Annotated in this window: 41 protein-coding genes, 6 tRNA genes, 1 rRNA gene and 3 pseudogenes (1 of these 51 running past the window's edge); 38 read left to right on the top strand and 13 right to left on the bottom strand. The window is 46.5% G+C overall.

What is annotated here, in order from left to right; genetic code table 11:
• The first annotated feature begins 227 nt into the window (after positions 1-227).
• The 7 genes from rrf (at position 228) to MUG84_RS10635 (ending at position 1015) form a co-directional block, all read left to right on the top strand.
• Positions 228-344, top strand: a 5S ribosomal RNA gene (rrf, locus tag MUG84_RS10665).
• A 170-nt stretch (positions 345-514) separates the two neighbouring features.
• Positions 515-590: transfer RNA gene (locus MUG84_RS10660), tRNA-Lys, on the top strand.
• Between the two features lie 9 nt (positions 591-599).
• A tRNA-Leu gene (locus MUG84_RS10655) sits at positions 600-684 on the top strand.
• An 11-nt stretch (positions 685-695) separates the two neighbouring features.
• Positions 696-770, top strand: a tRNA-Gly gene (locus MUG84_RS10650).
• 6 nt (positions 771-776) lie between these two features.
• A tRNA-Arg gene (locus MUG84_RS10645) sits at positions 777-853 on the top strand.
• A 7-nt stretch (positions 854-860) separates the two neighbouring features.
• Positions 861-937: transfer RNA gene (locus tag MUG84_RS10640), tRNA-Pro, on the top strand.
• A gap of 7 nt (positions 938-944) precedes the next feature.
• Positions 945-1015 (top strand) — tRNA-Gly (locus tag MUG84_RS10635).
• Between the two features lie 97 nt (positions 1016-1112).
• Here MUG84_RS10635 and MUG84_RS10630 read toward each other — a convergent pair.
• Together MUG84_RS10630 and MUG84_RS10625 are read right to left on the bottom strand one after the other, a co-directional pair.
• Positions 1113-2825, bottom strand: coding sequence for a methyl-accepting chemotaxis protein (locus MUG84_RS10630; RefSeq protein WP_244724892.1), 1713 nt, complete (start codon positions 2823-2825; stop codon positions 1113-1115).
• Positions 2826-3114: 289 nt separating this feature from the next.
• Positions 3115-3744 carry a YfbR-like 5'-deoxynucleotidase gene (locus MUG84_RS10625; protein WP_244724890.1) on the bottom strand — a complete coding sequence of 210 codons (630 nt, stop codon included), beginning with the start codon at positions 3742-3744 and terminating at the stop codon, positions 3115-3117.
• Positions 3745-4041: 297 nt separating this feature from the next.
• Between MUG84_RS10625 and MUG84_RS10620 the strand changes: the two genes are divergently transcribed.
• Together MUG84_RS10620 and galU are read left to right on the top strand one after the other, a co-directional pair.
• On the top strand, positions 4042-4602 hold the full coding sequence (locus tag MUG84_RS10620) for an NADPH-dependent FMN reductase (protein WP_244724888.1): 561 nt from the start codon (positions 4042-4044) through the stop codon (positions 4600-4602).
• A gap of 194 nt (positions 4603-4796) precedes the next feature.
• Complete coding sequence (gene galU / locus MUG84_RS10615; RefSeq protein WP_244724886.1) at positions 4797-5672, top strand: UTP--glucose-1-phosphate uridylyltransferase GalU; 876 nt, start codon at positions 4797-4799, stop codon at positions 5670-5672.
• On the opposite strand, the gene MUG84_RS10610 is transcribed toward galU, so the two are convergent.
• Positions 5669-6484: a WYL domain-containing protein gene (locus MUG84_RS10610; RefSeq protein ID WP_244724884.1), complete on the bottom strand. Its 816-nt coding sequence runs from the start codon at positions 6482-6484 to the stop codon at positions 5669-5671. The genes galU and MUG84_RS10610 overlap by 4 nt on opposite strands.
• On the bottom strand, positions 6471-7778 hold the full coding sequence (locus MUG84_RS10605; protein ID WP_244724882.1) for a helix-turn-helix transcriptional regulator: 1308 nt from the start codon (positions 7776-7778) through the stop codon (positions 6471-6473). The genes MUG84_RS10610 and MUG84_RS10605 overlap by 14 nt, the downstream gene beginning before the upstream one ends.
• Before the next feature lie 255 nt (positions 7779-8033).
• On the opposite strand from MUG84_RS10605, the gene MUG84_RS10600 reads away from it, so the two are divergent.
• From MUG84_RS10600 to MUG84_RS10580, 5 genes and pseudogenes are all read left to right on the top strand, one after another.
• A complete protein-coding gene (locus tag MUG84_RS10600; RefSeq protein WP_244724880.1) occupies positions 8034-9299 on the top strand; it encodes a methyltransferase domain-containing protein in 1266 nt (421 codons plus the stop codon).
• Positions 9300-9303: 4 nt separating this feature from the next.
• Entirely contained in the window at positions 9304-11889 is a 2586-nt protein-coding gene (locus tag MUG84_RS10595; RefSeq protein ID WP_244724878.1) for a metallophosphoesterase, read from the top strand.
• 203 nt (positions 11890-12092) lie between these two features.
• Positions 12093-12950, top strand: a complete 858-nt coding sequence (locus tag MUG84_RS10590; RefSeq protein ID WP_244724876.1) for a PP2C family serine/threonine-protein phosphatase — start codon at positions 12093-12095, stop codon at positions 12948-12950.
• Positions 12951-13105: 155 nt separating this feature from the next.
• Positions 13106-14152 carry an FG-GAP repeat domain-containing protein gene (locus MUG84_RS10585; protein WP_244724874.1) on the top strand — a complete coding sequence of 349 codons (1047 nt, stop codon included), beginning with the start codon at positions 13106-13108 and terminating at the stop codon, positions 14150-14152.
• 113 nt (positions 14153-14265) lie between these two features.
• A pseudogene (locus MUG84_RS10580) lies at positions 14266-14385 on the top strand (SDR family oxidoreductase); the annotation flags it as partial.
• Between the two features lie 198 nt (positions 14386-14583).
• Here MUG84_RS10580 and MUG84_RS10575 read toward each other — a convergent pair.
• Entirely contained in the window at positions 14584-15249 is a 666-nt protein-coding gene (locus MUG84_RS10575; protein WP_244724872.1) for a TetR/AcrR family transcriptional regulator C-terminal domain-containing protein, read from the bottom strand.
• Between the two features lie 97 nt (positions 15250-15346).
• Between MUG84_RS10575 and MUG84_RS10570 the strand changes: the two genes are divergently transcribed.
• Positions 15347-15718, top strand: a complete 372-nt coding sequence (locus MUG84_RS10570) for a VOC family protein (RefSeq protein WP_244724869.1) — start codon at positions 15347-15349, stop codon at positions 15716-15718.
• A 673-nt stretch (positions 15719-16391) separates the two neighbouring features.
• A complete protein-coding gene (locus tag MUG84_RS10565) occupies positions 16392-17198 on the top strand; it encodes a class I SAM-dependent methyltransferase (protein ID WP_244724867.1) in 807 nt (268 codons plus the stop codon).
• A gap of 237 nt (positions 17199-17435) precedes the next feature.
• On the opposite strand, the gene MUG84_RS10560 is transcribed toward MUG84_RS10565, so the two are convergent.
• The 3 genes and pseudogenes from MUG84_RS10560 to MUG84_RS10550 form a co-directional block, all read right to left on the bottom strand.
• Entirely contained in the window at positions 17436-18089 is a 654-nt protein-coding gene (locus tag MUG84_RS10560) for an HAD family hydrolase (RefSeq protein WP_244724865.1), read from the bottom strand.
• A gap of 273 nt (positions 18090-18362) precedes the next feature.
• Positions 18363-20405: a prolyl oligopeptidase family serine peptidase gene (locus MUG84_RS10555; RefSeq protein ID WP_244724863.1), complete on the bottom strand. Its 2043-nt coding sequence runs from the start codon at positions 20403-20405 to the stop codon at positions 18363-18365.
• Between the two features lie 262 nt (positions 20406-20667).
• Positions 20668-20838: pseudogene (locus MUG84_RS10550) on the bottom strand (IS110 family transposase); the annotation flags it as partial.
• Positions 20839-20942: 104 nt separating this feature from the next.
• Here MUG84_RS10550 and MUG84_RS10545 point away from each other — a divergent pair.
• Genes MUG84_RS10545 through MUG84_RS10535 form a run of 3 tightly spaced genes read left to right on the top strand, consistent with a single transcriptional unit; the run spans position 20943 to position 23444 of the window.
• On the top strand, positions 20943-21431 hold the full coding sequence (locus MUG84_RS10545) for a MerR family transcriptional regulator (RefSeq protein ID WP_244724861.1): 489 nt from the start codon (positions 20943-20945) through the stop codon (positions 21429-21431).
• Between the two features lie 13 nt (positions 21432-21444).
• Positions 21445-21885 (top strand): SRPBCC family protein, encoded by a 441-nt coding sequence (locus MUG84_RS10540; RefSeq protein ID WP_244724859.1) that lies wholly within the window; start codon positions 21445-21447, stop codon positions 21883-21885.
• The gene (locus MUG84_RS10535; protein WP_244724858.1) at positions 21882-23444 is read left to right on the top strand and encodes an MFS transporter; all 1563 of its coding nucleotides are present in this window, start codon (positions 21882-21884) and stop codon (positions 23442-23444) included. Before MUG84_RS10540 ends, MUG84_RS10535 begins: the two co-directional genes overlap by 4 nt.
• 150 nt (positions 23445-23594) lie before the next feature.
• Here MUG84_RS10535 and MUG84_RS10530 read toward each other — a convergent pair whose 3' ends face one another.
• Positions 23595-24506: a helix-turn-helix domain-containing protein gene (locus MUG84_RS10530; RefSeq protein ID WP_244724857.1), complete on the bottom strand. Its 912-nt coding sequence runs from the start codon at positions 24504-24506 to the stop codon at positions 23595-23597.
• A 150-nt stretch (positions 24507-24656) separates the two neighbouring features.
• Here MUG84_RS10530 and MUG84_RS10525 point away from each other — a divergent pair, with 150 nt between their 5' ends.
• From MUG84_RS10525 to MUG84_RS10515, 3 genes are all read left to right on the top strand, one after another.
• A complete protein-coding gene (locus tag MUG84_RS10525; protein WP_244724856.1) occupies positions 24657-26936 on the top strand; it encodes a beta-glucosidase family protein in 2280 nt (759 codons plus the stop codon).
• Between the two features lie 281 nt (positions 26937-27217).
• Positions 27218-29410 carry an ABC transporter ATP-binding protein gene (locus MUG84_RS10520; protein WP_244724855.1) on the top strand — a complete coding sequence of 731 codons (2193 nt, stop codon included), beginning with the start codon at positions 27218-27220 and terminating at the stop codon, positions 29408-29410.
• On the top strand, positions 29407-29940 hold the full coding sequence (locus tag MUG84_RS10515) for a DUF1854 domain-containing protein (protein WP_244724854.1): 534 nt from the start codon (positions 29407-29409) through the stop codon (positions 29938-29940). Before MUG84_RS10520 ends, MUG84_RS10515 begins: the two co-directional genes overlap by 4 nt.
• A gap of 115 nt (positions 29941-30055) precedes the next feature.
• On the opposite strand, the gene MUG84_RS10510 is transcribed toward MUG84_RS10515, so the two are convergent.
• Entirely contained in the window at positions 30056-31165 is a 1110-nt protein-coding gene (locus MUG84_RS10510; RefSeq protein ID WP_244724853.1) for a Gfo/Idh/MocA family protein, read from the bottom strand.
• A 114-nt stretch (positions 31166-31279) separates the two neighbouring features.
• Between MUG84_RS10510 and MUG84_RS10505 the strand changes: the two genes are divergently transcribed.
• The 4 genes and pseudogenes from MUG84_RS10505 to MUG84_RS27630 form a co-directional block, all read left to right on the top strand.
• Complete coding sequence (locus MUG84_RS10505; RefSeq protein WP_244724852.1) at positions 31280-32122, top strand: LysR family transcriptional regulator; 843 nt, start codon at positions 31280-31282, stop codon at positions 32120-32122.
• Between the two features lie 126 nt (positions 32123-32248).
• Positions 32249-32476 carry a hypothetical protein gene (locus tag MUG84_RS10500; RefSeq protein ID WP_244724850.1) on the top strand — a complete coding sequence of 76 codons (228 nt, stop codon included), beginning with the start codon at positions 32249-32251 and terminating at the stop codon, positions 32474-32476.
• A gap of 550 nt (positions 32477-33026) precedes the next feature.
• Positions 33027-36014, top strand: a complete 2988-nt coding sequence (locus MUG84_RS10495) for a DUF4855 domain-containing protein (RefSeq protein ID WP_342346106.1) — start codon at positions 33027-33029, stop codon at positions 36012-36014.
• Between the two features lie 7 nt (positions 36015-36021).
• Positions 36022-36114, top strand: a pseudogene (locus MUG84_RS27630) (ArsB/NhaD family transporter); the annotation flags it as partial.
• 309 nt (positions 36115-36423) lie between these two features.
• Here the strand turns inward: MUG84_RS27630 and MUG84_RS10490 are convergent.
• Complete coding sequence (locus MUG84_RS10490; RefSeq protein ID WP_483310666.1) at positions 36424-37911, bottom strand: arylsulfatase; 1488 nt, start codon at positions 37909-37911, stop codon at positions 36424-36426.
• An 80-nt stretch (positions 37912-37991) separates the two neighbouring features.
• Entirely contained in the window at positions 37992-38978 is a 987-nt protein-coding gene (locus MUG84_RS10485) for a glycoside hydrolase family protein (protein ID WP_244724848.1), read from the bottom strand.
• 293 nt (positions 38979-39271) lie between these two features.
• Between MUG84_RS10485 and MUG84_RS10480 the strand changes: the two genes are divergently transcribed.
• From MUG84_RS10480 to MUG84_RS10460, 5 genes are all read left to right on the top strand, one after another.
• A complete protein-coding gene (locus MUG84_RS10480; protein ID WP_244724846.1) occupies positions 39272-42058 on the top strand; it encodes a glycoside hydrolase family 3 C-terminal domain-containing protein in 2787 nt (928 codons plus the stop codon).
• A 239-nt stretch (positions 42059-42297) separates the two neighbouring features.
• The gene (locus MUG84_RS10475; RefSeq protein ID WP_244724843.1) at positions 42298-42933 is read left to right on the top strand and encodes a PspA/IM30 family protein; all 636 of its coding nucleotides are present in this window, start codon (positions 42298-42300) and stop codon (positions 42931-42933) included.
• 25 nt (positions 42934-42958) lie between these two features.
• Positions 42959-43990, top strand: coding sequence for a TFIIB-type zinc ribbon-containing protein (locus MUG84_RS10470; protein ID WP_244724840.1), 1032 nt, complete (start codon positions 42959-42961; stop codon positions 43988-43990).
• Positions 43987-44775: a TPM domain-containing protein gene (locus MUG84_RS10465; RefSeq protein ID WP_244724838.1), complete on the top strand. Its 789-nt coding sequence runs from the start codon at positions 43987-43989 to the stop codon at positions 44773-44775. The genes MUG84_RS10470 and MUG84_RS10465 overlap by 4 nt, the downstream gene beginning before the upstream one ends.
• Before the next feature lie 21 nt (positions 44776-44796).
• Positions 44797-45786: an SPFH domain-containing protein gene (locus tag MUG84_RS10460; RefSeq protein ID WP_244724836.1), complete on the top strand. Its 990-nt coding sequence runs from the start codon at positions 44797-44799 to the stop codon at positions 45784-45786.
• 131 nt (positions 45787-45917) lie between these two features.
• On the opposite strand, the gene MUG84_RS10455 is transcribed toward MUG84_RS10460, so the two are convergent.
• On the bottom strand, positions 45918-46937 hold the full coding sequence (locus MUG84_RS10455) for a LacI family DNA-binding transcriptional regulator (protein ID WP_244724834.1): 1020 nt from the start codon (positions 46935-46937) through the stop codon (positions 45918-45920).
• Between the two features lie 313 nt (positions 46938-47250).
• Here MUG84_RS10455 and MUG84_RS10450 point away from each other — a divergent pair, with 313 nt between their 5' ends.
• The 7 genes from MUG84_RS10450 to MUG84_RS10420 all read left to right on the top strand — a co-directional run.
• A complete protein-coding gene (locus MUG84_RS10450; protein WP_244724832.1) occupies positions 47251-48570 on the top strand; it encodes an ABC transporter substrate-binding protein in 1320 nt (439 codons plus the stop codon).
• Positions 48571-48587: 17 nt separating this feature from the next.
• Positions 48588-49463, top strand: coding sequence for a carbohydrate ABC transporter permease (locus MUG84_RS10445; RefSeq protein WP_244724830.1), 876 nt, complete (start codon positions 48588-48590; stop codon positions 49461-49463).
• A complete protein-coding gene (locus tag MUG84_RS10440) occupies positions 49450-50286 on the top strand; it encodes a carbohydrate ABC transporter permease (protein ID WP_244724825.1) in 837 nt (278 codons plus the stop codon). Before MUG84_RS10445 ends, MUG84_RS10440 begins: the two co-directional genes overlap by 14 nt.
• An 80-nt stretch (positions 50287-50366) precedes the next feature.
• Positions 50367-52025: an alpha-glucosidase gene (locus tag MUG84_RS10435; RefSeq protein WP_244724824.1), complete on the top strand. Its 1659-nt coding sequence runs from the start codon at positions 50367-50369 to the stop codon at positions 52023-52025.
• 51 nt (positions 52026-52076) lie between these two features.
• Complete coding sequence (locus MUG84_RS10430; protein WP_244724823.1) at positions 52077-53027, top strand: MTP-1 family protein; 951 nt, start codon at positions 52077-52079, stop codon at positions 53025-53027.
• Positions 53028-53057: 30 nt separating this feature from the next.
• Positions 53058-54131, top strand: a complete 1074-nt coding sequence (locus MUG84_RS10425; protein WP_244724822.1) for a BtaManbiosPhlase — start codon at positions 53058-53060, stop codon at positions 54129-54131.
• 66 nt (positions 54132-54197) lie between these two features.
• On the top strand, positions 54198-54688 hold the 5' end (the start) of the coding sequence (locus MUG84_RS10420) for a beta-mannosidase (protein WP_244724820.1). Its footprint extends 2077 nt past the window's final position; 491 of the gene's 2568 nt are visible here — the first part of the coding sequence; the start codon lies at positions 54198-54200; its stop codon lies off the right edge, out of view.

Raw genomic sequence — 54688 nt, 5'->3', positions numbered from 1 at the left:
CGGTCGAGGGCTTATCCTAGAATAACCCCAAAAAGTGACGTGAAGCTTTGTAGCAACACCGATTACTTTTCGGGGACCCCAAGAGAACGGGGCTAAAATGCAAATCGTTTCGTATCTAGTTTTCAGGTGATCAAACATCTGAACGATTTTTAAGCTGCATGTCCTTTCTAAGGACGGATATTTTGCTGGTGAGTCATTATCGAAGCGAAAACAGCGCAAAAATCCTGTTTGGTGGCGATGGCGGAGGGGTTCCACGCGTACCCATCCCGAACACGACCGTTAAGCCCTCCAGCGCCGATGGTACTTGGACCGAAGGGTCCTGGGAGAGTAGGAAGCCGCCAAGCAGTCCCCCTAAATGGGGCTTTTTTCTCGCCTTTTTAACTCGAATACATAGGTATTATAAATGAGGGCGCTTAGTTCAGCTGAGTCATTCCCCAGCCAATTCACCCCAAAAAGTGAAGCAAATGCTTCGAGGGCGATTCCGGATACTTTTCAGGGACCCCGGTAAACATTTGAGCCATTAGCTCAGTTGGTAGAGCACCTGACTTTTAATCAGGGTGTCGAAGGTTCGAGTCCTTCATGGCTCACCATTATATTTTGCGGTCGTGGCGGAATTGGCAGACGCGCACGGTTCAGGTCCGTGTGGGCTAACCCCCCGTGGAGGTTCGAGTCCTCTCGACCGCATCCTAAATTTCGCGGACGTGGCTCAGCGGTAGAGCATCGCCTTGCCAAGGCGAGGGTCGCGGGTTCGATTCTCGTCGTCCGCTCCAATATTTGCGCCCTTAGCTCAGCTGGATAGAGCGTTTGACTACGAATCAAAAGGTCGGGAGTTCGAATCTCTCATGGCACGCCATTTATATCGGGATGTAGCTCAGCTTGGTAGAGCACCTGGTTTGGGACCAGGGGGTCGCATGTTCAAATCGTGTCATCCCGACCACTTTTTTGCGGGTGTAGTTCAATGGTAGAACTCCAGCCTTCCAAGCTGGTAGCGTGGGTTCGATTCCCATCACCCGCTTTATAAATATAAAGAAGAGATGGCTTTATGCCATCTCTTCTTTTATATTTATTGACTATCGTTTCTCTTTTTACCTGGGCGTAATGCCTATGCCTTACTATAACTTAAACTTCTGCGACAGCTCTTGAAGCTCGATTGCGACGCCGCTCAGGTCGTTGATGTCGCCCTTCATATTTTGAATGACAGATACCTGATCATTCGTTGACTTCGCAACACGCACCGTTTGATTGGAGGAATGTTCAATGGCCCCATTCATATGAAGGAGAGTGGCGGTAACCTGCTCTGTGCTTGCCGATATTTCCTCTGCGGATGCAGACACTTCATGCAATTGCTCGGTCAACTGTTGCACAGACTCATTAATTTCTTCAAAGGCCTGCTTCGCAGCATGCATCTCGATCATGCCCCGCTCAACCTCTTGTTGCTCCTTGTCGACAAGCATGACTGCATGCGAGGAACGATCCTGAATGCTGTTCACAATCGCGACAATTTCCCGGGAAGATTCCTTGGAGTGTTCCGCTAGTCTTTTCACTTCATTCGCTACTACAGCAAATCCTCTTCCGTATTCTCCTGCACGAGCTGCTTCAATTGAAGCATTCAGTGATAGTAGATTTACTTGCTCAGCTAACTCTTGAATAATAAGCACTGTCTTCCCAATATCTTCGGTCTGCTTATGAAATGTGCGAATCTCTTCCCCCGTTTCCTTCGAGCTGTCCAGAATCGCATTCATCTGATCATTAATACGCGCAATTTGCTCACTTCCCGTGTCAGCCTGTTTAGAAGAGTGATTCGCAAAGTCAGCGACGGATGCTGTAGCTTCTGTTATTTTTTGAACGCCGGCAGCGACTTCCTCTACAACTCTGCTGCTTTCTTGGATATTATGAGACTGAATGACTGCTTGTGATGCTACCTCCTGCAGCTCCTCTGCATTGTGAGAAGTATGCTGAGTAATTTTTTCAGCGTTAGATAACAGTTTTTCCGAATTGGTGGCAATAATGGATGAATGAATGCTCATTTTTGATATCATCTCTCGAATTGCTTCAATCATCCCGTTAAAGCTCTTGGTGAGCTGTCCTAATTCGTCTTTAGATTGATAGCTGCCTTTGACTGCTAGATTCCCCGATTCAGCTTTTGCCATGACCATCTGAAGCTCTTTGATCGGCTTATTAATGATTCGGGATATAAAGAAACCGGCAGTACCGCAGATCACAATCGCAGCCAGCAGGACAATCAGCACAAGAGTCATACTGTTCTGGGCTTGCTTACTATTGATTTGGTTAAACTGCTCTGCGTTTTCCAGATTTATGGACTTCATTTTTCTTAGCACGGTTACGATACTATCGATATTTGTCCTAAAATTTAAATCATAGTATACATAGGCTTCCGTAGAATTGTTTTTCTCGAGCAACTCCTTCACACGCACGTAATGCTCTTCACCGTTCTTAACTAATTTTAAATACTGCTTGTATAAATCTTGATCCACGGCTTGCTTGCCATAACTTTCAAGCTGCTTTCTAGTCGCTGCATCCTGTTCCTTAAGCTGGTCAATCTCGGCAATAGTACTGGCCCTATCCACTCTAGTGTCTCCTAGTATCAGCTTGGTTTGATAGGCATCAATTTGGGTGCTGATCGTAATCAATTGACTCAACACTTCATTCGGAAGCATTTTGTCTTCATACATTTCCTTCGCATTGGCATTAACGGTCCTTAAAGATATGTACCCGATCATTCCGATCACTGCTAAGAAAAGTAAAAAGAATACGATTAAACTATTAATCTTGACCGAAATTTTTTGGTTCGCAATCAGTTTCATTTGATGTCCCCCTTTTTTCTGTGTATTCATACTAGTCTCCATATTGTATTTTTATTTCAAAAAATAAGAATACAATTAAATAATATTTCGGAATTTTTGTCTAAAAAAGTTAATGGATTAACCAACTTGTAAAGGAGATAGGGATGGATGTATTAAAACAGGGGGGAATTGCACTTCTATGTAGAGGAATAAGAAAAGGGAAAACTAGAGAAGCTTGAAAGAAAAAAACACTAGTGGATTGACATAGGGGTGGACAGTCGGAAAAGGCAGGGGAGGTTGAAGTGAGAAGCTATGAGGCTAACGCTTCATTCGTTATTTTTTCAATATCGATAGGGGATCTTGATCCTTCGTGAACCAAATCGGGTAGAATATGTTGCAAGAAATAGTCGACACAATGAAGCTTGATTCCTTTAATTTTGATGAGAGCATCTCGATACATCACGATAAACTCTTTTTCTGTGTTTCCTCGTTGCAGCTCTGTAAAAGCCTCATAGACCTGATCCAGTTTATCAGCCACCTCCAGTATTTTCCCTTCTACAGAATCGTCTTTGCCTTCGCGCAGTTGTCTGCGGAAAATGTGCTTAAACTCCTCTGGAATATGCTCGTCTATGAAATGAGCGACCATACCTTCTTCAACCTGTTGCAGCATAGCCCGCAGTTCGAGCGAGTGGTGCTTCACGGGCGTCTTGATATCCCCGATAAAAATTTCCCCATAATCATGACTGCTTGTAATTTCGTATAGCTTCTTCCAATCCACCGTGATCCCATTGCTTTCTTCAATATCGGCCAATGTTTTGGCATATTGAACAACCTTCCAGGAATGAGCGGAAACGCTATGCTCTTCAAATTTGAATTTGCCTGGACAACGAATAATGCGCTCGAGGTCGTTTAACGATTGAAAATACGTATGAATACCCATATTTTTGCATTCCTTTCTTCGAAAAATGGTTTATATGTTGCTGTATATTCAGTATACATTTAGTTTGTAAAGGGATCGTTAACTCATGCTAGAAGTTACTGGGAATTAGGGGGAAACGGCCGCAGAGGTTATCTGTACCGGGACAGATGTACTTTTCTTCGATTGAAGCGTAGGGTACTAGCGTTTAAAATGAGTAGCGAGGGGGCAACATGATGATCATCGCAGAGGTAAGGGGCGAATAGGGATTTGAGATCGGTACACATTAAATCATGACATGACATTTGGAGGTAATTTAAGATGAAGATTGTTGCTATCGTAGGGAGTATTCGGAAAGAATCATATAATCTGAAGCTTGCCAAATACATTCAGCAGCGGTATAAAGACCGTTTTGAGCTTGAAATTTTAAGCATTCGCGAGCTTCCGTTCTATGATCAAGATATCGAGAATGAGCCGCCGGCCGTCGTTAAGGAGTTCAAAGGAAAAGTGGCTGCAGCCGATGCCGTGTTATGGGTGGTGCCAGAATATAATGGAACCATTCCCGGCGTATTAGGCAATGCGATCGACTGGTTGTCTCGCGTGGATAAAGTGATGAACGGCAAACCGTCTTGGATCGTCGGCGCTTCGATGGGCCTTCTTGGAACCGTCAAAGCCCAAGGTCATTTGCGCGATATTTTATTCGCTTCCGGCATTGGGTCGCCTCTCTTGCCCGGCAACGAAGTTTATGTAGGGGTCGTACACGAGAAAATCGATGCCGAAGGCAATCTGACTCACGAACCGACGGTGAAGTTTTTGGATACGGTCGTCGGTAATTTCCTCAACTGGTACAATCAACAAGCGAAAATTGCCGTTTTTAAATAAACTTAAGATCGGCAGAAAATCGCCGCCATCAACTCCTTTAACCTTGATGGCGGCGATTTTTTTAGTAAAGGGAACGATGCTCGAATTAAGAAAGTATGGGAAGCCTCTGCACTGGTTATGTGATGTTGATAAGCAGAGGCTTTTATGTGTTAGAATATAGGAAAAATAAGATTATTTTTTCAAGGAGCATTGCCATGAAAATTCGCAAGGCCATTATTCCGGCAGCAGGGCTCGGCACACGGTTTCTTCCGGCTACCAAAGCCATGCCGAAAGAGATGCTGCCCATAGTTGATAAACCAACCATTCAATATATTATCGAGGAAGCAGTTGCTTCCGGCATCGAAGACATTATTATCGTCACAGGCAAGGGGAAAAGGGCAATCGAGGATCATTTTGACTACTCCTTCGAGCTTGAACATAACCTTACGGCAAAAGGTAAGTGGGAGCTGCTTAATGAGGTGCGTAAATCTTCTGAGATGGCAGATATTCATTATATCCGGCAAAAAGAACCGAAGGGCCTTGGCCACGCGATCTGGTGTGCGCGCAAATTCATTGGGGACGAGCCGTTCGCCGTGCTATTGGGAGACGATATTGTAGAAGCGGATGTGCCTTGCCTAAGACAGATGATTGAGGTGTACGAGCAATATCATTCATCCATTGTAGGCGTGCAGCCGGTACCTATAGAAGAAGTCTCGCGTTATGGGATTGTAGACGCACGGCAGATCAGTGATCGAGTATATCAAGCGGCGAGGCTTGTTGAGAAGCCTGCACCTTCAGAAGCTCCGTCGAATTTAGCGATTATGGGGAGATATATTCTAACTCCGAATATTTTCACACTCCTTGAAGGGCAATCTGCGGGTGTGAACGGAGAAATTCAATTGACCGACGCATTGTCTAAACTTAATGAGATGGAATCCACCTATGCGTATCATTTTGACGGTATTCGTCACGATGTGGGCGAGAAGCTAGGGTTTATCCAGACATCGATTCATTATGCGCTTCAGCATGAGGAACTAAAAGATGAGTTGCTTAATTATATGAAAGAGGTAATCGAGAAGGAGAATACTTAAAGATTATCCTCTCCCAACACCCCATACCTCTCCAGCGCCTTCGTTGACGCCTCCAGCATCCGCTTTTTCACATAATTCCCTTCAAGCACCCGCACCCGCTTTCCCAGAAAGCGCAGCTTGGAGAGCAGATACTCCTTCTCTTCCCCGAGCAGACATACTTCTACCGTGTACGTATCCTGCTGCGCATCGTATTGCACTTCTTTCTCGAAACAGGACAGTGCATACAGAATCCGTGACAGCTCCGGGTTATAGTGCGGGATGATCTCTATAAGGACCTCAGTCTTGCGGTTATCAAGCGTTTGACCGATCCGCTCCAGAATACCGTTTACCCTTTCAATCGGCAGGGCTTCTTCGGTAACAGAAATGATTTTATCCAGCTTCGTACTCATAAATGCGCGATTGCGGACATGATGCCACAGCAGGTACCACTCCCGCTTCACCATAGAATACTCCAGCCGATAGGGTACGCCCAATTGGTTGGAGTAGACTTTGCCGCTTCTCAAGCAGTGGGTAATCCGAATTCCGCTCCGGTTCATGATGAGGCGGCGAAGCGGGCGAAGGAGAGGGTGGTACACCTGCTTTTCCCTGCTCCGTGCTTTTTCGATCAGGTGGGCGCTCGTCTCCATCTGCTCATCCTTCGTTAACATGGACTTCAATTTGTCCATCGTTTCGGGTGTAAAGGCGTCGGAGGCGACGGGATGCTGCAGCATGGCTTTGAGCCAGGACCGTTCGTGGGCAGTGACCATGAAGGTGCCGGTGTCGTCCAGCCGCGAGATGATTTGGTAATTAAATATTTTCTCAAACAGATTCATAGTAGGCGCGAATCTCCTTCCATTCCGCGATCATTTCGCGGCGCAGCCGGACCGGCTCAAGCACCTCGCAGCTGGAACCGAAGCTTCGCAGCCACGGCTTGATCTCTGTCGTTCCATTCACGGTGATCTGATAGGTAAAGGAATCGCCGTCTTCCTCGACGATTTGTCCCCACTGCCCCTGCAGCAGTACCCGCTGTTTAACGAAATTCGGCCCGGATTCCCCGGGGTTATAGAACTTGGCGCGGACCGTAACCGGGGCGCCCGTGTCGATCAGCCAGCTGTAACGCAGCTTGTCCTGGAGTTCCTGCTGCTTCTCCTCGAACCATGCGGGATCGACCGCTTCATCCTCTTCGAACTGCGTGATCCCCTCCATCCGATACTTTCGAATCCCTTCCCGACCATAAGAAAGCAGGTACCAGCGGCCATATTGGTGATCGTACACAACTTTAAGCGGCAGCGTTTTCTCCGATTTCCCTTCCGTTTCCCGTTCGAATAAAGGATTGGTGTTTTTGGAGGCGTAGCTTTTTTCTGTTTTGGGCGAGAAATACAGGAACCGGACCTTCCGATGTTTGCGTATGGCGTCCAGGATGGTGAATAAATGGGCTTCATCCAGAATTCTGGAGTGATAGTGATATTTATATAAAAAAGGCTCTACCGCATGCTTGTCCGAATGGCCTCGGATTAACTGCTTTTTCAGTCCATCCCGCAGCAGGTAGCCCTGTACGGATGGGGTCTGAGTATTGGCCATCACGTCCACAAAATCATATAAATCCAGCAGCTCGTCTTCCGTCAGCTCCCGGATAAATTCATTCCGAATTGCGTATTTGAAAGGGCGTACGTCGCCCTCTTTTTGAATGACGCCTACCTCTTCGAGGTATTTCAGGTCTTTGCGAATCGTTTTTTCATCCGGCAAAGGGAGATTTGTGGGGAGTGCATTCATGCAGTAATCCAGCAGCTCATGAACATTCAGGGATAGAGCACTCAGTGCTCCGAGAAGCAGGGAAAGCCGCTGGCTTTCAGACTCCTTTAGAGACTTGGCACGAAATAGAAAGAGCAGCATCGGGTCCGCAGAATCATAGTAATTGTAGCGGATGCCTTCGGTGAATTCCTTGCCCTGGTCCTCTGGTAGCTGGTACGTGGCCTGGACGATCTCTTTTAGACGGCGGATCGTTTTATCGAACGTGTTCACGGAAATCCCCAGCCTCTTCGCAAACTGCTGCCTGTTATAAGCCCCGCTCGTCAGCACCAGCATACGTAGAAACTGTATTTCCTTATCGAAGCTCTCCTTGGCCATCTGACGTTTCTCCTTCTTCCTTGTCATCTCTTTCTATTGTAACAGGGGAGGTGGACGGATAAAATGTTAAACTTCCCCTTTTCGAGCCATGGGCGGGAGCTCGTTCTGCGATCAAGAAACGGGATTTATTTTCGAGGTTGTAATACTTACGCCATGTTCGCGTCGATCAAAATGAGCGATGATAACACCAACAGGCCGGGCGCTAAGTCCAAATGACATATGAATTTGAAATACAGTAAGCAAGGAGTGTATAGAATGGCAATCATTCAAGTCAAATCAACGAATCCGCAGTTTTCATTTCTGATCAAAAAGAACCCGAATTCCGGCATGGTCCTCCGGAGCATCCGTAAGGGTATGGCGTATGGCTGGTACACTGATGGGCAGACGTTTAACGTGTATTTCAAGGATGCAGACAATGAAATTTCCTATAAACAGCATGAGCAGGACAACTTTGAATATTTAAATGTGTCGCGTTACAACACGCCTTTGTTTCCACTGAACACGATCAGTGAGTTCTTTTCCTCACCGCATAAAGTACATGACGAACGCGATGTGGAAGGGTATGAACACACTTTTTATATCGGTATGGTCCATATTGAGCTCATCCGGTATATCGAGTTTTTCGAAAAGCATCTCAAGGATTTCTCGTTCGAGATCGCCCATCAGGCGCATAAGAGCTACTCGCTAACCGTGACGACACGCAAAAGCCTGTATCAGCTCCTGCATGTTGTGAGCGTATTATGCCTGTTTCTGTCGATGTTCGGCAACGAATACATAGATATTTCCGATAACGTTCTGGATAAATACATCAAGAGTATAGGCGTGATCGACGCACCGTTCTACATCCGCAGTTTGTTCGTGCGCAATTTCCTCTCATCCAAGGAGCGGTACAGTAAGTACAAAGAGGAGCTCGAGGCAACAAGCCGCTATGAAATCCGGTTTGCGTATGGCGGGACGGCGCTTCAGCGCAGAAACTATATCGGCAGCGTGCTGCCTTTTGACAAATCTATTCTCGATGTTGGATGCGGCGAAGGATTTTATGCCCTCCCGTTTGCCGGCAAGATTGAAGGCAGCTATTACGCGGTCGACGTTAATGAAGAGGTCCTGGGCAAAATGATTCGCAAAGCGGAATCCAGACAAATCGATAATATCGCGGCCTTCCGGTCTATTGATCATTTTCTTGAGGACTACAACGGCGAACGGGTGGATGTCATTTTGACCGAGGTGATTGAGCATATGAGTCCAGAGGAAGCGGGGCAGCTGATCCGGCAGATTGTTTCCGAAGTTGACTTCGAGCATTTGATCATCACCACTCCGAATGCGGACTTTAACCAGTTCTATGAATTAACGGGCTTCCGTCACGACGATCACAAGTGGGAGATGGGGCAGGAAGATTTTCAGCAGTGGATGCTAAAGGTTATTCGGGGTTCCAGTCTGCAGTATGAGTTTGTGGCGATCGGGGACGGGGTCAATCATATCCAGACGACGCAGGGCGTCATTTTGAAGAAAAGGGGGGCTTAGGCTCATGGAAATCCGCACAAAAATACATACCATCTTCATGCTCGTCGGTTCCACGGAATGCGGCAAAACAACGTTTGCCAAGGAAGTGCTGATTCCGGGACTGCGCTTTGAGGATGCTCATACCAAGTTAAAAGCTAATATTCAATATTTGTCCTCCGACCAGATCCGCCAGGAGGTCCTTGGATTCGATTACGATAAATACGACCAGGTGATGCTGGAAGCGAGCGAGCAGGCTTTTCATCTCTTGTTCGAGAAACTGAACATGGTCACTTCATTCCCGATTAATGCGGAGTTCGTCGTGGTCGACACGACTGGATTGGCGGAGGATTTTAGAGAGAAAGTAAGGGCTGTTGCCCGTCAAAATCATTACAACGTCGAAGTCATTGTGTTCGATTACCGGAAAAGAGAAGATTATTACGCGTCGGAGCGGTCCAAACGGCTCATTACGAACCATATCAACCGCTTGAAAAAAGACGTGCTCGGATCTTTGCCGCGCGAAGGATACGAGAAGGTTCATAAGGTGCGTGCGAAGGATTTTTACTTGCCCGATGAAGGAAAAGGCAATCCCGAATATAGCATCCTCGTTGAGGATTTGGAGGCATATCAGGAGACGGTTCTTCCTAAGGATCAGCAGTACATCATTGTTGGCGACGTTCATGAATGCGTGGATGAGCTGAAGGGCCTGCTGCTTAGCTACGGCTATCGGATCGAGTCCGGCAGGTTGGATCTAGGAGAGAAGCTGCGGCATACGAAGGTTATTTTGGTCGGTGACTGGATCGATAAAGGGAAGCAGACGCGGGAAATCACCGAATTTCTGTATGACAATCAGGAGCATTTCTTATTCGTGATGGGGAATCACGAGAACTTCGTCTACAAATACTTGAGGGGCGAGATTAGCGCCGTGGATCAGGAACTTCTGCGCACGTATTTCGACTCCACGGAGATCCTCTCGAATGATACGGAGCTGCTGCGGAAATTTAACCATTTGGTATCGGCAGCGAAGCCGTTTTATCGCTATGTGGGTGCGGAAGGTTCGTCTTATTATGTTACGCATGCACCGTGCAAAAATAAATATATCGGCAAGCTGGATGCCCAGTCTGCCCGCCACCAGCGTAATTTCCGGATTGACCGGGAAGCGCCGCTAGAAGAGCAGCTGTCTTTTCTGCAGGAAGATGCGGTAAGGAATTATCCGTTTCATATCTTTGGGCACGTCGCTGCCAAGCAGGCTTTCCGGATTCGTAACAAGATCCATCTAGACACCGGAGTGGTACACGGCAATGGACTGACATCCGTCATGATCTCGTTCAAGCCGTTCATGAAGTCGCATAAATCGCGCACAGCGGTTCTGGCCGAGGAGCTTCCGGTGCTGTTCAAGGAGAAGCGGAAGGTTTCGGTCCAGGATCTGGGGGAAGACGACATTCGTAGACTTCATTACTGTTCCCGGCATAAGATCAATTTTATTTCCGGCACAATGTCTCCGGCCGACAAGGACCCGGATGCGAATGAGCTGGAGTCCCTGAAGCGAGGGCTGGATTATTTTAAGCAACATGGCGTTGATCAGGTCGTGTTACAGCCCAAATATATGGGATCTCGGTGTAATATTTACCTGTATCGGGAACTGGATCAATGCTTCGCTGTGAGCCGGAACGGCTATAAAGTGAAGCAGGTGGATTTGACGGACGTGTACGAGAAGCTTCTGGCCAAGTTCGGTGCGTACATGGAGCAACAGGATATCCGCATGCTGATGCTGGACGGGGAGCTTATGCCGTGGAATGCGCTTGGAGAAGGATTGATTCAGCGTCAGTTCAAGCCGATCGAGAAGGCGCTGGAGGCGGAGCTTGCGTTTTTGCAGCAAAATGGCTTCGAACCTGCCCTGCATAAATTGACCGGGGAATATCAGGCGAGCGGATTCGAGCAGGATCAGTACCGCATGTCCAAAAATGTCCTGAGTGAAAAATACGGTTCCAGCGTATATCAGAACTACAAATATCTGCACGACATCCAGGAAACCTACGTGCCGCTAGCTGAACATGTCCGGGCATATGAAACCTATAAAAAACAGCTTGAGCTGTATGCGGAAGCGGGAATCATGGAATATAAGCCTTTTGCGGTTTTGAAAATGGTCTTCAGCAGTGGCGAGGAGCAAATACCGCAGTGGAATACCTCTGAAATGTACAGCTTCCTGTCGGAGGATGAGGCGATAACGTTAGATTTGTCTGATCCAGAGAGCTATGCAAAGGCGGAACAATTTTTCGCGAAGCTGACGATGGAGAATCATATGGAGGGAGTCGTCATTAAGCCTGAGGTTTGGGATGGCCGGACAGTGCCGTACATGAAGGTGCGTAACCCGGATTATCTGTCCATCATTTACGGCTACGATTATCAGTTCCCACATAAGTACCGGAAGCTGATGAAGCAAAAGAGCATTACCCGCAAGCTGCGCACCTCGCTGAGCGAATACCAGCTTGGTATCCGGATGCTTGGCGTGAAGCACGATGACATTGCGCCTGAAAGTGAAGCGTATCAGGAAATTGCGGCCAATCTGCTGTTCGAGGTTGCCCAGGAGCAGGAGATCGACCCGCGTCTATAAGCTAAATTCTTCATAACTTCAAACAACCCCGTCTATTCAGGCGGGGATTATTTCTGATGATGAATCCATATCTGAACTTGTAAGCATAGGAAAATGGCAATTGTTCGATTCCCTGTCCGATTCTATCTATATATGTTACCATCTATCGTAAAGCAGGATGTTATATGAATTCATTGATTCGTTATGCCAAAGGGGGATCCATTATGAAAATACAACATATCTCAATCCAAGGAGCTGGGGAGTGGAACGAAGACGCTGTCGTCATCAACCCGGAGCAGCGGCTGTATGGCGTCATTGACGGTGCGACATCGCTGGTCCCATACCGGAGTGCTAACCATGAAACAGGCGGCAGGCTTGCATCGCAGCTGCTTAAGCATTATTTTGAACAGCTTCCAGGCGAGGACGGTCGTGATCTGGAGACATTGACGAAGGAAGCGAACGCCAGACTTGGAGAAGAAATGCGGGCGAGCGGGATTCAAATGGACCGCAAAAGCGAGTTGTGGACGGCAGCTATGACCTTGATCCGCATCACAGACCACCATATCGAATATGTGCAGGCAGGAGATTGCATGCTGATGACTTTATACCGTGACGGCTCGGTGCGGACGATTACACGTGATCACGTCGCTCATATCGGTGAAGTGCCGATGGCCACTTGGAAGCAGGGAATCGAATCCGGCATCCGCTCCAAAGCGGCGCTAAGGGAGATGGTACAGCCGCAGCTGCTCGCTAACAGGGATAAGATGAACACCGATCATGGATATTCTGTGCTGAACGGACTGCCGGATGCGGACCGCTATCTGGAAAGCGGCAAAATCAACCGGATTCAACTGGCAGGCCTGCTGCTCGTGACGGACGGACTGTTTTATCCAGAAGAGTGGCCTTGTGCAGAGGCGGAAAACGGGAATTTGGAGGAAAAGCTTCTGCGCTGCGTGGCTTCGGATGGTTTGGAACGGTATGCGGAGTGGCTTCTTGCTCTGGAAAACGGGGATCCGGAATGCATTCGTTATCCGCGCTTCAAAATCTCTGATGATAAATCCGGGGTTTGGATCACCTTTTAAGAGGATGGAAGTATACCTTACATTCTTGTAAAGATAATCATTTAGTACTTTACATTCTTGTAAATCGGATGTAACCCAATTATATCCTTACTGAACTATACTGATATAGCAAACAACAAACATCTTATCTATCAAGAATGAAAGTAGGAATCAACATGAATATCAAAAAAGTCCTCACAAGCACGATGATCGCATCTCTCGTACTCAGCGGAAGCGCTATGGCTGCGAGCAATAACAGCAATAACAGCTTTAAGCTGCCATCCAATATGTACAAACTTGCACAAAAACAAGTCGACGTAACCGGTGACAAAAAAGCTGACGTCATCACGCTCTATGGTCACAAAGAAAAGGCAAGCGATGCATATAATGATGAATTGCTGCTTGTTATTAATAATGGGAAGACAAAGAAAACGACCTCTATTCCGTTGCATGACGGTGGATATTCTCCCGTGCTCCTAGTTCCGGATCTTAACAATGATAAAGTAGCGGACATCATGGTTACTGCAGATACAGGTGGAACCGGCGGTTACATAACTAGCCATATTTACACATTGATAAATAGCAAGCCTGTGGAATTTCCGCAGCCAGGACTTGCCAAAGGCAAGGTAGGCGTGCAGGGCAATGGCTTCATTCAGCTGAAACCAGTCGCTTTGAACAATAAAGGTGCTTACGCTTTGCAGGGAGTTGAGAGAGTTGGAACTACCCAAGCGGATACAACTTCTTATGTGACCTCCAACTGGAAATGGATTAAGGGCAAATGGCAACTGAACGGTAAAAAAGTTACAAAGCCGAATTCTTCTCAGGAACAAGCGAAAAATACGGTTTACAAAAATTCCGAAGCCAACTTTAGCGTAGCAATTCCTTCTTCTTGGAATGGTCACTATAAGGTACGCCATGAAAAGTCCGACGTCATGTTCCCTTCGGCAAAGCATGTTGTTTACTTTGATTACGTGACGAAGGATAAAAAAGACTATCAGCCGCTAATTACTATCTCTGTTTATGCAAAGAACGATTGGAAAAAGCTTTCGGATGATGACAAGAGTCAAATCGGAGGTACAATTGCTGAGGCAAACGGTATGGTATATGTCGTGACAACACCTCAATCCAACCCGTTTGACCCCCAATCGGCTGATGGAAAAAAGTTTGATCAAATGTACAAGGATTTGAACCTGAAAAAAGCCTTTTCGATTCTTAAAAAATAGAGGTATGATGGAGATATGATCAGAGTAGACACCTTGAATAGGTGTCTTTTCTGCTTTTTTATACCATAAGTGTTCTCCTCTACGGCAGGTATTCGCGCCGAATATAGCCTCGCCGGATGGGGAGGTTTGCTGATCCTTCAGAAGTAGCGGAGATGGTCGTCTTCCTGGCTTCCAACAAATCCAGCTATATGACCGGTTCAATCATTGTCGTAGATGGTGGTTTGACGCTCTAAGCGTGGTTCTTAGAAAGTTGTAGACTGGAAATGTTGATTTTACGCGGCCTTTCCGTTAAAAAATCGTCATCTCCCAGTGCAGGAAATGGGACAATTTTCTTGACTCAAAACGAGAATGTGATTAAGATCTTGACATCGTCCAATGGCAAGAACTTGATCCTATAACTAAAAAGCCGCGATTTACGCGACTCGATTACCTTACCGAAGCTTAACCGCCAGCCCCTCTGTCAAAACATCAAGACCGAACTTGAACTCCTTCACCCAATCGGAATTCGTCGTGTACGACGCCAGACGGATTACCGTAGGGAACTCCTCTGAAGGCAACTGACTATAATATTGGTTATAGCGTTCGCTTAACTCCGCATTCGAGATGGCCTGCTCGGCATTCAATTGCAGCCTTACCTCTTCCCCTACGAATCCGAGCACGTAATTCTTCAAAATCGAAGCTACCCAAGGCACTTGCTGGTCCGAGAAACCGATAGATGACAATAGGGCGTACAGCTTTTCTACCTGCTTAAGACGATCATAGCCCGAGGCTATACTGGAATTAAACAGATCCACCGTATCCCGGTGCGAGAGAAGGATCTTACGGAAAGCCTCCCCCCAAAGCCCAAGCTGCTCCCTCCAAGGAAGAGATGACTCCGGCCACTCCATGGAACTGCTTATTCGATCGGTCAGTAGTCCCATGAGCTGGTCCTTGTCTTGGACATGATAATAAAGCGACGCGGTTTTCACCTGTAGCTTGTTCGCGATTTTGTTCATGCTTAATTCCTTAAGACCGATCTCATCCAGCAATTGCAACGCGGTCTGAATAATTCTTGACTGGTCCAGCGGAGTATTGGTTTTACGAGTTTTCCTAGCCAACGTGCTCACCCTTTCACTTGACAAGTATAGCATATAAGTCTATTCTAATACCATTAGATTAATCTAATGGTATTAGAATAACGAGGAGGAAAAATGAATGAAGCTAAACCACCTGAACTTGTGCGTGAACAATATGTCGGAGGCTGTTACATTTTTCGCTAATATATTCGGTTTGGAGCTCGCGGATCAGAAAGGTGACGCGATTGCAGTCATGAAGGACGAAGTGGGGTTTACGCTCGTCTTAAGCCGGTTGGCCACCTTAGGTGGCGAGATTCCAACTTACCCCGAGGGGTTCCATGTCGGATTCCACGTGGACACGAAGGAAGAGGTGGATCAATTCTGCCTTCGGCTTATGGCTGCAGGGCTTGCAGGCGAGGAAAGTAGCCCGAAGTCGATGCGAGGCGGTTACACGCTCTACTTCAAAGCGCTTGACGGCATTCTGTTCGAGGTTACCTCGTTCGCCGTTTAAGCCCTTTTACGAATTCGGACTGAAGCCGTAAGCCTGAACAAATTGGGAGTTTGTAGCTTATGATAAGTAGCGCACGAATATTGGGAGATTATTGTGTTCTGTGGTTTTGCAATGTCTCCGCGTTTGAAGTTTTCGTCAAAGTTATTAAGTTATTCTGCCTGTTAGTTGAGAAAACGGCATCCAGTTACACCGGCTGCCGTCTCTTTGAGTTTATTGAACAAACGTGTCCCGTTAGCGCAATGAGCCTGGTGAAAATATTACCTTTACTCATTTCATATTTCCCCTGATTTGAGGTTGAGTTCAACAATCTAGTTCTTTCTTATATTCATCCATATGGTCCAGCATCAGGACCTAACTGCTCAAAACTATTTCTAATAGCCAGTAAATTCTCCAGGTATTCTAGTGATTTAGGATCGCAAGGCAAGTCTCTATTTTTACCCCGCCGTTCCATGCTTCAGGCCGGTACCATTGCCACAGGATGGGTCGGTCATGTCTGCGAGATCAAATGGCCGCTGGATGGATGATTTTGGGTGGATTTGTTCTTAGAAAAACGGTATATTATTTTGGAGTTAATAGCGCGGAGTGTTCGTGTTCGATATGTGTTATTGGGATAACGCGCAAGTTGGGATATACGTTTAGGCTCATATTATTTATATTTGGGGAGGGTGTCTGCATGGACAAAAATCCTGGCTATAGAACAAACATTATAGGCGCTGGCGAGGTTGGCTGCGCTATCACGGTCGACATGGACAGGAATTCTATTCATAAAACAAACAAAATCTTATGGGATACAAAAGGAAATGAAATCATAGGAACAACCGCGCTTCCTTTCTATGGAGCATTTGTCTCAGAAGAAAAATGCCAACTTTTTGGTAATGTCTCAGGGAAAAAGATGCTGGAGATAGGCTGTGGAACCGGTCATTCCTTACAATATCAGGGGGAACGCAAAGCATCTGAACTATGGGGTATGGATATATCAGAAAAACAAATTGAAAAGGCAAAGCAACATTTGACGGCGTGCGGCCTTACAGCAAAATTTATCTGCTCTCCCATGGAAGAAGAATGTGGCATACCAGTGGATTATTTTGACTTTGTTTATTCAGTTTATGCCATAGGCTGGACTACCGACCTTGAGGGTACTTTTTGCCGGATCGCTTCTTACCTTAAAAAAGACGGCGTATTTATTTTCAGTTGGTCTCACCCTATACACAAATGTGTTGTTGCAGAAAATAATATGCTTGCTTTTAAAAAATGTTATTTCGATGAATCTTGGTATTCGGTATCTCTTGAAGAAGGTACGCTAGCATTATCGGACCGTAAACTATCAACCTATGTGAATGCGCTCTCAAAAGCGGGATTTGTCATTGAGCAAATGATTGAGCAATCTGATGAAGAAATTATGCAGTTGCGGGATGATGATTTTGCAAAAAAAGCAGAGATGCTTCCTGTAACTTTTGTAATCAAGGCAAGAAAACTATAGTATCCGATAGCTTGATCATGACCTTTGATGATAAAAGCATCTCCCGTCTTCAATGTTTGAGTAACCTGGAACTGAGCCATTATCCCACCTCAATTTATGTATAACAAAATGAGTTAATTGTTCGATGACTTGTCCACTTATGACCATATTTTAACATATATAGTTGAATATAACTGTCTGTTAGCTGAACAGGCTGCCGTTCGTGCCGGCAGCCTGATGCTGTACTATCGTTTCTCGTTAGCTTAGTAATTTCCCCTTAATGGAATCAACATTGTGAACAATATAAGTTGGGTTTGATTGGATTAATTCATCAAGTGATCCGTATCCATAACTTACACCCATGGAATGAATACCAGTATTCTTAGCCCCAATTATGTCATGCTTTCTATCTCCAATCATAATAAACTCATGCTTCTCCTTGTCCTCGTACTTATCCAATATGTACTGAATAATTTCCGTTTTTGCAGTCCTGGTTCCATCAAGGTTGCTACCGACAACAAGGTTAAAATATTTATCAATGTTAAAATGATGTAGTATTTTTTCCGAGAACACAGTGGGTTTGGATGTTGCAACAACCAGTTCATTTTGATGCTCTTTAAGTAGTGTCAGAAGCTCAATTATCCCTGGATATATCTCATTTTCAAACATCCCCGTTTCCTTGAATCTTTCCCTGTAATATTCGATCGCTAATTTTGTTTGTTCCTCGTCGAATGAATATATTTTTGAGAATGATTCTTGAAGTGGAGGTCCAATGAAAGGTTCAAGTTCATTTAAGTCATCTACTACAATACCCATCTTTTTCAAAGCGTATTGTACGCATTTGGTTATTCCAACCTTTGGGTCTGTCAATGTGCCATCTAAGTCAAAAAGTATTGCCTTGTATTTGTTCACAGCTATTTCTCTCCCTTTGTCATTATCTATCTATTCAACAATATTTTATATTTCCTGTCTTGTGAAGCATCTGTACAAAGCTGCCCTTTAGTTCAATAAAATAAGCAGGCTTAGGCAGCCTGCTCGACAAGTATGATATTCAGCTATCGTTCACCGTTAGTTCAAATAATTTCTGAAATCCTTTACAATTACTTCAACAAAAAAGGATGCTGCGATCTGATTCTTTGAGCTATCGAGTCTCTTTAGTTGAACCTAGGTGTCTAATTATCAACATCAATTAATTGCAAACCATTCTGGTAATGGCATTCCTTTTAGACAATGCTCAAACCATACTAAAACTCTATTTAAATAGTCTCTCTGATACTTTTGATTCCATCCGCCACCATGATCGGCTTTAGTATAACATACTAAATTAGTTTCAATTCCGAGACCCTCTAAACCAAAGAATAGGGTCTTTGCCCAGCTATTCCAACGTGCGCCGTCCCATTGCCTCTCGTCCCCTGTTTCAATCAACAAGACAGGTGTTTGAACCGACCCGATATTCTCTAGTGACGATAGTTCTTTATATACTTCAGGTTTGAGCCACATATCCTTTGGATTAGCTTCCCCTAATCGGTTGGGCCGAAAGGCATGAAAAGGAACTCCATAATTACGATCCCAGTGCAGAAAGTCGTGGATGCCACAAATCCCAATCGCTCCCTTAAAACGGTCAGTCTGTGAAACGATCCATGTCGAAAGACCACCCCCATAACTGTATCCATAAACTCCAATTGCATCGGGATCAGATATTCCTTGTTCTATCAAATAATCCACACCCGCCATTACATCCTTAAAAGGATTTCTCATAATTTGTAGGTTCCCAAGTTCCTTTTCAAATTCTAAGCCATATCCGCTGCTCCCCCTAAAATTTGGCATGAACACAGCGTATCCTTGATTGGCGAGAAAAAAAGCCGCACTTTGTCCTTCAGCGCAGTTCAATTCTTTAAAATCCGCAACAATTTTCCCCTCGGGTCCGCCATGCAAATACACAAGTGTAGGAATTTGATTTCCTGGTTCATATGCAACGGGAAGTACAAGAAGTGACTCAATGCTCCAGCCGTCACTCTCATATTTAATAACCTTCACTTCAGGAATTGGGTAAGTAATGATCTTATCGCTGAAGTGGCTTAATTTCTCCATATTTCCTGTTACAGATAGTTTCCAAATTTCCATTGGTTCGCTTGGACCGCTGTATGGGAAAATTAGGGGGTTCCCTTGGTGCAAACATTTTACCCCAGCAGTGTGCCAATGTGAATATACAACCCTTGCATCATCTGTCAACTGCTCCAGTTCTCCTGTGGAAGTTTCTATTGAGAACATATAATTGGATAATCCTCTTTGTGCTGTAAGAAATACATGAGATGTATCGAAACTAAAATCATGTAGTTTTACTCCATATCCTGGAATTTCTACTTTGCAAAGTTGCTGAAACTTACCGTCATCCAGAATAATGATCTCAACCGATGAATGCAACACTGAAGCAATATATAAGGTCCGACCTTTCATTTTGACTAGGTCTGCATCTCCCGAATACAAAAGTTTTTGTTCAGATCCAGAAACAAAAACTTCCTTCAGTTCATTATTTTCTTTGACTACTATCGTACCTCCGTCATCCCATCCGACTATGTCAATTTCTCCATTTGAATGATGGATCAACTTTCTGGTTTCCCCAGTAATCGTGTCGATAATATACAACTCGCATCGATATAGTGAAGAAATGTAATCAGACCATCCCTCATGATCCTGTTTTCTTGTTTTATGGACAATGATATCCGTTGAGGGTTTCTTCTTGCTGTAATCATTATTCAGAGACTGTCTGTCGCCATTTGGCATAAGCGTGTAGGCAATCCACTTCCCGTCAGGAGACCAGCAAAGCTTTGTAAATTGAAAAGGATTTTGTGCAGGGGAATGAGTATTAGAAATTTGTCTTTTCCCTGAACCGTCTTGATTCATTACCCAAATTTCCGCTTTTCCAGAAATACGAGAAAGATAAGCGATCATGCTTCCATCAGGAGACCAGCGCGGAGCATGGGCATCTTCATCAGAGGACAGAATTTCAGTGTAATCGCCGTTATTAAGATTTAGGAGCCAGATTGAACGATTACGCCTCCCATAAACATATTCTTCATAAGGCATATCATGATTTCCGAAAACGATCAGAGCTTCACGATCATCTGGAGAAAGTGACAATTCTTCATAATTAAAGTAGTTAGCGGCTATTACATCGTTTTTTAGCTGTTCACTGGTTAATGTATCATCAGTCACCTTGTTCATCATTATTTACCTCCTATTTCCCATCAATAGAAACATATATTCTTCATCAGGTAAAAATTCCCTCTTTTCAATGTAATTTTTTTGAGAAAGGATTGTAACTAATGAGTGTTCACCACACTTGCCCGTCGCAGCTTGCTTGTGTTGCGCTAAACTGCCCGTTAGTTGAGCGAAGTCGTCAGTCTATCTTGAAAATATATCTAAATGAAAGACGTGAAAGACAATAGAAAAGGACCCTCAGACTAAAAAAAATGGGGCGCCGCTATCCGATACCACTGACTTCCCGGGCACGTTCTTCAATAGAGGTGCGGCGATACCGGATCAACTCTCTGAGTTCGCTCTGATCTCGGTTTAGGATGAAGCTGCCTTTCAATAGACGGTGTCGGAGTAATCCTGCGATCCATTTCGCATCCTTGACGTCTGTCTTGCTTCCCAGAACAAATAATTGGAAAAAATTTCATTCGGGCTCTTGACCGTTACGTAACGTAATGGTCTATATTGAAGATACCGGTGATAAGCTAGCAACCAGGAAAGGGGATGATCATGCAGCGACATTGGAAAGTCGGAGAACTTGCGAAAATGGCTGGAATAACGATTCGAACTTTGCGCTTTTACGATCAGATCGGCTTGTTTTCACCATCCGGCTATTCGCAATCCGGATACAGGCTCTACACCGAAAAGGACATTTCACGCCTGCAGCAAATCTTGTCCTTGAAGGAGATGGGGCTATCGCTGGAGCAGATTAAAGCCGTTATGACTGGAGATCAGCTTAGTTTTTTAGACATTGTCACTCTTCAAATGGACCGTCTGAAAGAAAATATCCGTTTGCAGCAGAAGCTCTTGCACGAGCTTGAGAACGTATCGAGCAGGATACAGCGGAACGAACCGTTTACCGTCGATCATTTCACTGCCATTATGCGGACGATGAGAATGAATCATGAGAAATTTTTCGCCGAGAGGAAGTCGAGCATGAATCATCATCTCGACCAGCTTGGCGAATATTTAGATAAACAACCGGAAGAACCCGGCTAAGGAGGATATGACTATGAACGAGCGATCTGCCAAGCATTCCACTTTCGTTATCGAAAAGAACTACAAACATTCCCCATCACGAGTATTCGCAGCCTGGGCCGGCCAGGCGGCCAAAGCAGCGTGGTTTCCGCCGGCTAACGAGTTCGACTTCCGCGTCGGAGGACGCGAATTCAACCGCGGAGGTCCGCCCGGGGGCCCGGTTTACACATTCGACGCCTGCTATCAGGAGATCGTTCCGGACAGACGCATTGTCTACTCGTACACGATGGACATGGAAGACAGGCGGATATCCGTCTCCGTGACGACGGTAGAATTTGAGTTCACGGACAGCGGCACGCGATTGATCTATACCGAACAGGGCGTATTCCTGGATGGTCTCGATACACCGGAACAGCGTGAGCACGGAACGAAGGTGTTGTTGGATCGTCTCGGCGAGGCGCTGGACAACCAATGAAAAATGCTTCGACCGGATCGGATAGTAAGGCCGGCCTGAAGGAATGGATCGGACTTGCCGTGTTGTCGTTACCCGCCTTGCTCGTCTCGATTGATGTGTCCGTGATGATTCTCGCGCTTCCGCACATAGGCGCTGCGCTCGGCGCTGACAGTGTCCAGCAGCTATGGATCATGGATATATATGGATTCTTGCTCTCCGGTTTCCTGATCACGATGGGTACGCTCGGAGATCGACTCGGCCGACGTAAATTGCTGATGATCGGCGCTGCAGTGTTCGGCTTGTCGTCGGTATTGGCTGCTAATGCCAATAGCGCTGGAATGTTGATTGCGGCCAGGGCGCTGCTCGGTATCGCTGGAGCGACGGTATCTCCATCCACCCTGGGTTTGATCAGCAACATGTTCCGCGATCATAAGCAACGATCCCTCGCCATCGGCATATGGTTTACGTGTTCCATGGGAGGCATGGCGCTTGGCCCGGTGGTCGGAGGGATGATGCTGGAGCACTTTCCATGGGGTTCGGTATTTCTGCTCGGCGTTCCAGTCATGGTACTGCTGTTGTTGACTGCGCCTTATCTTCTGCCCGAATATCGCGACCCGACACCCGGTCGCTTGGATATGCCAAGTGTCGTGCTGTCACTGTGCGCCATTCTTCCGACGATCTATGGCCTTAAGGAAATCGCCAAGCAAGGTCTACAGATCTTGCCGCTATTTGCCGTAGCAGCTGGAGTTGCCTTCGGGATTGTATTCGTAAAGCGACAGAGACAACTGGACAATCCACTAATGGACTTGCGCCTGTTCACCAATCCAGCCTTCAGCACGGCGCTCGGCGGCATGTTCGGAATCACCTTGACAGGCGCTTCCATGCTCTTTGTCGCACAGCATCTTCAATTTGTACTGGGACTGTCGCCACTTCGGGCGGCGGTGTGCATGCTTCCGGGTGTGGTCGCATCCATGGCGGGCATGCTGACATCGCCGATCATAGCAAGGCGGATTCGACCGTCTCTACTCATCGGGGTGGGCCTTACCGTTTCAGCGATAGGCTGTATCCTACTGTCCCAGGTAGGGGCCGGATCTGGGCTCTCGATCCTGATCGTCGGCTATATCCTTTTTAATGCGGGATCGGCCCCGTTTGCGAGCTTGTCCAGCGATCTTATCGTCGGATCTGCCCCGCCTGAGAAAGCGGGTTCGGCGGCGTCTTTGCTGCAGACGAGTGGAGAATTCGCATTCGCACTAGGTATCGCTGTATTAGGCAGTATCGGTACGTACATTTACCACAGCAAAGCCGTCGATTTCATTCCAAGTGATTTGACGGCGTCAGCGGCCAGGGCCTCCAGCGAAAGTCTGCCTGGAGCTGTCTCGGTGGCAAAGGGCTTGCCCGAATCTATAAGCGGAGCACTTCTTCATGGCGCCCGAGAAGCTTTTACTAGCAGCATGCATGCCGTTGTCGCGGTTAGCGGCGGACTCATGATTGCTATCGCCTTTCTCGCCGTGATTAAACTTCGGCATATACGGCCTATTGGGCAGAAAGCGCCAAGCGAGATGGAGCTATTGCGAGAGTAAGGGAAGGCTTGGTGCTCTGCTTGCCTGCTTTCATGTGCAGCTGTGGAACCATGCAAAGCGCAGGTTTAAAAATGAAATGGCAGCTGGATGAGAAGTGCTCCAGCTGCCATTTGAATTGCCAAGATTTTTTATAGAAGTGTTCGACTTATTTCAATAACCTTCCGTTTGTAAGGCAGAACGGTACTTCTTCGGAGTCACGCCCGTATACTTCTTGAAAACTCTAATAAAATGAGATTGATCATAAAACCTGAGCCGCGATCCGATTGATGAAGTTGTGTCACTGGTTATTTTGAGCAGTTTTTTTGCTTCTTCCACCCGCTGTTTCTGTACATAGTTTATCAGGGTCATACCTGTCTGCTTCTTAAACAATTGCATTAAATAGTTGCCATTCAGCCCTGTCAGCTCCGAAAGGTTATACACTGTAATATCTTCATACAAATGTTTATAAATATACTCGCGGCAGTCCCTAGTCGGTTTAGACATCCGTTCATTTTGGCTTTGTCCGACCCGTTCCGTAAAGTCCACTAGGGCATGGACTATCGCGGCCTCCACAGCCTTAACATCATTCAGTTCTTCGATTTGCTGTATATGCAGATCACTAAGTGTACAAGCCAGCTCTTCATATAATCCGCCAGATACAGCAGCCCTCATCGCAATCGCGACGCAGCAAATGGCCAGATTTTTGGTGTTGCGGATTTGGCTTCGCTTGGATAATACCCCCACTTTTTCGTAAGGGATATCGATCCACTGCTTTATCAATTCGGTTTTATTGCCAGTTCGAATCCATTCAAACAACCGTTTCTCGCTTTCCATACTCTGGTGAAATATCGAAAACTCCCGATGAGTCGAAATCGCCATTTCTACATTGTCTTTGAACGTTGTCGGCAGCACATGTTGGTAACCATATTGCAGCACATCCGTAATCTCCAAAGCTTCTTGATTAATCATCCAATGGGCAATCATAGCGATATGAAGCAGGCGAGGACGGTTTACGATCGGCAGACTGCTCCAGTATGCTTTCCAGCGCGGCTGATCGCGATAGGATATGTGGTTATCGTTCATGAGGCTTATGATATGCTCATCCGTAGGCACTTGCTGGATGGAAGCACCTCTGTTTCGTACAAATTTTCTAAGTATTATACCATAAATAAAAGCGTCTACATGAGATAATTTGAATAGTACTTATTTACGTTTATAAAGGAGGATTCATCAATGGGACGCGATATTCAAGCTTTAATTGCTCAGATGACATTGGAAGAAAAAGCCGGCATGTGCTCCGGTCTTGATTTTTGGCGTTTAAAAGGCGTGGAGCGCCTTGGTATTCCTACAATTATGGTCACGGACGGCCCGCACGGGCTGCGCAAGCAGCAAGGCACCAGTGACCATTTGGGCATATTCGATAGTGTACCCGCGACTTGTTTTCCTTCGGCAGCCGGTATGGCCAGTTCGTGGGACCGGGAACTGATCGGCAAGGTTGGCGTTGCGCTGAGTGAAGAGTGCCAAGCAGAGAACGTAGCTGTCCTGCTCGGACCAGGCGCCAACATCAAACGCTCGCCGCTGTGTGGACGCAACTTCGAATATTTCTCGGAAGATCCTTATCTTTCTTCAGAAATGGCCACCAGCCATATTCAAGGTGTACAAAGTCAAGGGATTGGCACATCGTTGAAGCACTTTGCGGTAAACAACCAGGAGCACCGCCGAGTGGGCGTTGATGCGATTGTCGATGAACGCACGCTGCGGGAAATTTATTTGGCGAGCTTCGAGGGCCCGGTGAAGAATGGTCAGCCGTGGACCGTCATGAGCGCTTACAACAAAGTAAACGGAACGTTTGCTTCCGAGAATAAGATTTTGCTTACCGATATTTTGAAGGAAGAATGGGGTCATGAAGGGTTCGTCGTTACGGACTGGGGCGCAAACAATGACCGGGTAGATGGCCTTGCTGCAGGGCAAGAGCTGGAAATGCCTTCGAGCGGTGGCCTGGGCGACCGTAAAATCGTAGAGGCTGTCCAAAACGGCCAGTTGTCCGAAGAGGCGCTTAACCGTGCTGTAGAACGGATTTTGCGCATTATTTTCATGAGTGTGGATAACAAAAAACCAAACGCGACTTACGACCGCGATGAGCACCACCGTCTAGCACGCTCCGTTGCGAGCGAAACGATGGTACTGCTGAAGAACGAAGGAAACCTGCTCCCGCTGGCAAAAGGAAAGAAACTGGCGGTCATAGGCGCATTCGCGCAAAAGCCAAGATACCAAGGCGGCGGAAGCTCTCACATTACTCCGACCCAGATCGACGTGCCGTTTGAAGAGATCCGAAAATTGGCGGACGATTCTGCATCCGTTGTATATGCGCAAGGCTTCCATACGGATACAGACGATCTGGATGCCATTTTAGTCGAGGAAGCGAAAAAAGCTGCCAGCGAAGCGGACGTCGCCGTCATTATCGCGGGTCTTCCTGACCGATATGAGTCCGAAGGCTATGACCGCAAGCATCTGCAGATGCCAGCGAATCAAAACCAGCTTATCGAAGCGATCGCGGGTGTGCAAAGCAATGTAGTCGTTGTGCTGCTGAACGGTTCTCCGATCGAAATGCCGTGGGCCCGTCAAGTAAAATCGATTCTTGAAGCTTATTTGGGCGGTCAGGCGGTAGGTGGCGCGATGGCTGACCTGTTGTTCGGCGTAGCGAATCCGAGCGGCAAACTTGCCGAGACGTTCCCGATGAAGCTAAGCGACAACCCATCGTTCCTGTTCTTCCCGGGAGAAGGCAATCGAGTCGAATACCGTGAAGGCATTTTCGTCGGCTATCGCTATTACGATACCAAAGAAGTGAAGCCGCTGTTCCCGTTCGGACATGGTCTAAGCTATACGACATATGAATATTCGGATCTTGTCATCGGCAGCAAGGAAATCAAAGATACGGATACCGTAAGCGTACAGGTAATGGTGCAAAATACGGGATCTCACGCCGGTAAAGAAATTATTCAACTTTATGTCCGTGATGTGGACAGTACGGTTATCCGTCCGGCCAAAGAATTGAAGGGCTTTGCCAAAGTCGAGCTTCAACCAGGGGAAAAGAAAACCGTTACGTTTACGCTGAACAAGCGCTCCTTCGCCTATTACAACGCGGAGCTTAAAGATTGGCATGTAGAGTCCGGAGACTTTGACATTTTGATGGGCCGTTCGTCTGAAGATATCGTCTTGAGCGATACGATTCGCGTCGAATCGACCGTTATCTTGAAAATAAAATGCGATCGTAATACGATGCTAATCGATCTGATGAACGATCCACATAGAGCTCCGATCGTGCAAGGTCTAATTCAGAAGTTCCAAGAGGGAATGGGCGTTTCGATGACCGATCTCGAGTCAGGGGAAGGTAGTGAAATGTTCGCCGAGATGATGAAGTATATGCCGCTGCGCACTATGGTTGCTTTCAGTCAAGGCTCATTCACAGAGGAAATGCTGGATGGACTTGTTAAACAATTGAACGAACTATAAAATAACGAAGTCAGAAGGTTAAATATTCCCTCCCAAGGTGACATGAAACAATCACATTCCTTGGGAGGTTTTTTATATGAAGAGCGCCTTGCGAGGTGCTCATTTTTCGTTCATTCCTGGACATGGAATATTCGCGATCAGATGACCGAAAAATTGCTCCACTGTGAATAGAAAAAAGCGGGTGAATTTCCCGAAAGTAGTGGTGGGGGTATTGAAGAGTGACTGGTAAAAATGGTAAAAATATCATATGAGTACATAGAGGATTAAGAAGGGGGATGAGCATGCCGATTCTTGATAAGCTTCCTAGAGCCATAGAAGATCAGCTTACAGAAGAACCATTGTTCCACGCTGTTTCTGATTTAATGAAAGATGGTCAATTCGGTCAACAATGGCTCGTATTGACTGAGCAAGAAGTTTCGGTTTGGGGTACGGATGGGGAGCTGGTTTTGAAACTTGCCGTTTCGTATATTACCGAAGTCCGAGCTGTAGGAGGTGTGGGGGGAGGCTCTTTACTTGCCGATACCCCAAGCGGCCCGATTATACTTATCCGTTATACAGCATCGCTTACCTCTATTTTTGGTTTCGCCTCCAAACTCATTGGAGCTGTTGCCAAAGGGGAAGAACGGCCCACGGTTTCTGAAAAAGAACTTCCAAGGAATTGTCCCAAATGCCGCAATCCACTACCAGACGGTTCTCAAGCTTGCCCTGTATGTAAAAGTAACAGCAGGGTTTTGTCTCGAATGTTAAGTTATGCCAAACCCTATAAAATGCAGATGCTTGCTGCGGTGATCATGTTGATTTTTACAACGCTGGTGGAGCTCATTCCGCCTTTTCTGACCAAAATGATGGTTGATGATGTCCTGACACCCATGAATATGGGTTCCACACTTCTATGGATTGTCATCGGTCTTGCAGCCACTTCGTTAATGATTACTCTAATGCAGACCGTGCGTGGCATGATTGGCGTTTGGATTGGCTCTAAAATCATGGGAGATCTTCGTCATGATGTCTATCAATCTTTGATGAAGTTATCGTTATCCTTCTTTGATCGAAGACAGTCTTCCCAATTTATTGGAAGGGTGAATAATGACTCGGAGGCGATGCGGCAGTTCATGACCGATGGTGTTGTATGGGTCACGGGTGAAGCTTTACGGGTGATCGTGATTTTCGTCATTATGTTTAACTTAGATTGGAAATTAACCTTGCTCGCCATGCTGCCTATGCCTTTCATGATTGTGTTGTCCAGTGTATTATGGCCGATGATCGGCAGACGCTGGTATCAACAATGGAGATCTATTTTTAGATTAAATGCATTAGTTGGCGATTCTCTACAGGGTATTCGTGTCGTCAAAGCATTTGGTCAGGAAAATACGGAAATGTCACGCTATTCTGTGGCGAATAAGGATTTAGTTCGGAATAATATTCGGATTGAAGGTTTGTGGCAGGGTATATTTCCCGTCTTTGCGTTAGTGGCTGGCGTGGGCACTTTATTGACCTGGTACTATGGCGGGAGTAAGGTGCTTGGTGGTGAAATATCCACGGGTACACTGATCGCGATGGTTACATATTTAGGTATGCTTCTGGGACCGCTGCAGTGGGTGAGTCAAATGATTAATTGGGCATCACATGCTCTTTCAGCGGCGGATCGAGTATTTGAGATTATGGATACCCCTTCGGATGTGCCCGATACTGCGAATCCAACGGAACTCGGCCGTGTTAAAGGGGACGTAGAATTCAAACAGGTTACGTATGGATACGAAAAGCATCACCCTGTGCTCAAAAATGTGAATCTGAAGGTAGCGGCAGGAGAAATGATCGGACTGGTCGGACATTCAGGTGCCGGAAAATCGACGTTCATTAACATGATCTGTCGATTCTATGATTCCGATGAGGGCACCATTACAATCGACGGTACGGATATCCGTAATATTAGCCAGCGTGACCTGCGTAAGCAGATCGGCGTAGTGCTCCAGGAGACGTTCCTGTTCGACGGGACGATTGCAGAGAATATCGCATATTCCAAACCGGACGCTACGAAACTAGAAATTATGCGTGCCGCTAAGATTGCAAATGCTCATGATTTCATCGTTCAGCTGCCTGATGGCTATGATACTAGGGTCGGAGAACGTGGACATAAGCTGTCAGGCGGAGAAAAGCAGCGAGTAGCGATCGCCCGTGCAATTATTCACGATCCGCGGATACTCATCCTGGATGAAGCAACAGCCTCTGTTGATACGGTGACAGAGCGGCAGATCCAAGAAGCGATTTCGCGTCTGGTCAAAGGAAGGACGACGTTCGCGATCGCCCATCGCTTGTCCACTCTTCGAAATGCAGACCGGCTTGTCGTGTTGGAACGCGGTAAGATTATTGAAGTGGGCACCCATGAGGAATTGCTCACTGCGAAAGGCGCCTATTTCAAGCTGGTTGAGGCACAGAAGGAAATGTCCAAGATTAAGGGGGTAGAAAATGCATGAGTGTTATCAATGGGATCATTGATGAATTAGACGTTAAGGATCCCTATGAGATACATATCCTTGAACCAAGTATGGTCTCATTTAGCCGCAGCCAAGGTGGCGTGTTTCAAGGAGTCATTGAAGGCAAGACCTTTGAAGAACTTATCCTTTATCGTATATTTCCCTTTCAGTACACGACTCAATATATTTCCGTCCGTAACTCAAAAGGCGAGGAATTGGGTGTCGTTCTTGACATTGACCAGCTTGATGAAGAAAGCCGAACGGAAATCGATAATGAGCTGAAATTCCGTTATTTTCTGCCGCTTGTGACCCGTATTGATAGCATTAAGCAAAAAGCCGACCTATGGATTTGGGAGCTGCAAACGAATCTGGGTCCGACCCGCATCGTCATGCGGAACTTACATGAGCATATGCAATACCCGAGTGCGAACCGCATCATCCTCACCGACATCAACGGTAAAAGATGCGAAATTCGCGATTGGACATCTTTGGATGGTCACAGCCGGAGTCAATTGAAAGACGCTTTATAATGTAGCTCGTAAAGTGCTGTGGATGGGTTGTAGCTTTGCATAGCCTCAATTTGTTTTCATAAGTATTAAAAGCGACCTTGTATGGTCGCTTTTTTAGTAATTATGGATTTATGGATTAGAATTCTAAATTAATTCTCTCCCCGGTTTCTGCTGATGCTTCAATGGCCGCTATCAATCGATGCAAATCGAATGCGTCATGAAAATCAGGGGTTTCATTGCTGTTCAAGAGGATGTCTTTCGCAAAGGATTGGTGCGCTCGAAATACATTAGTGAAAGGCACCTTTGTATTGTCCACCATGAGAACCGTAAAATCGCTAGGCTGACTAGTGACAATCGTTTGTGTTGAATCATATTTAGCTATCGATACACTCATCCCGCCATATTGCGGATGTCCGATGGATTGATTTTGATAGAGCCGAATGATCCCTTTCTCTCCTTGTATTTCTAACAGGAATTGAGGATATGCTCCACCTTGCAGATGAACGACGATCGGGATATCGTTATTGATTTTTCCGTTAATCATGTATTGGTCTTCGATGTTTTTGTTGATTGTACGATCATTATCCAGAATTCGAGCTTCTGTATAATGCGTATGGCGTCCCGCTTGAACCTCCGTAAAATGTCCGAAGATATAAGTGACGACATCTAAAGCATGTCCTCCATTAATGGTTAGCAGCGTCGCTCCGTTCTTTCGATCCAGGATATAACTGCCGGCTTGATCCACCCAATTTCCTTTTGCATGTGTGGAAACCTTCATATTGATCGACAGAATGCGTCCGATTTCCTTGTTATCTACTAACTCTTTAACAAGCTTTACTTCATCTGACTGGCGTGATTGTAAACCAATTGCATGCTTGATCGTGGATTGATTCAGCTCCTTCATGATGGATTCGACTTCACTTGTGCCTACGGCGAGAGGCCATTCACAGTAAATATGTTTATTTGCCCGGATCGTATTCAGTACGATTTCCTTATGGAAAGGAGCTTTGACGCTCACAATGACCATGTCCACGTGGTTAGATGCAAGCATTTTTCTATAATCATCATAAGCTTCGACTACTCCAAGCTGGCTCGCAGATTCTTTGGCCGATTCCATGTTCGTCGTTGCAATAGCCGTAATTTGATGATGTTCACTCTGGATTAACGCGGGAATATGTGTAGAGCTGGCCCACCGATTTCGAATGGACCCCCCGATAATGCCCACCTTTATTTTGTTGTCTTGCATAGAGAACCCTCCCATCTTGTTGTTAACAGCAGTATAATGCTTATTAGATATCAAAAATAATGTTTTTATTTCATATATATATCAAATTTAGTGATATCAAAAGGGTGACTTCATGTGGATATTGAAAATATGAGAGCCTTCATTACGGTTGCAGAGCATCAAAGTATTTCACATGCGGCCAAAGAGCTGCACCAGCTACAATCCAATATGACAGCGAAAATTAAAAAAATCGAAAGTGAGTTCAATAAAGAACTTTTCTATAGAAAACCCAGAGGGATGGAGCTGAATGAAGAGGGGAAGAAACTATACGCACAGTTCAAGAAGATCGTACTACTATGGGAAGAAACCAGAAGTATGATGAATGAAGACAGCCCGGTGCTAAGGCTTGGGTTAATGGTGAGTAAAAATCCTCCGAATTTTGATGATGCCATGAAAGCCTTATATGAAACATATGAAAATCTGATGGTTACGATTAAAACAGGTAGCACACCCAAAATTGAAGAAGAGCTTGTGAACGGAACGATCGATATTGGATTTCTGGTGGGGAAAACGGACATGAACTCGCTTCACTATAAAAAGTACGGAACGGAGAAACTGGTGCTCGTCGGCAAAAACATTGATAAGCCGCTTGAGGAGATTTTGAAGCATGACAATCTCATTATCTCTTCTGAAAATTGCTACTATAAAAAAATATTGGATGTATTACTCGAAGATCATAAGGCGATTAGATCGGATTTTGTGGAAATTGCCGCCTTGGAATCGATGATGAACATGTGTCAGCTTGGCATGGGAGTCACCTTGATTCCAGAATCGGATACGGCTCGGTTAGGAATAAGGCATTATAAAGTGATAGATCATAGCTGTTGTGAGATTGAAAAATTCATCAGTTATCGGAAGAATCATAAAATCACAGGAGTCGAGCAGCAATTAATGAATCGAATCGTCACGGCGAATTGATGCTGAAGATGATGATCAGGCTGAAGGATGGGTGTGATAAATGTCATCGGAAACATATATTTAAATTTTGAATAATAGGGAGAGAAGACTGATAAAGGAAGTCACATGAAAGGGGGCGTGAGACCGTTGGCAACCAGCCGTGGATCAGCGGAGCAAGATTACGTTATTGAGCAGGTGAGAAGACAGGCATTTCAATGTACGGTATTGTGGTGCGAAGGGCGTCCATGCCTGGAGTATAACAGCCAGGAGGAACTGAACAAAATATCCGACTATGTAAAAGCAGAGTTTGATAAAGACCTTCTGGACGTGTTCTTTACCGCTATTGAAAGCATTCCGGTGGAATCTTCATCCTAATACATCAAGAAAGCCTGATCCTTTCGAGGACCAGGCTTTCTTTCGTAGTAGAATGCTTGACGTCAACCAACATAATACGAGCCCGGACATATCACTCAAGAAATTGGCAGAGCTGTTCCATACGTTGCTATACGGCGTTTCCAAGATGTTCAAGGAAGTCAGAAAAAATTGCTCAGCCATTCAAAGAATGTTCGTTGCTTTCATCCGGGAACGAATTTATCATAAAAAACGCAGATGGGCCGTGCTTTCTGATAAAATGCCGGATTCTTTTCCGGGGTCTTGCGGGATAAAGGAGAGGACGAGGTGATCCGTCGAAGCCGCCAACCGCGAAGTGAGGTGATTGGAAACGCAGGGCAATGAAAGCGTAGGCAAGGCCGGGCTTTGGAAAGACGCGCCTGAGAGGTAGAACGAAAGAATGTAAGGGCATCGGCCCAGGGAGAAAGGGGAGGGTTTTAAAAGGAGGTGACCATTACCTCTATTCCTGTCAACAGGTCAATCCCATATATTCGCCACGGAGAAAATAATAAAATTATTGTGGGAGGTATTTGTAATGAGGTCTTACAAATGGGTCCTTGCAGCAATAGTTGTTTCTTTAACGATGATCCTACCAATAATGCCAGCCAATGCATACGTACCGCCGGGTACTGACATTTCAAACGGAGCTAAAAACATTTTACTGCTTTATACAGGGTATTATGATCCTGCCAACTATAATGGACAACAAGTGGGCGTATATGAAAAAGAAAAATTTAAGCCATATGTATCTCACCTTAATCAAAATGATGAACCAGATGACTATTTTTTTGATACATTCCTTTTTTTGGGGATAAAATCGCCATATGGTGGTGTTACTGGTGGTCGTTACTATGGCTCACCGGATACTCACCCAGGACAAAAACAAGATTGGCAATGGTTTTTAGACAGGGTTTTCACACAAAATCAGCAACTTGACGCATTAAATCAAGCGGTAAAAGAAGCTAATCAAAAATTAAATCAACCGGATCACAAAGTTTTGGTTTATATGATGCTTCCCTTTCCTGATTCCCAAAGTACAAACTTCGGCGATATAGATGGCAGTGGTACTTCTTTAGATTTCTCTTCACTTGAAGCAAGGGAGAAAGCGATAAAGTGGTATATGGATCAATTCATGTCACGCTTTAATGATGCGAATTATCAAAATTTAAAATTAGCTGGCTTCTATTGGACGGAGGAAGATCTCAATACAAGTATCCCAGGTGAAACCGAAAGTGTAAAATATACGTCCGATTATGCGCATAGTTTTGGATTAAAATTGGGTTGGATACCTTATCGAGGTGCAATGAATTATACGAATGGCAATAAATATGGATTTGACTGGACTTGTATACAACCTAATCGTTATTTTGATACTAGCTCAACATATTCAAGAATAAAAGAAATAGCTAAAACGGCTGATAGTTCTGACGAAGGTATTGAAATTGAGTTCGATCAGACAGTTTTAGGCGATAAATGGTATAGACAAGCACTTATGGACTATTTAATAGGCGGAGTAGAATCAGGGTATATGAAGAATTCGTTACTCGCGTATTATCAGGATGTTTATGGAGTATATGATTTGTACTATAGTGCAAATCCCATTGGGAAAAAGCTATATAATGACATCTATCATTTTACGAAAGGTGATTTTCAATTACCGGCAACCGGAAACATAAAAGGAAGAGTTGTAAATATTAAAGGCGAACCCATTCAAAATGTTGAAGTTACTCATGGAGATAAAGTTGTGACAACAGATGAATATGGAAATTACGAATTTGATAATTTATATGCGATGGGGCAAGACTTCTCAGTTGCCGATATTGGGGATAAAATATATAAATCTACAAAATTCAGTGTTGATATACAAGCTGGACAAACCATAATGAGAGATATCGTTCTGGAAAACGGAATCCTCGAAGGTAAGGTTGGCGGTACAGTAGATCATTCGGTTTATTCAAATCTTAGTGCGGGAATCATACCGGAAGTTTCTATGCCCGCCGGTGGTGATGATAGGGAATTACAAAGGGAAACGAACCTAATGCCGGTTCTAACTGACGGTATATATGGAAATGGTAATTGGGATACAGATCGAGATCATTACGTTGACTTCCATGGTAATACCAGACGTGATTTATACATCAATCTTGGGCAAACATCCACAGTAAAAGAAATAGGCTTTCGTGCATTACTTAGCGATGAAGCCGGCATTCGTTTACCGAAGAGTATGGATGTCTCCATTTCAAATGATGGAGGCAAATCATGGGGATTACTGGGCTCGATAACAGATAATATGGTAACGCTAATAGATGCTGCACATGATGTTTACGAATATCACCTGAGCGATTTAAATTTCCAAGCGAATGTAATTAAAATAAGTTTTGATGTTGCACCATGGGTTTTTTCTGATGAAGTCAAAGTAATGGGAAGTCACGGAGTCATAGATGGAGCCACACCTCCGCCCGTTAACAATGAAATTATTAAGGCTCCTAATTATGCAATGTCTATAGAACCCGACATAGAAGAATTTTCAATAGGCCAAACAGGAAAGATAACAGTTAAGGATTTAAAACATACTGATGATAGCGGCAAGCCCATTATTATAAATAATGCTATATTTAGCTCTTCAAATCCGGATATCGTGAAAATTAATTCTGACGGAAATATCACTGCACTTAGTGGAGGTAGTGCGATGATATATGCGTCTGTCAATGGAATCCAAGTAGAAAGCAAACTGATAAATGTAAGCGTAACGGATCATACTCCTCCTGCAACAAGCGCCTCTGTGGCGGGAGAAATCGGGAAAAACGGATGGTACAAGTCAAAAGTTGCCGTTGCCCTATCTGCCGAAGATGCGGAATCTGGTGTCGCCGAAACCTATTCTAGCATGGACGGCAAAGAGTGGATGAAAGGAAACGCGGTTGCCATCGAAGCGGACGGCATGCATACCCTGCAGTATTACAGTAAGGATTCCGCCGGAAACCAGGAACAAACAAAATCTATGGTGGTGAAAATCGACCAAACTGCTCCTGTGATCGATGCGGCATTACCGGAAACAGTCTATAGCACGGATGCGGTTTCCCTGCGAATTTCCATCTCGGATGCGACAAGCGGCGTGGATCAAACTGTTATCAAACTGGATGGAGTCGAGGTTTCCGCACCTATTGAACGGGAGCCGTTCACTCTGTCGGTGGGGGACCACATCGTCGAAATTGCTGCAATGGACCTTGCTGGTAATGAAGTCGTGCGGCAGTTCACATTCCGGGTTGATCTGGACATTGATCATTTGGACGAAGTGTTGAATCTGGGATACGACAAAGGCTGGATTACAGATCGTGGCATCCTGAACAGCTTGATGGCTAGTGTGAGAAAGGTGCAGGAGCAGCAAGGAGACGCGAACCAAGTGAATCAAGGTTTGAACGCACTGAGGAATAAAATCTCGGCCCAGTCCGGCAAACATATCGATCGGACATTAGCGGACTACATGCTTGCCGCCATTGATCGACTGATGCAGAACAGTCATTGACGAAAGGGAGGTGAAAATCACGTGGGGCCAATATTTCAAGACCGGTATCGTGCTCACGATGCCCATGCTTTTCATCTCCTTGACCGGATTATACCTATGACTCCATGTAATCCACACGGCGAATCTTAACGCCGTGTAGGTGATGACTGCGGTTATTGCCGTTGTGTTGGCGTGCTTAAGTTCCGTGAAGTGCACGACGCCAGCGAGGCAAGGATTGAGAAGTTCGTACGACCGAGGAAGTAATTAACGAAGATGACCTCCCTTGAGCTTGCAAGCCAGGGGGTCATCTTCTGCTCAAAACAGCCGACTACCTTTGAAGGCAATCTATTGCATGAACATGGATGTTCCAGCATCCGTTACATCTAAACGCGGTCTGTCTTCTATGAAAGTACGTCGATAGACGTTTTTCTTAAGAATAAACATGAGACAAAACGGATACCGGCCTGCAGCCTACGATGAGTCGCTGACCATCTGAATAACCTTCCTCACGGCCTTCTAATTCGTGGATCAGAACGGAGCGCCAGTAGCTAATACGCTCTTGCTGATCCTCATCATCGGCGGCGTTATGAAGCTCGTGCGGATCATTGATCAAATCGAAATATTGTTCTTTGCCGGTTTGCGAGAACCAGATGTATTTTTCCTTGCCATTGGTAATCCAGTGGTTTGAGTTATTTCCACTGGAATGCTCACCGTGCAAATAATTGCGCCATGCTGAAGGATTCTCAAGCGTACTCTTTTGCGCAAGCTTCCACACGCTATCGCCATCTACTGTATCTGGAATAGCAACACCTGCAGCTTCCAAGAGGGACGGCATGATATCGCGCATTTCGACGACTTCATTACACACGGTTCCACGGCTTAGGCCAAGATGATTTCCTGCATCATTGACGATAAATGGCACTCTGGCGCTTCCCTCGTATGGGAGTGTCTTACGGAACAAATGATGATCGCCCAGCAATTCACCATGATCAGATGTAAACAGAATAATCGTATTTTCGCGTTCGCCGTATTCGCTTAGCACCTGCAAGAACCGCCCAATTTGATGATCGATATGGGTGATCAGCGCGTAATAAGCAGCCATGGCCTTTTTCAAGCGGCGAGTAGGAACAATCCCTTCGGATGTGGTGGATAACAGCCCTTGTTGTCCAGGAAACTCGGTCTGTGCCCAATCACCGACAACAGGATCTGGAATATCCAAGTCCTCATACAGATCGAGATAAGCCTGTGGCGGATCAAACGGAGGATGCGGCCGTACAAATGACATCATCAGAAAGAATGGCTTGCTCGGGTCGCGGCGCCGCAAGAAATCAATCGATTGTGTAACCGTCCAGTTCGTCGGATGCAGCTTCTCGGGAAGATGCCAAGGTCGAGCGACAGTGGAGGCATTACAGTCCAAACCAAGATCTAGCATGTCAGCATCCGGTACCCGCTCGCGCAGCCATTGCACATAATCGTCAACCTCATCATAATGCTCCTGCACCGGAATGCTGTGCTTGTTGCGGTTGTGATGGAGGTATCCATCATGAAGTACAATGTTATGGAAGCCTAGCAGATTGCGTGCCGGGTATGTATGCATTTTGCCGACACATTGCGTATGATACCCTGCCTTTGCCAGCTCGCCCGGAAGTGTTGCGCTATAGTTCCAAGGTACTCGGTCTTGATAGCCTACGCGTCCATTCAGGCGCTGGCTTTGCCCCGTCAGCAGCGCTGCTCGCGCAGGCACGCAGCTTGGTGTAGCTGAATAAGCGCGGTCAAAGCGAACGCCCCGCAAAGCGAGTTCATCCAGATTCGGTGTTTCAACGATCGGATGTCCTGCAATGCTCAAGCAATCGAATCGCATCTGGTCGACTGTAATAAGCAGAATATTCGGTTGCTTCTGTGATTTCTGCTGCTCCACTACATTCACTCTCCTATCGATTATCATTGACCATATCGTTGCATATTGAATGAAAAATGGGAAGAGTAAATTTTCGGACGCTATTCTTTAAGTGGAATGACCATGTTCCAGGTATCTGTGGCTTTCGCGAAGCCCTCGGGTGAATTGGACGTAGCTGCAAATAGATGAGTTGGGCGTCCGTCCTGGGTGAGCAGCTGCGGACGTTCTAAATTGCCTTGAATGGTTTCGGATCCGTTATCCCATCGAACTTTGCGGGAGTATGCAAGCGGTTCTTCGAATATATGCCATACGGCACCATCTTCAGAGTAAGCATGAATGCCCGCATGTTTTTCCCCGCATATCCCGCCATTCATATCCTTCATAATCATCTCGTATCGGCGCGCTTCTTGTGACCACCATACATAACCATCTTCAATATGGTCGTTTGTTTCGTCGAATCTAAAAATAGGTTCCTCGCACAATCTTTCATATGGGCCCTTATAATGGGGAGCCTTCGCAACACCTAACCGAAGTAAGTCATGCTGAGATCCTACTGCTTTATAGATCAGGAGGACGCTCCCATCCGGATGTATACAAGGAGCCGGATTCGTCGTCATCAGACTGTCCCATTTGCCGGGCATTGGAGAGAGTATGGGCTCATCACTGCGCTCCCATGGACCGAACACCGACTTGGATGTTGCAAGGCCAATACGCTGCCTGGCTCTTGCTTTAGCAGAGATCGGGTGATCAAGTGTACTGCCCGCCTGAATCGGATTGTGTTCGGGGCTTGGCATATCTTCCTCATATGTTGTTCCCATGTAGAACAGCAAATACATGCCGTTTACACGATGAATCGTAGGATTGTGAGTGACCCGGCCATCCCAATATTCGCTGCCGCGGGGAGGTAGTACAACCTCTGCGAACGTATAGGGCCCTTCCGGACGATCCGCTACGGCTCTGACGATTTCGGAATTGGTAGCCCAATGAGGCGTAAAGGGCAGTTTCTTGGACCAACGTGATGCAAACATATGATACCGGCCATCTTCCCCGCGGATCACTGAGCCGCACCACACCCAATAATCCTTCATCCTGAAGCCCCCTTCTGTAATCGCTGGGAGCAGTTTGTCATAAAACGTAGAGCGCATGCTTAGATTCATCCCCGTTCTCGTTACATTGCATCTCCTGTAATTGAGGGAGTTTAAAATTCTTTTTTAGTAACTCTCCATGATCATAATATAGTCGATGTGAATAATGATAGAAAGAATTAAATAATAATAAACTTTCTGTGCAAAAATTTACTATGATACGAGCTAGAAATAAAGTAATGTATATTTAGATGTCACCACATTTTACAGAGTGAACAAAACAGGAGGGATCCCACTTGAGTACACAGAAATATGGAGCTCCATTAGAAGGTTTTCCTGAATTCAGTAGAAAAGTAGCCGCAGAAGGCGCCGTACTGTTAAAAAATGAAGGACATGTGTTACCTATTCGCAATTCCGAAAACGTTTCAGTTTTTGGCCGGACGCAGGTGAATTATTATCGCAGCGGTACAGGATCGGGGGGCAGCGTCCATGTTACGCATACAACCAATCTGCTGGATGGTCTGCGGAGCAAAAAGAACATTAACGTCAACGAAGAGCTGGCGGTTGTATATGAAAAGTGGATTGAACAAAATCCTTTCGACAATGGCGGAGGTGGCTGGGCAGCTGAGCCTTGGCATCAAAAGGAAATGCCTCTGACCGATGAGCTGGTGGCCGAAGCCAGAAAAATCTCCTCCAAGGCGATCATAGTGATCGGCCGTACGGCGGGAGAAGATCAGGATAACGCGAGCAAGCCAGGCAGCTATCTGCTGACGGACGAAGAAAAAGCGATGCTGAAGCAGGTGACAGCTCATTTCGAGCAAACGATCGTTGTGCTGAATGTGTCCAACATTATCGATATGAGCTGGTTGAACGATGAAGGCTGCGTGCACCCGATTCCTTGCGTCATCTACGCTTGGCATGGCGGCATGGAAGGCGGCAATGCGATTGCCGACGTTCTGGCGGGAGAGGTAACACCGAGCGGCAAACTAACGGATACGATCGCTTATTCCATTGAAGATTATCCGTCGACCCGCAATTACGGCAATGAGTTTAGCAACTTATATGAGGAAGATATCTACGTAGGGTATCGCTATTTCGAGACATTCTGTCCGGAGCAGGTGCAGTTCGGATTTGGTTACGGCTTGTCTTATACCGAGTTCAGCATCAAGCCTGAGGAAGCCAAACGGATAACCAAAGACGGAGAAGAGTACCTTGAAATTGGCGTAACCGTAAAAAATATCGGAACTACCTTCGCAGGAAAAGAGGTCGTTCAGGTCTATGTCGAAGCGCCGCAAGGTAAGCTGGGCAAGCCAGCTAGAGCTTTGGCAGCATTCGGTAAGACCAAGGAACTGCAGCCAGGTGAATCCCAGCATCTGACCGTGAGCTTCCCTGTTCATGCCATGGCTTCTTATGATGACGCAGGCGTGACGGGATATCCTTCCGCATATGTACTGGAAGCCGGGACGTACCGTTTATTTGCAGGAAACAGTGTCAAAAGTCTGGCGGAAATCGGCGTCGAAGGACAGAACGGTTATGTAGTGAACGATCTCAAGGTCGTGGAGCAGCTGCAGGAGGCCATGGCGCCAACGGAAAGCTTTACGAGAATGAAGCCAGGCACACGAAAAGCGGATGGCTCCTATGAATTGACCTATGCCGAAGTGCCAACGCGCCAAATTTCCATGGCGGATCGCATTGAAAAAAATCTGCCACGGGCTTTGGAGCAAACCGGCGATCAGGGCTACAAATTAAAGGACGTGCATGAGGGAAAAGTCAGCATGGAGACCTTTATTGCGCAGCTCAGCGACCAGGATCTGGCGGTCATCGTCAGAGGAGAGGGCATGAGCAGTCCGCTCGTCACACCGGGTACGGCTTCAGCTTTTGGCGGGGTCAGCGACAGCCTGCTCCATTACGGCATTCCGGTTGCTTGTACGTCTGACGGCCCGTCTGGCATCCGGATGGATACTGGGCAGAAGGCGACGCAGGTTGCCATCGGAACTTTGCTTGCAGCTACGTGGAATACGGAACTGGTCGAAGAGCTGTATGTCCTGGAAGGCCAGGAACTGCTCGGCTACCATATCGATACCCTGCTTGGACCGGGGCTTAATATTCGCCGCAGTCCGCTCAATGGACGCAATTTTGAGTATTTTTCCGAAGATCCGCTGATTTCCGGAGAGTTCGCAACTGCATGCACGCGCGGGATCATGAAAGGCGGCTCCAATGCGACGCTGAAGCATTTCGCCTGCAATAATCAGGAAAAGCATCGCAGCAAAGTCAATGCCGTCGTATCCGAACGCGCCTTGCGGGAGATTTATTTGAAAGGCTTCGAGATCGCGGTAAAACAAGGCGGAGCCAATTCGATCATGACCTCCTATAATCCGGTGAACGGACATTGGGCGGCTTCGAACTATGATTTGAACACTACGATTCTTCGCGGGGAGTGGGGCTTCAAAGGTATCGTGATGACGGACTGGTGGGCTGTTATGAACGATGTGGTAAATGGAGGCCCTGCCGATCGGAAATATACAAACTGGATGGTCCGTGCGCAAAACGACCTGTACATGGTAGTCATGAACTACGGCGCGGAAACCAATGCGTGGGACGACAATACGTTGGAATCCCTGGAAAATGGTACGCTGACCCGCGGTGAACTGCAGCGCAGCGCCATTAATATTTGCGAATTTATCATGCACGCTCCTGTATTCTCCAGAAAGCCTGTGATCGAAGAAGCGGTTGCCGCGTTTACAGCCAATCCTTCTCTCTCGCCAGGGCAAGCGCAAGTTTTGTCCGATGACACGCAGGTGAAGCCTGTCGCAGCCGGATCAACGGTCGTGAAGGTGGATCAGGCCGGCGAATACCGGATCATTGTGCGCATCATGTCTCCGGAACCGGAGCTTGCGCAAAGCGCCTGCAACGTGACGATGAACGATCAGCCGCTGACGACCATTCAAACGAACGGTACAGATGGAAGATGGATTAAGCAGAGGCTGGTAAAAATCGGACTGGAAGCAGGTCTTTATGAGCTGAAGCTGGATTTCGTGAAACCGGGCCTACAGATCGAGTGGATTGAATTTAAACGAGTGTAGATATAGATATGTTTTTGTAGAACCCTGACTTACTAAAGTCGGGGTTTTTCATTTTTTAATGACTCTGGTGACAGGATCGCAGAAGGAGTATAGGTCAATAAATACATAAAACATCCACCCTTTTTCCTGGTTCTGATGTATTATTGTGGTATGGAATCGACGAAGTTTCGTAATTGAAACCTTTCCCCAGAAATTCATGTATTATAGGGTAAAAGTAACTTTCGAGGAGGCAGCTCATCATGGGAATCTTATCGAGGTTTAAGGATGTTATGAAGGTCAATATTAACTCGTTAATGGAGCGAGCGGAGGATCCTGAGAAGACTATTGATGAATATATGCGGAGCTTGAACAGTGACCTGGGAAAGGTAAAGGCGGAAACAGCCTCGCTGCTCACAAATGAGCGCCGAGCGAAAACAGCATTGGATGAATGCAGTGCCGAGATTAAGAAGCTGATGCGTTATGCCGAGAAGTCGGTCGAAGCGGGGAATGAGGACGATGCAAGGAAGTTCCTGGAGAGAAAGGCGCAGCTGGCCGGAAAGCTCAGCGAATTACAAGCGGCTTACGACCAGGCATCCTCGAACGCTGCAACCATGAAACAGATGCAGGATAAGCTTGTATCGGACATCGGACAGCTGGAAGCACGGCGTCTGGGGCTTAAAGGCAAGATGACCTTTGCGAAGATGCAGCAGAGCCTCAATTCGGGAAGCTCTTCTTCGGGAAAAGTTTCTTCCTCATTCTCTGCGATGGAAGAAAGAGTAAACCAGGCCTTGAATGAGGCGGAGGCTTTGGCCGAACTTAGAGCAGGAAAGAATGAGGACGATCTGGATGAGCTGATTGCGCAGCTCGAGAAGGATTCGAACAAAGAGCAGGATTAACTTCATTTCTAATTGAGGTGAGCAGATGCCGGTTATCGAATACAAATGTCAGAGCTGCGGCAGCGGCATGGTTTTTGACAGTGAAACAGAAACGTTATCCTGCCCCAGCTGCGGAAGAAAAGACAATATTGAACAAATCCCCGATCCTCTAAAACAGCAGGTATTCTCAGAAGATGAGGCTCGGGAGTATCATTGTACAAGCTGCGGAGCCGTCATTATGACTGATCCCGAGACGAGCGCAACGACCTGCAGCTTTTGCGGTTCCGCTGTTATTCTCAGCGACCGGCTAACCGGGAGTCTAGCTCCAGCGATGGTCATTCCTTTTTCGGTAAGCAAGGAAGAGGCGATGAAGGCTTTCAAGAAATGGTGCAGAAATGGCCTGCTAACGCCAAGCGGATTCATGACAGCGGATCGGATCAAGGGTATGACCGGGATCTATGTCCCTTTCTGGCTGTACGATTTAAATAACCAAGTTGAGGTTCATGCCCATGCTACGAAAGTAAGAATATACACGAGCGGTGACTATGAATACACGGAAACACAGCATTTTGACGTATACCGGAAGATCCGCTTGAACTATGTGAAGGTGCCGATTGATGCATCCGAGAAAATGAATGATGCGCTGATGGATAAATTGGAGCCTTTTCCTTATGAACATCTGAAAGAATTCAAAACGCCTTATCTTGCCGGTTACATTGCGGAAAAATACAGCTTTGACGATAAGGCGCTTTTCCCGCGGGTGAAGGATAAAATTAGGGAATATATTGATTCATATATTGCGTCAACCGTGTCAGGATATACCTCTGTCAGTTACACCGATAAGCAAATTGATACAACACCAAAACAAGCGAAATATTGCTTGTTCCCGGTATGGATGATCAACTATGACTTCCACAAATCTGATTATACGTTCGCCATGAACGGACAGACGGGCAAGGTTGTAGGCAAGCCTCCAATCAGTAAGGCGAAGGTGGCGGCATGGTTCGCAGGTGTTTTCGGCGTTTCTCTCCTGTCATTGAAGCTGATCTCATGGATGATGGGGGGAGGATTTTTGTGAAAAAGCATCGCTCTACCATGGCTGTGCTGGCCCTTCTGGTCATGTTCGCTGTTAATCTCGTCTTACCCGCCCAAGTGGTCAATGCCGCGGATGACAAACAGCTAATCTTCGACAACGCCCATCTGCTCAGCCAGGAAGAATACAGGGAACTGAATGCCATGGCCAACGAATACGGGGCCAAAAGAGAAACGGATATTATGATTCTTACTTCCACTAACCCTGAAGGTGCCGATGTCCAGAAAATGACGGAGAATTTTTATGACGAGCAAGCGCCCGGGTACGATAAACCTCATGGCAATGCCGTTATTTTAACGCTGGACATGTACCATCGGGAAACGTATCTGGCCGGGTTTTATAAAGGAGAACAGTACCTGGATGACGGCAGACTGAATAAAATACGGAACAAGATCACTCCGGATTTATCGAATGGTGATTACAAGCTTGCCTTCGAGCAGTATATAAAAACGACGTATAAATATATGGGCTTTAAACCCGGAGTGAACCCGGATAATATAATGTTCAATATCTGGTTTCAATTGGGAGGAGCCGCGGTTATTGGTGTGATCGTCGTCGGCATCATGGCTTACCGCTCTGGTGGCCGGGTTACGGTAAACGGGTGGACCTACGAGGATACCAGCACTTCGGGGATTCTGGACCATCAGGACCGGTATATTCGAACAACAACGACGAGACGGAAAATCGAAAAGAACACGAGCAGCGGCTCGGGAGGCGGCGGAACCACCAGTGGCGGCCATTCGCACAGCGGAAGCAGAGGATCATTTTAACGGAAGGGAAGGGATATCAATATGGGATTTTTCAAAAACCAATTTTCGAATGTCGTGGAATGGGAAGAATTCAGAGACGATATGATCTTTTGGAAGTGGAGCAACCGGGAGATCAAAAAAGGAAGTAAATTAATCATTCGTTCCGGACAAGATGCGATTTTCGTGAATAACGGAAAAATTGAAGGGATTTTTGAGGAAGAAGGGGAGTACAGCATCGACTCGGATATTATTCCGTTCCTCTCCACGCTCAAAGGATTTAAATTCGGCTTCAACAGCGGTATGAGGGTGGAAGTTCTATTCGTGAACACGAAAGAGTTTACGGTTAGATGGGGAACGCAGAATCCCGTGCTGATTCCAACGCCGCAGCTGCCGGGCGGCATGCCGATCCGCGCCAATGGTACGTTCAATTTTAAAGTGAATGATTACGTTACGCTCATCGATAAAATTGCTGGAATGAAAGACAGTTATCTCGTGGATGATGTCAAACTCCGCATTACTTCGGTGCTCGATCAGCTGCTCATGAAGTGGATTAGCAGAGAAGGGAAAGATATGTTCAATCTGCAGGCGAATGCTTTTGAAATTGCCAAAGGCATTCGTGAGGATCTCGATATGGAAGTCATGGGCCACGGCATGACGATTACAGGCTTCCAGGTGATGAGCTTCAATTATCCTAAGGAAATTCAGGATATGATCACGAAGACGGCTTCCCATGAAATGATCGGCAACTTGCAGAAATATCAGCAGGTAAGCATCACCGATGCGATGGCTTCCGGCAAATTGCAGGGCGGCGGCGCAGCCTCGGATATGGCGGGCATGATGATGGGCATGAACATGGCAAGCGAAATGATGAAAAATATGAACCAGAATCAAAAGCCTGCAGCTCAGAATGAGGCAGAATCTGCGGGTTCTGCCGGTTCTGGGGGCGGGAAAAAGCTTAACTTTTGCCCGAACTGCGGTGCAAAGAACGAAGGGGCGAATTTCTGTCCAAATTGCGGTCAGAAGTTAAGCTGATCGAATGCGGTCTCAATCGTATTGGTTAAACCAAACCAGTCCTATCAACTGAAGGACTGGTTTTTCTATGTCATCTCATAGTCCTACCTACTCGATTTCATTCACTGCCAAGTATGATAAGGTATTTTTCGTTATTGTGGAGCAGGACCACTGGATTCTCTCTTCACCAGTTTGGTAGGAAGAAGCATCTCTGTTAACGGCTCGTCGGGATGATTGATCCGCCAGAACAGCTGCTCAACCGCTTTTCGTCCATACAGCTTCAAATCCACATCCATCGTTGTAATCTGCGGCGTGGACACTTGGGATAAGTACCCGTTATCGAAGCTAACAACGGATACATCTTCCGGCACGCGGTATCCCAACTGCTGCAAAACCGAATTCAGTATAAAGCCAAGCCCGTCATTGACGCAAAACCACGCCGTTGGCAGCTCCTCGATCGATTTTATTTTCTCGAGCATATACGTCGCTTCTTCTTTGGCATCCTTGATGACCCAGGAGTCGTTAATCTCCAGTCCGAAATCATTCATCGCAAGCACAAAGCCTTCCCAGCGTTCATAATAACTCGGTGAAAATGACGTATTGGAAAAAATACCGATTTTCCGGTGGCCGAGTTCTGCCAAGTGGCGAATGACTTCATAAGCGCTAAAGCGGTTATTCGTCAGAATACAATCCGCATGGATAGAAGGATGGTGATGGTCGATCAGGACGGTTGGCACGCCGGTTCCTGTAATGGTGTTGATATAGTCAGTAGTGATGTGAGACAGGACCAAAACGCCGTCCACGGTTTGATTTTGCAAAAAAGTAGGGAGGCTCCGTTTTTCGGCCGCCTGTTTGCTGATCGACTGGATGATCAGGTTGCCCCCTCTTCTCACGGTCTCGCGCTCAATACTCAAATAAATTTCCCCGAAAAAGCTTTTCATTGAAAAAGCAAAATCCGAAGCGATCAGGGCGATTGTGCCTGTTAGCTCAGCTTCGGAAGCCCGCTTCTTCCGGCTTGGCGAATAGACATATCCCATTTGATGAGCTGTCTCGAGAATGATTTTCCGCGTTTCCTCGCTAACCCCGTCTTTCCCCGACAAGGCTTGGGATACTGAATTTTTAGATATATTGAGCCGCTCCGCAATATCCTGCATCGTTACTTTGTCTTTCATATGTACACCTCTATCTTTATTGGCCTGCATAAATTCGGTCCGTTTCTAGAAAAATATAGAAAGCTTGCTTCTCACTTACATTACAGTAAATTGTAACGTTACAAGAATCACAAGTAAAGTACCTTTTTATAAAAACATTATCTCACGAACAAAATAGTATTGACAAGATGTTTGTAATGTTAAATAATAAGGTTACACAAGCGCTTACAACATTATAATAATTACATTTTGTAACGTTACAGAAAAGATGACTTGTGGGTCAGAAATATTTATTTCAATCACTCGAGACAACATTTTGAGGAGGTCGACGATTTTGAAGAGAAAAAAAATTCTTGGGCTTATGGCTCTTGTGCTAGCGTTCTCCACCGTGCTTGCAGGCTGTGGTTCCAAAAAAGAAAGCGCAACACCAACACAAGATGGAGTAACGACCATTGAGTTTTGGGCGGCTTCGAACCCGACGCAGCAAGCGTTTTGGGAGAAAATGGCTAAGGACTATGAACAGGTAAATCCTAAAGTCAAAGTCAATGTCAGTGTAATCAAGGAATCCCCAAGCTCCGAAGCTAGTATTCAGGCGGCGATTGCGGGGGGAAGCGCTCCGACGATTTCAGAAAATATCAACCGCGGCTTCGCTGCTCAATTGGCTAACAGTAAAGCACTCGTTCCACTGGATACGCTGGACGGCTTTAACGATATCGTGACCAGCCGGAACATGAAAGATACGATCGAGCCATGGAAATTTGCTGACGGCCATCAATACGTGCTGCCGATTTACTCCAATGCGATGCTGTTTGGCTGGCGCCTTGATCTGCTTAAAGACCTTGGCTATACCGAGCCTCCAAAAACATACAGCGAAGTGCTTGAAGTCAATAAAAAGCTGAAAGCGAAGTATCCGGATAAATACTCCTGGGCTAAAGCCGATTTGGCAGACCCAACCGCTTGGAAAAGATGGTTTGACTTCTTCATGCTGTACGATGCAGCATCTGGCGGTAACAAATTCATTGAAGGCGACAAATTTGTGGGTGATGACAAAGCGGGTGTAGAAACGCTGAAATTTGTCGATGATCTTCGCAAAGACAAGGGTATTCTGGCTCAAAACGTTACAGATCCGTTCGAAACAGGAACAAGCTTGTTTATCGATTTGGGACCTTGGACATTTACGAACTGGGCTGAAAAATACCCAGAAATGAAATACAACCAAAACTATACGCTTAGCATGCCTCCAGTACCAGATGATGTTGACCCTAAAGATTCCAAAACATTCGCTGATACAAAAGGTCTGGTAATTTACGCGTCCGCTACAAAAGAACAACAGAAAGCTGCAATGGATTTCGTCAAGTGGGTATATTCCGATGCTAAACACGATGCTGAGTGGTTCCAACAAACAATGCTGCCACCTGCTCGTGATGACTTGACTACCAACGAAGCATTTAAAGAAATCCTGGACAAAAACCCGCAATTGAAGCCATACGCGGAAAATGTACCAAACGCGATTCCGCCAATGGATAATCCGAAATATAACGATCTGCAAACCATTATTGGACAAGAAGCATGGAATAAAGTCGTTCGTGGGGAAATTGATCCTGTTACCGGCTGGGCAAACATGAAGAAAGCGATTGAAGGGGAACTTCAATAATAGTGGGGGTCTTCTAAATGAAAGAAAATAATAACCGCTTGGGTTGGCTTTTTGCCAGCCCCTACCTTATTTATTCCATCGTATTTTTCCTACTTCCATTAATCTATTCATTTTATTTAGCTTTTACGAACTGGGATCTTATCGCCCCTACGTATGACTATGTTGGCTTTGACAATTTTGCAAAAGCGCTAAAATCGCCCGGGGTTCATGCGGCCTTCTGGGTAACTTACAAATTCATGGTGGTATTCATTCCGCTCGTGATTGTGATGTCGCTGGTGGTTGCGCTTCTAGTGCACAGCCTGCCACGGTTTAAAAGTGTATTTTTGATTGGCTTTTTTCTACCATATTTATCTTCTGGCGTCGTTTCGTCGCTGATTGTAAAAGGTTTATTATCCTATAACAGCCCTGTAAACACAGCGCTGCGTAGTATTGGAATTAATATCGACTGGCTTGGAACAGCTTGGTCGGCACTTCTGATTGTCGGATTAATTATGGCTTGGAAATTTACCGGATACTATGCGTTGATTCTAACGTCCGGATTGGAAAGTATAGATCATGAAGTTTACGAAGCTGCGGCCATCGATGGTGTAACCGGTCGCCAGCGCTTTTGGAAAATTACGCTTCCGCTCCTGTATCCTTCGATATATACAACGCTGATCTTGGCCTTCGGTGTAACCTTCGGTATTTTCACCGAGGTATACCAGCTGACTGGCGGCGGACCGAATTATGCAACAAACACATGGCAAATGGAAATCTACACCCAGGCATTTAAAAATCTGCAGGCTGGTTACGCGTCGGCAGTTGCACTGCTCGCAGCGTTCGCTACCTTTGTATCGATCTTCATTATCCGGAAACTGCTAGAAAAGTGGGGTGCGCGAAATGGTTGGAACTAAACGCAGCAACAACAAGCTGATAATCCGATACGTAATCGCCGGCATTCTTCTGCTGGTTATGGTGTACCCGTATTTATACATGGTGCTGAATTCATTTGCGGATTGGTCCCAGGTGGACAAGAAATTGATACCAACGGATTATTCGCTTAAATCGTATACCTGGCTGTTTACAGGAGGAGATTCGGGGATCACCCGTCCGTGGATTAACGCTTTTCTGAACAGCGTCATCGTGTCGCTTCTTTCGACCTTCCTGATGATGGCCTTCGGGGTCATGGTCGCTTATGCCCTCTCTAAGTTGAAATGGCGCGGGAGAGACACGGTCAACAACTTTATCATGTTTCATATGTTCTTTCCATCGATTATTTTGCTGATCCCAAGCTTTCTGATCGTTCAAAAGCTGGGCTGGTATGACTCATACTGGGCGCTGATTATTCCAAAAGGCGTCAGTCTGTGGGCGATTTTCATGTATACCAACTTCTTCAAGGCGGTTCCTACGGTATTTATCGAAGCGGCTAGGCTGGACGGGGCCAGTGATTTTAAAATCCTGTACAAAATCATGTTGCCAATGTCCAAGTCCATCACAACTGTCGTGTTCCTGTTCCTGCTGATGGAACGGTGGACGGAGCTGCTATGGGATATGATCATGGTCAGCAGCGATAATATGCTGACGCTCAATGTCCTGCTCTCGCAAATGTTTGGTCCTTACGGAACGTACCCAGGTCCGCTGTATGCAGGCTCGGTGCTGCTGACGGTGCCGATCATCATCATATTTATCATTTTCGGCAAGAACTTCCAGAAGGGCATGCAGGTCAGCTTGAAATAAGCGGTTTTGCTATGCATAAATAGCGCTGGAAATAGCTCGAAGAAGTAGCTATTTATGCCTAAGAAAGCGAGTTGAATGACATGGAAGAGCGGGAAATGCAGGACGGACTACGCTTATGGAGAAACACCGTATTTTATGAGATTTATATGCCGAGCTTCTGTGACGGGAACGGGGATGGAACCGGGGATTTCCGGGGACTCACCTCGAAGCTTGATTATTTGCAGGAACTCGGAATCGGGGGGATATGGCTTACGCCGTTTTACCCTTCCCCCCGGGTAGATAACGGTTATGATATTTCCGATTATTACGGGGTGGATCCGGATTACGGAACACTTGATGATTTTGACCAATTTGTCCGTGAAGCGCATCAGCGCGGAATTAAAATTATTGCCGATCTGGTGCTGAATCACACGTCCTCTGAGCATCCATGGTTTATCGAATCCCGTTCATCCCGGACTAGTCCGAAGCGGGATTGGTACATTTGGAAAGATGCCGTAAGCGGAAATAAGCCGAACAATTGGGAATCGTTCTTCGGTGGAACAGCATGGGAATGGGATGAGAAGACAGGGCAGTATTATTACCACGCTTTTGCCAAGGAACAGGTCGATTTGAATTGGGCTCATCCTGAAGTTCGGCAGGCGATGAAGGATGTCATGGCGTTCTGGCTGAACCGCGGCATCGACGGCTTCCGGCTTGATGTGATCAATTTCTTGAAGGTATCCGGAACTTTTCCAGATAATCCGTCCAGCGACTCCGGCGAGCAGGAGCACCTCTATGATCAAAATCAGGAGGGAATTCTGGAGACGATCCGAGAACTGTGCGATTTTGTCCGGTCTCAAAACAAGGATGCATTTATGGTCGGTGAAGTAGGGTCCGAGGATATGGAGATTCTCCGAAAATTCAGCGGAGGCGGCCTGCTCGACGTTGTCTTTAATTTCAATCTGGGCAGCCGCAAGAAGATAGATGCTGAGATTTTGTTTCAGGAAATAGAAAACATGGAGAAACTGCACGGAAATGACCAACTGCCGACGTTGTTCTTCGGCAGTCATGATATGCCGCGCCATATTTCAAGATTTTCCACAGGGGAAGAAGAGGCCGATGTACGCCGTGCCAAGCTGATCGCCACTTTCATGCTGACGGTCAAGGGAGTTCCTTTCATTTATTACGGTGATGAGATCGGAATCCGGGATTTCATTCCGGAGGATATCCGCGAGATGAGGGATATTCAGGGGCTGACGGCTTACCAGATAGCCAAAGAATCAGGGTTATCCGATACCGAAGCCTTTGAGGCGGCGATATTAAAAAGCCGCGATCATTCCCGAACGCCTATGCAGTGGGACGCTTCGACTTATGCCGGATTTTCGGAACGGGAGTCTTGGATTCCACTCAGCGCCTCCTTCCGGAACGTGCATGTAGAGAACCAGCGGGGGCAAAACGGATCGTTATTCGAATTTTACCGGTCCCTCATTAAGCTCCGTCGGGATCATTCTGCACTGCATGCAGGGGATTACACCATGATGCGGCAGGATGGCGAATGGATTGGCTATACGCTTCAGTCGGAAACGGAAAAAGTATTTGTATCTATCAATTTCGGAAGCAATCCTGCTTCCCCGATCCTGCCGGAAACCGAATCCGGGAAGTACCGGTTGTTGCTGACAAGTGCGGAAGAAGCCAGGGAGAATGACCGAAATCCATCGGTTGTTTATCCTTTAGAGGCCGCAATCTGGGTATGCGAATAACGGAAGATTTTATTAAGAGCAAATCATTGCTTTTTTAGGGGGATAAACGTGTTGAACCTGAAAAAAACCGACGTAAAAACTTGTAATGTGCTTCTGGAACAGTATTTAGTCAGCCGTGCCGGCAAATCTCCCGTTGCAGCGGAGAAGCTGATCTTTGATGGCGTTGGCCAAAAGGATGTATACAACATCACCGCTCCGTTTGAGGATGAAGGTGAAGCCGTGATTGCCGGCAGAGTGGAGTCCCGCGACAGCGAACACTCGGAAGTCGTTTTCTTCGTGGAAAGAGACGGAAAGTGGATTCCGCGGGAAGGAGCGCCGGTTCTGGTGCTTCAGGATCCGTTCCATACCCGTATCGGCGGCGAGCTGATTGTGGGAGGCGTACAGATTTTCCCTCATCCGGAGCAGGAAGGCGCCCTGATGTGGCGTACCGCCTTTTACCGGGGCGAAAAGATTGCCGATCTGAAGCTTTTCTTCACGGGCCCGGACGGCATGAAGGATCTGCGGCTGGTTGAGCTGCCTGATGGCGGTATCGGCGTGTTTACACGTCCACAGGGTGAAAAGGGAGGACGCGGCCAAATTGGATATTATCGCGCTGCATCCCTCGATGAGCTTTCCGTTCAGCATATTGAGGAAGCACCGCTGTTTAAGGGCCAATTCATCCCTGAAGAATGGGGAGGAGCCAATGAAGCCCATGTGCTGAAGAACGGCCTGATCGGGGTGCTCGGGCATACGGCATGTTTCGATGAGGCCGGCGACCGGCATTATTATCCGATGATTTTTGTACTCGACCCAAGCACGGGCAATATTTCCGATATGGAGCTGATTGCCATCCGCGACGACTTCCAGCCGGGGCCGGCGAAGCGTGACGACCTTCAGGACGTCGTGTTCAGCGGCGGGCTTGTACGTCAGGCGGGCGGTACAGCTGTTCTTTATGCGGGAATAAGCGATGCGGAAGCGCAGCGCCTCACTATACTCGATCCTTTTGCGAGATTTGAATCATAATAGTTTATACATCCAAGGAGCTTGATCACAATGAAAATTAATCGTTATGCAGAAAATCCGTTGATCACGCCGGCTGACGTCAAACCTCACCGGGAGGATTTTGAGGTTATCGGCGCATTTAATGCCGGTATTGCTGAGTATCAGGGGGAGACACTGATGCTGCTTAGAGTAGCGGAGCGCCCGCTCAGCGACGACCCTAATATCGTAAAAGCACCTGTATATAATGCACAAACTGGCGAACTTGAACTCATTCCTTTCCGTACGGACGATGATCGCTATGATTTCTCTGACCCGCGGGTGATCCGGAATAAGTCAAAGGGCGGCACTTTTGAATATTTGACATCCCTTTCCTACATCCGGATTGCAAGAAGCAAAGACGGTCACAACTTTACGGTGGATGAAAAGCCGTTTATTTATCCATCGAATGAACAGGAAACCTTCGGCATCGAGGATCCGCGCGTAACCCAAATCGGGGACACTTATTATATCTATTTTTCTGTGGTATCCCCGGTAGGGATCGGAGAATCGATGGTTTCGACTACCGATTTTGTGACAACCAAGCATCATGGCATGATATTTGGACCTGATAACAAAGACGTCCTTATCTTCCCTGAAAAGATCAACGGAAAGTATTATGCGCTGCATCGTCCAACGATGAAAAGCATCGGTAATCCGGAAATCTGGATTGCTGAATCCGATAATCTGCTGTATTGGGGCAATCACAAGCATCTGCTCGGTTTGAGAGACGGCATGTGGGACAGCGGCAGAATGGGCGGTGGAGCGGTTCCATTTAAAACCGAAAAAGGCTGGCTGGAACTGTATCACGGGGCGACCTTAGACCACAGATACTGCATGGGCGCCGTGTTGCTAGATTTGAATGATCCGACTCGCGTCATTGCCCGTTCTAGCAAACCGGTCATGGAGCCGGAGGCTGAGTACGAGAAACATGGATTTTTTGGAGATGTTGTGTTCTCCTGCGGAGCCATCGTTGAAGGCGATACGGTAAAAATGTTTTACGGCGTCGCGGACACATCCATGGCCTGCGCAGAGCTCAGCGTGAAGGAAATTTTGGACAGCCTCGAGTATGTTGAAGTTACAGTATAAATGCATTTGAACAAGAAACGCCAAACAACCCAGTTGTTTTGGCGTTTTCTTTCAGGGGGGGACATTATGATTATTAAAGACCATTGGAAACTGCGGGACTTCCGGATTGGGGAAGCCAGAGATTTGGAAGTCGCCTCTCCATTATTTGACGATTATTTTTGGATGGCGTCGGAAGTGCCAGGAGATGTTCATACAACCTTGATCCGTCATGGCTTGATCGATGATCCGTTCTACGGACACAATGATCAAAAATGCCGGTGGGTGGAGGATCGGATCTGGTGGTATCGCACCGTATTCACACTGGATGAAGTTCCTGGTCCGAATGAGAGAATGGAGCTTGTATTTGAAGGGCTCGACACCTTTGCTACCGTTTATTTGAATGGCGCCGAGCTTGGATCAACGGACAATATGTTTATCAGCCATACGTTTGAGGTAAGCCGCGAGCTGAAGCCTGGCAAAAACGTGATTGCCGTTAAGTTTGATCCGGTTCATGCCAAAGTAGGCGAGAAGGCCGTATCCACATACTGGTCCGGATTCAGCAAGGAACGGGTCTGGAC

This window comes from Paenibacillus mangrovi, assembly GCF_022898935.1.
Taxonomy (GTDB): Bacteria; Bacillota; Bacilli; order Paenibacillales; family Paenibacillaceae; genus Paenibacillus_AQ; species Paenibacillus_AQ mangrovi.
The sequence above is the reverse complement of the archived record's forward strand: the minus strand, read 5'-3'. Positions and strand labels throughout refer to the sequence as shown.

Excerpts from the sequence above, each read along its gene's own strand:
- MUG84_RS10630 (WP_244724892.1), bottom strand. The coding sequence starts at position 2,825 with ATGAAACTGATTGCGAACCAAAAAATTTCGGTCAAGATTAATAGTTTA.
- MUG84_RS10625 (WP_244724890.1), bottom strand. The coding sequence starts at position 3,744 with ATGGGTATTCATACGTATTTTCAATCGTTAAACGACCTCGAGCGCATT.
- MUG84_RS10620 (WP_244724888.1), top strand. The coding sequence starts at position 4,042 with ATGAAGATTGTTGCTATCGTAGGGAGTATTCGGAAAGAATCATATAAT.
- galU (WP_244724886.1), top strand. The coding sequence starts at position 4,797 with ATGAAAATTCGCAAGGCCATTATTCCGGCAGCAGGGCTCGGCACACGG.
- MUG84_RS10610 (WP_244724884.1), bottom strand. The coding sequence starts at position 6,484 with ATGAATCTGTTTGAGAAAATATTTAATTACCAAATCATCTCGCGGCTG.
- MUG84_RS10605 (WP_244724882.1), bottom strand. The coding sequence starts at position 7,778 with ATGGCCAAGGAGAGCTTCGATAAGGAAATACAGTTTCTACGTATGCTG.
- MUG84_RS10600 (WP_244724880.1), top strand. The coding sequence starts at position 8,034 with ATGGCAATCATTCAAGTCAAATCAACGAATCCGCAGTTTTCATTTCTG.
- MUG84_RS10595 (WP_244724878.1), top strand. The coding sequence starts at position 9,304 with ATGGAAATCCGCACAAAAATACATACCATCTTCATGCTCGTCGGTTCC.
- MUG84_RS10590 (WP_244724876.1), top strand. The coding sequence starts at position 12,093 with ATGAAAATACAACATATCTCAATCCAAGGAGCTGGGGAGTGGAACGAA.
- MUG84_RS10585 (WP_244724874.1), top strand. The coding sequence starts at position 13,106 with ATGAATATCAAAAAAGTCCTCACAAGCACGATGATCGCATCTCTCGTA.
- MUG84_RS10570 (WP_244724869.1), top strand. The coding sequence starts at position 15,347 with ATGAAGCTAAACCACCTGAACTTGTGCGTGAACAATATGTCGGAGGCT.
- MUG84_RS10565 (WP_244724867.1), top strand. The coding sequence starts at position 16,392 with ATGGACAAAAATCCTGGCTATAGAACAAACATTATAGGCGCTGGCGAG.
- MUG84_RS10555 (WP_244724863.1), bottom strand. The coding sequence starts at position 20,405 with ATGATGAACAAGGTGACTGATGATACATTAACCAGTGAACAGCTAAAA.
- MUG84_RS10545 (WP_244724861.1), top strand. The coding sequence starts at position 20,943 with ATGCAGCGACATTGGAAAGTCGGAGAACTTGCGAAAATGGCTGGAATA.
- MUG84_RS10540 (WP_244724859.1), top strand. The coding sequence starts at position 21,445 with ATGAACGAGCGATCTGCCAAGCATTCCACTTTCGTTATCGAAAAGAAC.
- MUG84_RS10535 (WP_244724858.1), top strand. The coding sequence starts at position 21,882 with ATGAAAAATGCTTCGACCGGATCGGATAGTAAGGCCGGCCTGAAGGAA.
- MUG84_RS10530 (WP_244724857.1), bottom strand. The coding sequence starts at position 24,506 with ATGAACGATAACCACATATCCTATCGCGATCAGCCGCGCTGGAAAGCA.
- MUG84_RS10525 (WP_244724856.1), top strand. The coding sequence starts at position 24,657 with ATGGGACGCGATATTCAAGCTTTAATTGCTCAGATGACATTGGAAGAA.
- MUG84_RS10520 (WP_244724855.1), top strand. The coding sequence starts at position 27,218 with ATGCCGATTCTTGATAAGCTTCCTAGAGCCATAGAAGATCAGCTTACA.
- MUG84_RS10515 (WP_244724854.1), top strand. The coding sequence starts at position 29,407 with ATGAGTGTTATCAATGGGATCATTGATGAATTAGACGTTAAGGATCCC.
- MUG84_RS10510 (WP_244724853.1), bottom strand. The coding sequence starts at position 31,165 with ATGCAAGACAACAAAATAAAGGTGGGCATTATCGGGGGGTCCATTCGA.
- MUG84_RS10495 (WP_342346106.1), top strand. The coding sequence starts at position 33,027 with ATGAGGTCTTACAAATGGGTCCTTGCAGCAATAGTTGTTTCTTTAACG.
- MUG84_RS10485 (WP_244724848.1), bottom strand. The coding sequence starts at position 38,978 with ATGAAGGATTATTGGGTGTGGTGCGGCTCAGTGATCCGCGGGGAAGAT.
- MUG84_RS10475 (WP_244724843.1), top strand. The coding sequence starts at position 42,298 with ATGGGAATCTTATCGAGGTTTAAGGATGTTATGAAGGTCAATATTAAC.
- MUG84_RS10470 (WP_244724840.1), top strand. The coding sequence starts at position 42,959 with ATGCCGGTTATCGAATACAAATGTCAGAGCTGCGGCAGCGGCATGGTT.
- MUG84_RS10460 (WP_244724836.1), top strand. The coding sequence starts at position 44,797 with ATGGGATTTTTCAAAAACCAATTTTCGAATGTCGTGGAATGGGAAGAA.
- MUG84_RS10455 (WP_244724834.1), bottom strand. The coding sequence starts at position 46,937 with ATGAAAGACAAAGTAACGATGCAGGATATTGCGGAGCGGCTCAATATA.
- MUG84_RS10445 (WP_244724830.1), top strand. The coding sequence starts at position 48,588 with ATGAAAGAAAATAATAACCGCTTGGGTTGGCTTTTTGCCAGCCCCTAC.
- MUG84_RS10440 (WP_244724825.1), top strand. The coding sequence starts at position 49,450 with ATGGTTGGAACTAAACGCAGCAACAACAAGCTGATAATCCGATACGTA.
- MUG84_RS10435 (WP_244724824.1), top strand. The coding sequence starts at position 50,367 with ATGGAAGAGCGGGAAATGCAGGACGGACTACGCTTATGGAGAAACACC.
- MUG84_RS10425 (WP_244724822.1), top strand. The coding sequence starts at position 53,058 with ATGAAAATTAATCGTTATGCAGAAAATCCGTTGATCACGCCGGCTGAC.